The 55660-nt window shown below is 59.7% G+C and carries 56 protein-coding genes and 2 pseudogenes (2 of these 58 running past the window's edge); 34 read left to right on the forward strand and 24 right to left on the reverse strand.

Annotated features, from left to right (window positions below):
- Together CES87_RS01370 and CES87_RS01375 are read right to left on the reverse strand one after the other, a co-directional pair.
- Positions 1 to 900: the 5' portion of a phospholipase D family protein gene (locus tag CES87_RS01370; RefSeq protein WP_128604635.1), read on the reverse strand. Its footprint begins 669 nt before the window's first position; 900 of the gene's 1569 nt are visible here — the first part of the coding sequence; the start codon lies at positions 898 to 900; the stop codon falls past the left edge of the window.
- A gap of 60 nt (positions 901 to 960) precedes the next feature.
- Complete coding sequence (locus CES87_RS01375; protein WP_128604636.1) at positions 961 to 2394, reverse strand: PLP-dependent aminotransferase family protein; 1434 nt, start codon at positions 2392 to 2394, stop codon at positions 961 to 963.
- A gap of 179 nt (positions 2395 to 2573) precedes the next feature.
- Here CES87_RS01375 and CES87_RS01380 point away from each other — a divergent pair, with 179 nt between their 5' ends.
- The gene (locus tag CES87_RS01380; RefSeq protein WP_128604637.1) at positions 2574 to 2819 is read left to right on the forward strand and encodes a DUF1127 domain-containing protein; all 246 of its coding nucleotides are present in this window, start codon (positions 2574 to 2576) and stop codon (positions 2817 to 2819) included.
- A gap of 115 nt (positions 2820 to 2934) precedes the next feature.
- On the opposite strand, the gene CES87_RS01385 is transcribed toward CES87_RS01380, so the two are convergent.
- The gene (locus tag CES87_RS01385; protein ID WP_128604638.1) at positions 2935 to 4248 is read right to left on the reverse strand and encodes an FAD-binding oxidoreductase; all 1314 of its coding nucleotides are present in this window, start codon (positions 4246 to 4248) and stop codon (positions 2935 to 2937) included.
- Positions 4249 to 4395: 147 nt separating this feature from the next.
- On the opposite strand from CES87_RS01385, the gene CES87_RS01390 reads away from it, so the two are divergent.
- Positions 4396 to 4749, forward strand: coding sequence for a YkgJ family cysteine cluster protein (locus tag CES87_RS01390; RefSeq protein ID WP_128604639.1), 354 nt, complete (start codon positions 4396 to 4398; stop codon positions 4747 to 4749).
- A 127-nt stretch (positions 4750 to 4876) separates the two neighbouring features.
- Here the strand turns inward: CES87_RS01390 and CES87_RS01395 are convergent, their stop codons facing one another.
- Positions 4877 to 5365, reverse strand: a complete 489-nt coding sequence (locus CES87_RS01395; RefSeq protein WP_095194410.1) for an Lrp/AsnC ligand binding domain-containing protein — start codon at positions 5363 to 5365, stop codon at positions 4877 to 4879.
- A 157-nt stretch (positions 5366 to 5522) separates the two neighbouring features.
- Between CES87_RS01395 and dadA the strand changes: the two genes are divergently transcribed.
- From dadA to CES87_RS01425, 6 genes are all read left to right on the forward strand, one after another.
- The gene (dadA, locus tag CES87_RS01400; protein WP_128604640.1) at positions 5523 to 6827 is read left to right on the forward strand and encodes a D-amino acid dehydrogenase; all 1305 of its coding nucleotides are present in this window, start codon (positions 5523 to 5525) and stop codon (positions 6825 to 6827) included.
- Positions 6799 to 7152 (forward strand): RidA family protein, encoded by a 354-nt coding sequence (locus CES87_RS01405; protein ID WP_128604641.1) that lies wholly within the window; start codon positions 6799 to 6801, stop codon positions 7150 to 7152. Before dadA ends, CES87_RS01405 begins: the two co-directional genes overlap by 29 nt.
- Before the next feature lie 110 nt (positions 7153 to 7262).
- Positions 7263 to 8336 carry an alanine racemase gene (gene alr / locus CES87_RS01410; protein ID WP_128604642.1) on the forward strand — a complete coding sequence of 358 codons (1074 nt, stop codon included), beginning with the start codon at positions 7263 to 7265 and terminating at the stop codon, positions 8334 to 8336.
- A 128-nt stretch (positions 8337 to 8464) separates the two neighbouring features.
- Positions 8465 to 9013: a cupin domain-containing protein gene (locus tag CES87_RS01415; RefSeq protein WP_007947433.1), complete on the forward strand. Its 549-nt coding sequence runs from the start codon at positions 8465 to 8467 to the stop codon at positions 9011 to 9013.
- A gap of 182 nt (positions 9014 to 9195) precedes the next feature.
- Complete coding sequence (locus CES87_RS01420; RefSeq protein ID WP_128604994.1) at positions 9196 to 9612, forward strand: cytochrome c5 family protein; 417 nt, start codon at positions 9196 to 9198, stop codon at positions 9610 to 9612.
- A 280-nt stretch (positions 9613 to 9892) separates the two neighbouring features.
- Complete coding sequence (locus tag CES87_RS01425) at positions 9893 to 11818, forward strand: acetyl-CoA hydrolase/transferase C-terminal domain-containing protein (protein WP_128604643.1); 1926 nt, start codon at positions 9893 to 9895, stop codon at positions 11816 to 11818.
- Between the two features lie 159 nt (positions 11819 to 11977).
- On the opposite strand, the gene CES87_RS01435 is transcribed toward CES87_RS01425, so the two are convergent.
- Positions 11978 to 12547, reverse strand: a complete 570-nt coding sequence (locus CES87_RS01435) for a xanthine phosphoribosyltransferase (protein ID WP_128604644.1) — start codon at positions 12545 to 12547, stop codon at positions 11978 to 11980.
- 57 nt (positions 12548 to 12604) lie between these two features.
- On the reverse strand, positions 12605 to 14614 hold the full coding sequence (gene rep, locus CES87_RS01440; RefSeq protein WP_128604645.1) for a DNA helicase Rep: 2010 nt from the start codon (positions 14612 to 14614) through the stop codon (positions 12605 to 12607).
- Positions 14615 to 14878: 264 nt separating this feature from the next.
- On the opposite strand from rep, the gene CES87_RS01445 reads away from it, so the two are divergent.
- A complete protein-coding gene (locus CES87_RS01445) occupies positions 14879 to 16552 on the forward strand; it encodes a bifunctional diguanylate cyclase/phosphodiesterase (RefSeq protein ID WP_128604646.1) in 1674 nt (557 codons plus the stop codon).
- Positions 16553 to 16673: 121 nt separating this feature from the next.
- Here the strand turns inward: CES87_RS01445 and CES87_RS01450 are convergent, their stop codons facing one another.
- On the reverse strand, positions 16674 to 18071 hold the full coding sequence (locus tag CES87_RS01450) for a NorM family multidrug efflux MATE transporter (RefSeq protein ID WP_128604647.1): 1398 nt from the start codon (positions 18069 to 18071) through the stop codon (positions 16674 to 16676).
- A gap of 168 nt (positions 18072 to 18239) precedes the next feature.
- On the opposite strand from CES87_RS01450, the gene CES87_RS01455 reads away from it, so the two are divergent.
- The 3 genes from CES87_RS01455 (at position 18240) to CES87_RS01460 (ending at position 20675) form a co-directional block, all read left to right on the forward strand.
- On the forward strand, positions 18240 to 19160 hold the full coding sequence (locus CES87_RS01455) for a LysR substrate-binding domain-containing protein (RefSeq protein ID WP_128604648.1): 921 nt from the start codon (positions 18240 to 18242) through the stop codon (positions 19158 to 19160).
- Between the two features lie 27 nt (positions 19161 to 19187).
- Entirely contained in the window at positions 19188 to 19352 is a 165-nt protein-coding gene (locus tag CES87_RS32280; RefSeq protein WP_178081354.1) for a hypothetical protein, read from the forward strand.
- Between the two features lie 108 nt (positions 19353 to 19460).
- The gene (locus CES87_RS01460; protein WP_128604649.1) at positions 19461 to 20675 is read left to right on the forward strand and encodes an aldose 1-epimerase family protein; all 1215 of its coding nucleotides are present in this window, start codon (positions 19461 to 19463) and stop codon (positions 20673 to 20675) included.
- 5 nt (positions 20676 to 20680) lie between these two features.
- Here the strand turns inward: CES87_RS01460 and CES87_RS01465 are convergent, their stop codons facing one another.
- From CES87_RS01465 to CES87_RS01475, 4 genes are all read right to left on the reverse strand, one after another.
- Positions 20681 to 22174: a YifB family Mg chelatase-like AAA ATPase gene (locus CES87_RS01465; RefSeq protein ID WP_128604650.1), complete on the reverse strand. Its 1494-nt coding sequence runs from the start codon at positions 22172 to 22174 to the stop codon at positions 20681 to 20683.
- Positions 22175 to 22353: 179 nt separating this feature from the next.
- A complete protein-coding gene (locus CES87_RS32285; RefSeq protein WP_178081358.1) occupies positions 22354 to 22524 on the reverse strand; it encodes a hypothetical protein in 171 nt (56 codons plus the stop codon).
- Positions 22525 to 22796: 272 nt separating this feature from the next.
- On the reverse strand, positions 22797 to 23315 hold the full coding sequence (locus tag CES87_RS01470) for a Bro-N domain-containing protein (RefSeq protein WP_128604651.1): 519 nt from the start codon (positions 23313 to 23315) through the stop codon (positions 22797 to 22799).
- A 415-nt stretch (positions 23316 to 23730) separates the two neighbouring features.
- Positions 23731 to 23991, reverse strand: a complete 261-nt coding sequence (locus CES87_RS01475; protein ID WP_128604652.1) for an accessory factor UbiK family protein — start codon at positions 23989 to 23991, stop codon at positions 23731 to 23733.
- A gap of 419 nt (positions 23992 to 24410) precedes the next feature.
- Here CES87_RS01475 and glnK point away from each other — a divergent pair, with 419 nt between their 5' ends.
- From glnK to sutA, 4 genes are all read left to right on the forward strand, one after another.
- Positions 24411 to 24749 (forward strand): P-II family nitrogen regulator, encoded by a 339-nt coding sequence (gene glnK / locus CES87_RS01480; RefSeq protein ID WP_002555808.1) that lies wholly within the window; start codon positions 24411 to 24413, stop codon positions 24747 to 24749.
- Positions 24750 to 24784: 35 nt separating this feature from the next.
- On the forward strand, positions 24785 to 26122 hold the full coding sequence (locus tag CES87_RS01485; RefSeq protein ID WP_128604653.1) for an ammonium transporter: 1338 nt from the start codon (positions 24785 to 24787) through the stop codon (positions 26120 to 26122).
- A gap of 216 nt (positions 26123 to 26338) precedes the next feature.
- Positions 26339 to 26764 (forward strand): secondary thiamine-phosphate synthase enzyme YjbQ, encoded by a 426-nt coding sequence (locus CES87_RS01490; RefSeq protein WP_128604654.1) that lies wholly within the window; start codon positions 26339 to 26341, stop codon positions 26762 to 26764.
- 100 nt (positions 26765 to 26864) lie between these two features.
- Entirely contained in the window at positions 26865 to 27188 is a 324-nt protein-coding gene (sutA, locus tag CES87_RS01495; RefSeq protein WP_128604655.1) for a transcriptional regulator SutA, read from the forward strand.
- Between the two features lie 196 nt (positions 27189 to 27384).
- Here sutA and CES87_RS01500 read toward each other — a convergent pair whose 3' ends face one another.
- From CES87_RS01500 to CES87_RS01525, 6 genes are read right to left on the reverse strand one after another with little or no spacing between them, the layout of a single operon-like run.
- The gene (locus CES87_RS01500; protein ID WP_128604656.1) at positions 27385 to 28089 is read right to left on the reverse strand and encodes an HAD family hydrolase; all 705 of its coding nucleotides are present in this window, start codon (positions 28087 to 28089) and stop codon (positions 27385 to 27387) included.
- On the reverse strand, positions 28086 to 28985 hold the full coding sequence (gene xerC, locus CES87_RS01505) for a tyrosine recombinase XerC (protein WP_128604657.1): 900 nt from the start codon (positions 28983 to 28985) through the stop codon (positions 28086 to 28088). The genes CES87_RS01500 and xerC overlap by 4 nt, the downstream gene beginning before the upstream one ends.
- Positions 28986 to 28987: 2 nt before the next feature.
- Positions 28988 to 29713, reverse strand: coding sequence for a DUF484 family protein (locus CES87_RS01510; protein WP_128604658.1), 726 nt, complete (start codon positions 29711 to 29713; stop codon positions 28988 to 28990).
- Positions 29714 to 29726: 13 nt separating this feature from the next.
- The gene (gene dapF, locus CES87_RS01515; protein ID WP_128604659.1) at positions 29727 to 30557 is read right to left on the reverse strand and encodes a diaminopimelate epimerase; all 831 of its coding nucleotides are present in this window, start codon (positions 30555 to 30557) and stop codon (positions 29727 to 29729) included.
- A 4-nt stretch (positions 30558 to 30561) separates the two neighbouring features.
- Positions 30562 to 31809, reverse strand: a complete 1248-nt coding sequence (gene lysA, locus CES87_RS01520; RefSeq protein WP_128604660.1) for a diaminopimelate decarboxylase — start codon at positions 31807 to 31809, stop codon at positions 30562 to 30564.
- A gap of 12 nt (positions 31810 to 31821) precedes the next feature.
- A complete protein-coding gene (locus CES87_RS01525) occupies positions 31822 to 32007 on the reverse strand; it encodes a lipoprotein (RefSeq protein WP_128604661.1) in 186 nt (61 codons plus the stop codon).
- A 306-nt stretch (positions 32008 to 32313) separates the two neighbouring features.
- On the opposite strand from CES87_RS01525, the gene cyaY reads away from it, so the two are divergent.
- From cyaY to rnk, 3 genes are all read left to right on the forward strand, one after another.
- A complete protein-coding gene (gene cyaY, locus CES87_RS01535; RefSeq protein ID WP_128604662.1) occupies positions 32314 to 32646 on the forward strand; it encodes an iron donor protein CyaY in 333 nt (110 codons plus the stop codon).
- Positions 32647 to 32650: 4 nt separating this feature from the next.
- Positions 32651 to 32875, forward strand: a complete 225-nt coding sequence (locus CES87_RS01540; RefSeq protein WP_128604663.1) for a DUF1289 domain-containing protein — start codon at positions 32651 to 32653, stop codon at positions 32873 to 32875.
- 229 nt (positions 32876 to 33104) lie between these two features.
- On the forward strand, positions 33105 to 33515 hold the full coding sequence (gene rnk / locus CES87_RS01545) for a nucleoside diphosphate kinase regulator (RefSeq protein ID WP_128604664.1): 411 nt from the start codon (positions 33105 to 33107) through the stop codon (positions 33513 to 33515).
- A 7-nt stretch (positions 33516 to 33522) separates the two neighbouring features.
- Here the strand turns inward: rnk and CES87_RS01550 are convergent, their stop codons facing one another.
- The 3 genes from CES87_RS01550 to CES87_RS01565 all read right to left on the reverse strand — a co-directional run bounded on the left by CES87_RS01550 (position 33523) and on the right by CES87_RS01565 (position 37335).
- A complete protein-coding gene (locus tag CES87_RS01550) occupies positions 33523 to 36366 on the reverse strand; it encodes a class I adenylate cyclase (RefSeq protein ID WP_128604665.1) in 2844 nt (947 codons plus the stop codon).
- Between the two features lie 198 nt (positions 36367 to 36564).
- Entirely contained in the window at positions 36565 to 36810 is a 246-nt protein-coding gene (locus CES87_RS01555) for a TIGR02647 family protein (protein WP_094470036.1), read from the reverse strand.
- A 228-nt stretch (positions 36811 to 37038) separates the two neighbouring features.
- Positions 37039 to 37335: a hypothetical protein gene (locus CES87_RS01565; protein ID WP_128604666.1), complete on the reverse strand. Its 297-nt coding sequence runs from the start codon at positions 37333 to 37335 to the stop codon at positions 37039 to 37041.
- Positions 37336 to 37460: 125 nt separating this feature from the next.
- On the opposite strand from CES87_RS01565, the gene CES87_RS01570 reads away from it, so the two are divergent.
- A complete protein-coding gene (locus tag CES87_RS01570; protein ID WP_128604667.1) occupies positions 37461 to 38120 on the forward strand; it encodes a glutathione S-transferase in 660 nt (219 codons plus the stop codon).
- Positions 38121 to 38214: 94 nt separating this feature from the next.
- Here the strand turns inward: CES87_RS01570 and argH are convergent, their stop codons facing one another.
- Positions 38215 to 39609, reverse strand: coding sequence for an argininosuccinate lyase (argH, locus tag CES87_RS01575; protein ID WP_128604668.1), 1395 nt, complete (start codon positions 39607 to 39609; stop codon positions 38215 to 38217).
- 420 nt (positions 39610 to 40029) lie between these two features.
- On the opposite strand from argH, the pseudogene CES87_RS34115 reads away from it, so the two are divergent.
- From CES87_RS34115 to rsd, 8 genes and pseudogenes are all read left to right on the forward strand, one after another.
- Positions 40030 to 40152 (forward strand): annotated as a pseudogene (locus tag CES87_RS34115) (sensor histidine kinase); the annotation flags it as partial.
- A pseudogene (locus CES87_RS01580) lies at positions 40149 to 40894 on the forward strand (LytR/AlgR family response regulator transcription factor). The pseudogenes CES87_RS34115 and CES87_RS01580, both read left to right, overlap by 4 nt.
- A 138-nt stretch (positions 40895 to 41032) precedes the next feature.
- Positions 41033 to 41974 (forward strand): hydroxymethylbilane synthase, encoded by a 942-nt coding sequence (gene hemC / locus CES87_RS01585; protein ID WP_128604669.1) that lies wholly within the window; start codon positions 41033 to 41035, stop codon positions 41972 to 41974.
- Positions 41971 to 42738, forward strand: a complete 768-nt coding sequence (locus CES87_RS01590) for a uroporphyrinogen-III synthase (RefSeq protein ID WP_128604670.1) — start codon at positions 41971 to 41973, stop codon at positions 42736 to 42738. The genes hemC and CES87_RS01590 overlap by 4 nt, the downstream gene beginning before the upstream one ends.
- Positions 42739 to 42754: 16 nt before the next feature.
- A complete protein-coding gene (locus CES87_RS01595) occupies positions 42755 to 43915 on the forward strand; it encodes a uroporphyrinogen-III C-methyltransferase (RefSeq protein ID WP_128604671.1) in 1161 nt (386 codons plus the stop codon).
- Entirely contained in the window at positions 43912 to 45150 is a 1239-nt protein-coding gene (locus CES87_RS01600) for a heme biosynthesis protein HemY (protein ID WP_128604672.1), read from the forward strand. Before CES87_RS01595 ends, CES87_RS01600 begins: the two co-directional genes overlap by 4 nt.
- A gap of 229 nt (positions 45151 to 45379) precedes the next feature.
- Positions 45380 to 45928, forward strand: coding sequence for a disulfide bond formation protein B (locus CES87_RS01605; protein ID WP_128604673.1), 549 nt, complete (start codon positions 45380 to 45382; stop codon positions 45926 to 45928).
- Between the two features lie 177 nt (positions 45929 to 46105).
- The gene (rsd, locus tag CES87_RS01610) at positions 46106 to 46564 is read left to right on the forward strand and encodes a sigma D regulator (RefSeq protein WP_128604674.1); all 459 of its coding nucleotides are present in this window, start codon (positions 46106 to 46108) and stop codon (positions 46562 to 46564) included.
- A 62-nt stretch (positions 46565 to 46626) separates the two neighbouring features.
- Here the strand turns inward: rsd and CES87_RS01615 are convergent, their stop codons facing one another.
- Complete coding sequence (locus tag CES87_RS01615; RefSeq protein ID WP_128604675.1) at positions 46627 to 47292, reverse strand: FKBP-type peptidyl-prolyl cis-trans isomerase; 666 nt, start codon at positions 47290 to 47292, stop codon at positions 46627 to 46629.
- Positions 47293 to 47484: 192 nt separating this feature from the next.
- On the opposite strand from CES87_RS01615, the gene CES87_RS01620 reads away from it, so the two are divergent.
- A complete protein-coding gene (locus CES87_RS01620; protein ID WP_128604676.1) occupies positions 47485 to 48615 on the forward strand; it encodes an AlgP family protein in 1131 nt (376 codons plus the stop codon).
- Here CES87_RS01620 and CES87_RS01625 read toward each other — a convergent pair.
- Entirely contained in the window at positions 48612 to 49076 is a 465-nt protein-coding gene (locus tag CES87_RS01625; protein ID WP_128604677.1) for a TIGR02444 family protein, read from the reverse strand. The two genes, CES87_RS01620 and CES87_RS01625, sit on opposite strands and share 4 nt — an antisense overlap.
- Before the next feature lie 50 nt (positions 49077 to 49126).
- On the opposite strand from CES87_RS01625, the gene CES87_RS01630 reads away from it, so the two are divergent.
- The 5 genes from CES87_RS01630 to CES87_RS01650 all read left to right on the forward strand — a co-directional run bounded on the left by CES87_RS01630 (position 49127) and on the right by CES87_RS01650 (position 55152).
- A complete protein-coding gene (locus tag CES87_RS01630) occupies positions 49127 to 51037 on the forward strand; it encodes an ATP-binding cassette domain-containing protein (protein WP_128604678.1) in 1911 nt (636 codons plus the stop codon).
- Positions 51037 to 51618 carry a mechanosensitive ion channel family protein gene (locus CES87_RS01635; protein WP_128604679.1) on the forward strand — a complete coding sequence of 194 codons (582 nt, stop codon included), beginning with the start codon at positions 51037 to 51039 and terminating at the stop codon, positions 51616 to 51618. Before CES87_RS01630 ends, CES87_RS01635 begins: the two co-directional genes overlap by 1 nt.
- 235 nt (positions 51619 to 51853) lie before the next feature.
- Positions 51854 to 52486, forward strand: coding sequence for a LysE family transporter (locus CES87_RS01640; protein WP_128604680.1), 633 nt, complete (start codon positions 51854 to 51856; stop codon positions 52484 to 52486).
- A 184-nt stretch (positions 52487 to 52670) separates the two neighbouring features.
- Positions 52671 to 54569 (forward strand): cytochrome c/FTR1 family iron permease, encoded by a 1899-nt coding sequence (locus CES87_RS01645; RefSeq protein WP_128604681.1) that lies wholly within the window; start codon positions 52671 to 52673, stop codon positions 54567 to 54569.
- Between the two features lie 127 nt (positions 54570 to 54696).
- Positions 54697 to 55152 (forward strand): YaiI/YqxD family protein, encoded by a 456-nt coding sequence (locus tag CES87_RS01650; RefSeq protein WP_128604682.1) that lies wholly within the window; start codon positions 54697 to 54699, stop codon positions 55150 to 55152.
- A gap of 105 nt (positions 55153 to 55257) precedes the next feature.
- Here CES87_RS01650 and elbB read toward each other — a convergent pair whose 3' ends face one another.
- Positions 55258 to 55660: the 3' portion of an isoprenoid biosynthesis glyoxalase ElbB gene (elbB, locus tag CES87_RS01655; protein ID WP_128604683.1), read on the reverse strand. 266 nt of this gene lie beyond the right edge of the window; the window shows 403 of its 669 coding nt (coding positions 267-669); the start codon falls outside the window, past its right edge; it ends in the stop codon at positions 55258 to 55260.

Below are 55660 nucleotides of genomic sequence, written 5' to 3' on the forward strand. Positions count from 1 at the left end.
CTTGCTCGGCGCATCCCACAGCGCCTGGTTCCAGGCCCAGATCAGCTCCTTGCGCCAGATATCCAGGCGCGGTTCGGTTTTGAAAGCCATCAGTTGCTGATAGAGCGCGTGATTCTCCTTGCGGGATTCCTCCAGGGATTCTTCCAGCCGGCTCCGGGTGTTTTCCAGGTCTTTGGCTGTCGGTGTGCTGGAGACAAACGCATCGATCGGTTTGCTCAGGGCGCTGTTCCAGTACTGGTCGAAACTGTGTCCCAACTGCTCGGCGACCGGGCCGACACCGAGTATGTCGATGTCGGTGAAGTTCAGCTTGGGTTCGGCATTGAAATACTCGTCCCCCAGGTTGCGCCCGCCGACGATGGCCATGCTGTTGTCGGCCAGCCACAACTTGTTGTGCATGCGCCGGTGCTGTTGTGAGAGGTTGAACAAGCGGCCCATGGTGCGCGTGATGCCGGTGCTGCGACCGAGATGCAATGGGTTGAACACTCGAATCTGGATCTGCCGATGCGCTGCAAGGGTGGCGATGGTGCGGTCCAGACCGTCGCTGGTGGTGTCGTCGAGCAATATGCGCACCCGCACACCACGGTCGGCGGCTTTGAGCAGTTCCTCCACCAGCATTCGCGTGCTGATACCGTCATGGACGATGTAGTACTGCAGATCGAGGCTGCTTTGGGCGTTGCGAATCAACTCGGCGCGAGCGGTGAAGGCCTCGGTGCTGTCGGACAGCAGGCGAAAGCCCGATTTCCCCTCATGGGGAGCTGCCTGGGCCTGGACCGAGCGGCCGAATGGCGAGTCGCTCGCTGGCAGTGCCTGACTCGGTTCGCGCTGTACATCGTAGCTGGCGCAGCCGCCGAGGAACGAAGCAAGTAACACCAGAGCAAGCAGGGGCTGTCTGACTCTCACGTGGGAGCGTTCCGATTGGCGGCGGATGTTGGCATATGGACGCTGGACTCCGCAGAAAGGTCAGTCGGTCAGCCCGTCGGTTTCCGCCAGCAGTTTCATGGCTGCAGCGCCGACCTTGCGCACGGCCTCTTCAATCTGTGCCGTTGGTTTGGCAGCGTAGTTCATGCGCAGGCAATTGCGGTACTTGCCCGAGGCAGAAAAGATGCTGCCGACTGCAATCTGTACGCCTTGGTCGTGCAAGGCACGATTCAGTTTCAAGGTGTCAAAGCCTTCCGGCAATTCAACCCACAGCATGAAGCTGCCTTGCGGACGGCTGGCGCGGGTGCCGGCGGGGAAGTAGCGGGTAACCCAATCGATCATCATGTCGCGATTGCGCTGGTATTGCGTGCGCATCCGCCGCAAATGCGGTTCGAAGTGACCGCCCTTGATAAACTCGGCGATGGCGATCTGTGGTTGCGGTGCGGTGGAGCCGGTGCTGATGTATTTCATGTGCAGCACCCGTTCCAGATATCGACCGGGTGCGACCCAGCCAATGCGCAGTCCGGGGGCGAGAGTCTTGGAAAATGAACTGCATAACAGGACGCGGCCGTCCTCGTCGAAAGATTTGATCGTGCGCGGGCGCGGGTAAGTGTAGGAAAGCTCGCCATACACATCGTCCTCGATGATCGCTACGTCGAAACGTTGTGCGAGCGTCAACAACGCGCGTTTGCGCGACTCCGGCATGATATAGCCCAGCGGGTTGTTGCAGTTGGGGGTCAACTGTATGGCCTTGATTGGCCATTGCTCCAGTGCCAGTTCCAGTGCGTCCAGGCTGATCCCGGTGAGCGGGTCGGTGGGAATTTCCAGGGCTTTCATGCCCAGACCCTTGAGGGTCTGCATGGCGCCGTGAAAACTTGGCGAATCCACGGCCACGATGTCTCCCGGTTCGCAGATCGAGCGGATGCTGGTGGACAGCGCTTCGTGGCAGCCGGTCGTCACTACCAGATCGCCGGGGCTCAGTTGGCAGCCGGAATCGAGCATCAGCCGGGCGATCTGTTCGCGCAGTTCGAGGTGTCCGTGAATGTTGTCGTAATACAGGCCAGGCATGTCTTGCCGACGACTGAGTTGCGCCAGGCCGCGTAGCAAAGGTTTGAGGGTTGGGGTGGTGATGTCCGGCATGCCGCGACCCAGTTGCACCACATCCTTGCGGGGTACCGCACGGATCAGTTCCAGCACTTGATCCCATTGCGAGATATCTACAGGCCTTTGCGCCGGGCGGCCAACCGCGGGCAGCTCCGGCAATTCCCGGCCGACCGGTACGAAATACCCGGACTTGGGTTTTGGCGTGGCCAAGCCACTGTCTTCCAGCACGCGGTAGGCCTGCTGCACCGTGCTCAGACTGACCCCGTGTTCGATGCTCAGCGCCCGCACCGACGGCAGTCGGTCTCCGGGGCGATAGAAGCCCTGTTCGATACGCGTGCCAAGCAATTCGGCGAGGTTGACGTAGAGGGTCATGGCGCAGTCTCGATAAAGGTTGGTCAGTTAACCAGTACAGATTGGGCAAAAATTCAGGATTCAGAGCTTTGATCGTTGAGTCTGTATGGAAATAATACAGTTGAGTTGAATCTGTAATGCTTTTCGCCGTCCACGCATCATGAAAGCTCTGGCTACCCAAGTAAACAGGAGCATTCAAAATGAACGGCTTGAGCGATGTGCGGCTGACGTTACACAGTCAGGAACTGGAGACAGGGCAAAAGGACAATGTAAGCCATGCGCTCATGCGCAACGCGCCGTCCGGCCTGAGTCGCTGGGATCTGTTCTGGCATCGTTTGCACACGCGCAAGGCGTTGCTGGTGCTGACGCCGGCGCAGCTCAAGGATATTGGGCTGACGCATGAGCAGGCGCGGGAGGAGGGGCTTAAGCCCTTTTGGCGGATCTGATTTTGCGTTGTTTATTAGATCCCTTCGCGGGCAAGCCTCGCTCCTACAGGTTGTGCGCTGACCTGTAGGAGCGAGGCTTGCCCGCGAAGGCGTCCGTCAATACGCAATAAATCCTTCAGACTAATTCCTTCAGTCGATGCCACAACATCCCCAACGCCAATAGCGGCGAACGCAAATACCTGCCGCCCGGAAAGGTAATGTGCGGCACCTTCGCAAACAGATCGAACCCGCCACTCTGCTGCCCACTAATAGCCTCGGCCAACAACTTGCCCGCCAGGTGCGTAGCATTCACGCCATGACCGGAATAGGCCTGGGCGTAATACACATTCGGCTGATCCTTGAGGCGACCTATCTGCGGCAAGCGGTTGGCACCGATGCCGATCATGCCGCCCCATTGATAATCGATCTTCACCGTGTCTAATTGCGCAAAGACCTCCAGCATCTTCGGCCGCATATAAGCCGCGATGTCTTTCGGATCCCGCCCTGAGTAGTGGCAGGCTCCGCCGAACAACAAGCGGCGGTCGGCCGAAAGTCGGTAATAATCCAGTGCCACCCGTTGATCGCAGACCGCCATGTTCTGCGGCAGTAACGAGTGCGCCAGCTCTTCGCTCAAGGGCTCGGTGGCGATGATGTAGCTGCCGGCGGGCAGCACTTTGCCGCTGAGTTCAGGATTGAGTTCATTGAGGTAGGCGTTGCAGCCCAGTACCAGCGTTTTGGCGCGGACCGTGCCTTGGGCGGCATGCACCCTGACCTCGGGGCCGTAATCGACGCGGGTGACGGCCGACTGTTCGAATAGTTTGACGCCCAGTTGCTGGGCTGCGACGGCTTCGCCGAGCGCAAGGTTCAGTGGATGCAGATGTCCTGAACCCATGTCGATCAGACCGCCAACGTAGCGGTCGGAACCCACCACGGTGTGCATTTCGTGGGATTGCAGCAGACGGGTTTCGTAGCGGTAACCCAGGCTGCGCAGTTCTTCGGCGTCTTCGGTGAAACCTTCGAGGTCACGGGGTTTGTTGGCCAGGTCACAGTAACCCCAGGTCAGGTCGCAGGGGATCTGAAAACGCTCGACCCGCTGTCGGACGATTTCCACCGCTTCCAGCCCCATGAGTTTCATCTGACGCACGCCGTCGGCACCGATGACGTTGGCGAACTGATCGAGACCGTGGCCAACCCCGCGAATCAGCTGCCCGCCGTTTCGTCCACTGGCGCCCCAGCCGATTTTATGGGCTTCGAGCAGCACCACGCTGAAACCGCGCTCGGCCAGTTCCAGCGCCGTATTCAGCCCGGAAAAACCGCCGCCGACCACGCACACATCGGCCACAACCTCACCTTTGAGCACCGGATAATCCGGCTGCGGCAAGCTGCTGGCCGCGTAATAAGAGGCCGTGTGTTGGTGGTTCGGGACAGGTTGCTGAGCACGGGCAGTCATGTGCGTGATCCTGGTTCTTGTGTTTAGAAAACTTGACGGAGCATAAGCCGGACCTTCCCGGGCGGGCAACATTGGTCGGTTGCCGCTGTCTGGATCGGGGCTTTTGCGTCAGAATTGCGCACTATTCCGATCTCGGTAACCGCTTAGATGAGCTGCAACAGTCAGAAAATTCGTGCGCTGCGCCAGCAGATACCCTCGTTCGAGTGCGTGCCCGGCTGTCATGACTGCTGCGGCCCGGTGACCACCTCGCCGGAAGAAATGTCGCGGTTGCCGCGCAAGACCCGGGCGGAGCAGGAGGCGGCGATGGATGAACTCAATTGCGTTCACCTCGGGCCGAACGGCTGCACGGTGTATGACGAGCGACCGCTGATTTGCCGGCTGTTCGGCACCACCAATACCTTGCCGTGCCCCAATGGGCGGCGCCCGGTGGAGTTGATTCATCCGCGGGTAGAGAAGCAGGTGTTTGAGTACATGGCCGGCAACCGGCAGGTGTTGGTTTAACCAGCGGCGTTACTTCAGCAGATCCGAGTCGACTCAATCGCGGGCAAGCCCGCTCCCACAGGGATGGCGCAGAACCTGTGGGAGCGGGCTTGCCCGCGATGGGGCCTGAACAGCCACCGCAAAATCTTCAATCCGGAATCGGCAAGCTCAAGCTTTCCTTCACCTCTTCCATCACGATATAGCTCTTGGATTCGCGCACGTGTGGCAGCTTGAGCAGAATGTCGCCCAGCAGTTTGCGGTACGAGGCCATCTCGGATATCCGCGCTTTCACCAGATAGTCGAAATCCCCTGAGACCAAATGGCATTCCAGCACATGGGGCAACTTCAGCACTGCGCGTCGGAACTCTTCGAAAGTATCACCGGATTTGTAGTCGAGGCTGATCTCGACGAACACCAGCAGACTACCCTTCAGGTGCTGCGGATTGAGCCGCGCGTTGTAGCCCATGATGATCCCTTCGCGCTCCAGTCGCCGAACCCGCTCGGTGCACGGCGTGGTCGAGAGCCCGACCTTTTCCCCAAGCTCTGTGAATGATATACGCCCGTCCGCTTGCAGGATCCGCAGGATGCTGCGGTCGATCTTGTCCAGCTCACGTTTGGTTTGAGTGTTGGTACGCATAGGGGATGCGCCTCCGTGAAAAGGGTTTTTGCCGAGAATTGTCGCCAAATATAGGCGCTTATATAGTGAAAATCACTGCCTAATCTTTTTTACACTGCGCACATCTAAAGCTCTGAACTACACACGTCGGCGGTTAGCCGCGATGAGGGATATGAAAATGCGCGTTATGGTCTTGGGTAGCGGCGTCATCGGTACCACCAGTGCTTATTATCTGGCGCGTGCCGGGTTTGACGTGGTGGTTGTCGACCGGCAGCCGGCTGCTGCCATGGAGACCAGTTTCGCCAACGCCGGCCAGGTGTCGCCGGGTTATGCCTCGCCGTGGGCCGCGCCAGGTGTGCCGCTCAAAGCCATCAAATGGCTGTTGCAGCGTCACGCACCGCTGGCGATCAAGGCTACTACCGATATCGATCAATACCTGTGGATGGCGCAGATGCTGCGCAACTGCACCGCCAGCCGATATGCGGTAAACAAGGAACGCATGGTCCGTCTGTCCGAGTACAGCCGAGACTGCCTCGACGAACTGCGCGCCGAAACCGGCATTGCCTACGAAGGCCGCAGCCTCGGTACGACTCAACTGTTCCGCACTCAGGCCCAGCTCGACGGCGCCGCTAAAGACATCGCCGTGCTGAAAGAGTCCGGCGTACCGTTCGAATTGCTCGACCGCGAAGGCATTGCCCGCGTTGAGCCGGCCCTGGCCAGCGTTACAGATATCCTCTCCGGTGCCCTGCGCCTGCCTAACGACCAGACCGGCGACTGCCAGATGTTCACGACCAAGCTCGCAGAAATGGCCGCGAAGCTGGGTGTGCAATTCCGTTTTGGCCAGGACATTCAGCGCCTCGACTTCGCCGGTGACCGCATCAATGGCGTGTGGATCGATGGCAAGCTGGAAACTGCTGACCGCTACGTGCTGGCACTCGGCAGCTACTCGCCGCAATTGCTCAAGCCGCTGGGCATCAAGGCGCCGGTGTACCCGCTCAAGGGTTACTCTATGACTGTGCCTATCACCAACCCGGCAATGGCCCCGACCTCGACCATTCTCGACGAGACCTACAAGGTCGCGATCACCCGTTTCGACAACCGCATCCGCGTCGGCGGCATGGCGGAGATCGCTGGTTTTGACCTGTCGCTGAACCCGCGTCGGCGCGAAACCCTGGAGATGATCGTCAACGACCTTTATCCTCAGGGCGGCGATTTGGCCCAGGCAAGTTTCTGGACCGGCCTGCGTCCGACCACTCCCGACGGTACGCCAATCGTCGGCGCCACCCCGTTCAAGAACCTGTTCCTGAACACCGGCCACGGCACGCTCGGCTGGACTATGGCCTGTGGCTCCGGTCGCTTGCTGGCCGACCTGATGGCGAAGAAATCGCCGCAAATCAGCGCCGAAGGCCTCGATATTTCTCGTTACGGCAACAAACGACAGGAGTCTGCAAAACATGTCAATCCAGCGCCAGCTCACCAATGAGCGCATGAGTCAAATCGTCACCCATAACGGCACGGTGTTTCTGGCCGGACAGGTTGGCGATGATATGAACGCCGGCATTGAACAGCAGACCCGTGAAACCCTCGCCAATATCGAGCGTTTGCTCGATCTGGCCGGGACCGACAAAAACCGTCTGCTGTCGGTGACGATTTACCTGAAAGACATTGATGCGCACTTCGAAGGCATGAACGCGGTATGGGATAAGTGGCTGCCAAAAGGCGTCGCACCGGCCCGCGCCACGGTTGAAGCGAAGTTGTGCGAACCGCAAATCCTGGTCGAGCTGTCTGTTGTAGCCGCTCTGCCATAACTGCTCTGATGTAAGTAATCAGAAAGATCCCTCTCCCGGTGCTACTGGCGGTTCACGCCGTCAGCCAGTGCCGGTTTTTCTTCCAAACGACCGACCAGAAGTCTGCCGCCATGCGTCCTGCCCGTGCCCTGATCGACCTTCAAGCCCTGCGTCACAACTACCAGATTGCCCGTGAAGTCACGGGTGCCCGTGCTCTCGCGGTGATCAAGGCCGATGCCTATGGTCATGGCGCGGTGCGTTGCGCCCAGGCGCTCGAAGCCGAGGCGGATGGTTTTGCCGTAGCCTGCATCGAAGAGGCCCTGGAGCTGCGCGCCGCCGGCATTAAAGCGCCGGTGTTGCTGCTGGAAGGCTTTTTCGAAGCCGATGAGCTATCGCTGATCGTCGAGCATAACTTCTGGTGCGTCGTGCATTCGCTGTGGCAACTCGAAGCGATCGAGAAAGCGGCGCTGCGCAAACCGATCACGGTCTGGCTCAAGCTCGACTCGGGCATGCACCGGGTTGGTCTGCATCCGAAGGATTATCAGACTGCCTATCAACGGCTGCTGGCCAGCGGCAAGGTGGCGAAGATCGTGCTGATGAGCCACTTCGCCCGTGCCGATGAATTGAACTGCCAGGCCAGTGCCGAGCAGGTTGCGGTTTTCGAAGCAGCGCGTCAGGGCTTGGCGGCAGAGGTCAGCCTGCGCAATTCGCCGGCGGTGCTGGGTTGGCCGCAGATTCCGAGCGATTGGGTGCGTCCGGGCATCATGCTCTACGGCGCTACACCGTTCGAAGAAGCCAACGTCGTGGCATCGCGTCTGCAACCGGTAATGACCCTCGAATCGAAAGTGATCAGCGTGCGTGAACTGCCGGCCGGGGAGCCGATTGGTTACGGCGCCAAATTCATCACCGAGAAGCCGATGCGCGTTGGCGTGGTGGCTATGGGTTACGCCGATGGCTATCCACGGCTGGCACCGACCGGTACGCCAGTGCTGGTGGCCGGGCAGCGCAGCCAGTTGATCGGTCGGGTGTCGATGGACATGCTGTGCGTTGATCTGACCGATATTCCACAAGCTGGCCTGGGATCGACTGTCGAATTGTGGGGCAAAAACATCCTGGCCAGCGACGTGGCCATGGCAGCCGGCACGATTCCTTACCAGATCTTCTGCAACCTGCGTCGAGTGCCAATGCTCTATTCCGCGAGCTGACGCTGGGCGCTACGCACCGGAAGTCGCCTCACTGACCAGGATTCAGGTCAAAGTGTTGTAAATACTGAACGCTGTCGCCATGATAACGCTCAGTATTCCAACAACCTGAATCCCTGGAGGCGCAAGCTTTGGACGTCGGTGAACGACTGCAATCGATCCGTAAGCTCAAAGGTCTTTCCCAGCGTGAGCTCGCCAAGCGCGCGGGCGTCACCAACAGCACTATTTCGATGATCGAGAAGAACAGCGTCAGCCCCTCGATCAGTTCGCTGAGGAAAGTGTTGGGCGGCATTCCCATGTCCATGGTCGAGTTCTTTTCCGAAGAGATCCTGCAGGAAAAACCGACTCAGATCGTCTACAAGGCCAACGAGCTGATCGACATTTCCGATGGTGCAGTGACCATGAAACTGGTCGGCCGGGCCCACCCGAGCCGCGCTATCGCATTCCTCAATGAAATCTACCCGCCAGGCGCCGACACCGGCGACGAGATGCTCACCCACGAAGGCGAAGAAACCGGAATTCTGGTGGAAGGTCGGCTTGAGTTGGTGGTCGGACTTGAAACATTTGTGCTCGAAGCCGGCGATAGCTACTACTTTGAAAGTACCAAGCCGCATCGTTTCCGTAATCCATTCGATGCGCCGGCGCGACTAATCAGCGCAGCTACACCCGCGAATTTTTAAGAGAAGAGGCGCCCTGCCAGCATGGCCAAGGCACCCAGACTGTTTTTCCGTGGGGCAACAAGACCCCTTCGACTTTGGGGTTGTTTCAGTGTCGCGGCCTTACCGCTATACTTGCGCCCGCCTGCGAACCGTGGCCGTAGGCGTGACTAGCCACCATTGAGGGTGAACGCGTGAATCTAATTATGAAAATGCTGGCCGTACCAGCAACCGTATTGGCCCTCTGGGCTGCCAGCGCTCAAGCTGCGACCAACGACGATATCGCTAAACGCCTTGAGCCAGTCGGCCAGGTTTGTGTTCAGGGTAAAGAGTGCAAGGGGATGGAAGTCGCTTCAGCTGCCGGCGGCGGTGGCGGTGCCAAGACGCCTGACGAAGTGATTGCAAAACATTGCAACGCTTGCCACGGCACCGGCCTGTTGGGCTCACCGAAAATCGGTGATGCCGCTGCTTGGGGCGAGCGTGCGAAGAAAGAAGGCGGTATTGACGGCCTACTCGCGAAGGCGATCACCGGCCTCAACTCGATGCCGCCAAAAGGCACCTGCGCCGATTGCGCAGACGCCGAGCTCAAGGGCGCGATCGAGAAGATGTCGGGCCTGAAATAAGCTTTCATCTTCAGCAAAAAAGCCGCTTTCCAGCGGCTTTTTTGTGCCTGCGATTTCGATTAACACTGCTGCCCCTCTGTAGGAGCGAGCCTGCTCGCGAAGAACTTGAAGGCGCCGCAGCGTGTCAGGTTGGCCGCGTTATCGTTGACGACCATCGCGAGCAGGCTCGCTCCTACAAGGGTTTTTTGTAGCGGCCGATGGTTTTAACGGGCTGTTCATTGCAGCAAAGACCCGGCAAGCTCGGTCCAACCCCACGTCATGGAATGTAAGGGAGGATCGAATGGTGCAGCTGTGTTCTATCGAGCAAGCGGTCGATGATGTATTGGCACGTTTGCCGGCGCATATCCACATGGGCCTGCCTTTGGGGTTAGGCAAACCCAACCATTTCGTCAACGCGCTATACCGGCGCATCGCGCAGTTGCCTCAGCGCCAGCTGACGATCTATACCGCGTTGTGTCTGGGTCGCCCTGCGTTGGGTGATGGGTTGCAGAAGCGCTTTCTCGAACCCTTCATTGACCGGGTCTTCGGCGATTATCCAGAGCTGGATTTCCTCGCTGATCTGCACCGCGACAACCTGCCAGGCAACATTCATATTCAGCAATTTTTCATGCAGCCCGGCAGCCTGCTCAACAGCGCATCGGCCCAGCAGGATTACGTCAGCAGCAACTACAGCCATGCCGCCCGGGACATCAACGCTGCGGGTTTGAACCTGGTGGCGCAGTTAATTGCCAGTCATGGTGATCACCCTGATCGCCTGAGCCTGAGTTGCAACCCGGACATCACCCTCGACTTGTTGCCAATGATCGCCAAACGCCGGGCCGCCGGAGAGACGATCCTGATGGTCGGCCAGGTGCACGACGACTTGCCCTACATGCCCGGTGACGCCGAGGTCAGCATTGACACCTTCGACCTGCTTGTCGACGAGAAGGACAACACCACGTTGTTTTCCACGCCGAACATGCCGGTGGGTTTCCAGGACCATTTCATCGGTTTGCACGCCAGTACGCTGGTGCGTGATGGCGGCACCCTGCAGATCGGCATTGGTGCCATGGGCGATGCACTGACGGCGGCGTTGCTGGCGCGTCAAAGTGATAACGACGGGTACAAGGCGTTGCTTGCGGATGTGAACCTCAGCCAATGGACGCAATTGATCGAGCACGAAGGCGGCGTCGAACCGTTTGCCAAGGGCCTGTACGGTTGCAGCGAAATGTTCGTCAACGGCCTGTTGGTGCTGGCCGATGCCGGGATCGTGCGGCGCAAGGTCTACCCGGATGTACGCACTCAACAACAGGCGAATGCCGGCACCCTCGATGAAGCGGCGCAGACCGACGGCATCTGCCTGCATGGCGGGTTTTTCCTCGGGCCGCGCAGTTTCTATGAGCGGTTACGCGACTTGCCGCAAAGCAAGCGACTCGAATTCAACATGACCCGCATCAGTTACATCAACGAGCTCTACGGCCAGGAAGAACTCAAACGCTTACAACGTCTCGATGCGCGGTTCATCAACACTGCGTTCACCGTGACCCTGCTTGGCGCTGGCGTGGCGGACCAGCTCGAAGACGGGCGTGTGCTCAGCGGCGTCGGTGGGCAATACAACTTTGTGGCGCAGGGACATGCGCTGCAAGGCGCGCGCTCGGTGTTGCTGCTGCGTAGCTGGCGTGAGTCGGGTGGTGACGTCAGTTCAAATATTGTCTGGCAGTACGGCCACTGTACGATCCCACGGCACTTGCGGGACATTGTGGTCACTGAATACGGTATTGCCGATCTTCGTAGCAAGACCGATGCGGCGGTGATCGAAGCCCTGCTGAACATCAGTGACTCACGTTTTCAGTCGGGTTTGATCGAGCAGGCGCAGAAGGTCGGTAAATTACCCAAGAACTTCACACTCGATCCGCGTTTCACCGATAACCACCCGCAGCGTTTGCAGGCGATTCAGGCACGGCATGCGCATCTGTTTCCGGAGTATCCGTTGGGTTGTGATTTCACCGAGGTGGAGCGCGATCTGTTGCGGGTGCTGAACTGGCTGAAGAGCAAGTTCAAGCTGAGCGAGATATTGGAGTTGGGCAAGGCGGCGCTGGATGCGCCTGAGCCTTCGTTGTTTCCCGAACATTTGGAGCGGATGCAGCTGACCAACCCCGATGGCCTGAAAGAAGACCTGTTTCAGCGGTTGCTGCTCACTGGCCTCAAGGCCACCGCGCAACAGTGAGGACGCCTTCGCGGGCAAGCCTCGCTCCTACAGGGTATGTGTTTGGCCACCCATTTTGGGCATGGCGCATAACGTGTAGGAGCGAGGCTTGCCCGCGAAGAACGATGACGCGGTCTATCAGCAACCCCGCGTCGTATGAATCGCGAGCGAGCTTTGCTCCTACAGGAAGGTCACGACGCCATCGGCCAGGGACTGAACGCGTGCCAACGACTCAACCCGATAACCCTGTGCATCCAGTTCTGCACGACCGCCCTGGAACGATTTTTCGATCACGATACCCAGGCCCGCCACGGTGGCGCCGGCCTGTTTGATGATCGAGATCAGTGCCTGGGACGCCTTACCGTTGGCCAGGAAGTCGTCGATGATCAGCACGCGGTCGCTGCTGGTGAGGTGGCGCGGGGAGATTGCCACGGTGCTTTCGGTCTGCTTGGTGAACGAGTACACAGTTGCCGATAGCAGGTTTTCGGTCAGGGTCAGGGACTGGTGCTTGCGGGCGAAAATCACCGGCACGCCGAGGTTCAGACCGGTCATGATCGCCGGGGCGATGCCCGACGCTTCGATGGTGACGATCTTGGTGATGCCAGAGTCCTTGAACAGCGAGGCGAATTCGTCGCCGATCAGCTTCATCAGGGCCGGGTCGATCTGGTGGTTCAGAAAGGCGTCGACTTTCAGCACCTGGTCGGAAAGCACGATGCCTTCTTCGCGGATTTTCTTGTGCAGTGCTTCCACAGCAGCTTCCTCTGTTGGCGCTACGGGCGCCGAAAGTAGATTAAAAAGTAGTCAATTCTAGCGCTTTAACATCGCGCGTATATCCGCCAATGCGCTGTTGCCGCGAACGGCTTTGACTTCAGTTGGCGTGTCGTCGTTGCCTTCCCAGGCCAGGTCGTCCGGTGGCAGTTCATCGAGGAAGCGGCTCGGCGCGCAGTCGATGATCTCGCCGTATTGCTTGCGCTTGGCGGCGAAGGTGAAGGCCAGGGTCTGACGCGCGCGGGTAATCCCGACGTAGGCCAGGCGCCGCTCCTCTTCAATAGTGTCGGCTTCGATGCTGGAGCGGTGCGGGAGGATTTCCTCTTCCATGCCCATGATGAACACGTAGGGGAATTCCAGGCCCTTGGAGGCGTGCAAGGTCATCATCTGCACGCCTTCGGCGCCGTCTTCCTCTTCCTGCTGACGCTCCAGCATGTCGCGCAGCACCAGTTTGCCGATGGCGTCTTCGACGGTCATCTCGCCTTCTTCGTCCTTCTCGAGCGTGTTTTTCAACGCCTCGATCAGGAACCAGACGTTACTCATGCGGTAGTCGGCAGCCTTGTCGCTGGAGCTGTTGGTGCGCAACCAGTTCTCGTAATCAATATCCATGACCATGCTGCGCAGGGCCGAGATCGGATCTTCGCCGGCGCATTGCTCGCGGACCCTGTCCATGAAGCGCTTGAAGCGCGACAGGCGATCGGTGAAGCGGCTGTCCAGATGCTCGCCCAGGCCGATTTCGTCGGTGGCGGCGTACATCGAGATTTTTCGCTCGGTGGCGTAGTTGCCCAGCTTCTCCAGCGTGGTCGAACCGATTTCCCGGCGTGGGACGTTGATTACGCGCAGGAAGGCGTTGTCGTCGTCCGGGTTCACGATCAGGCGGAAGTAGGCCATCAGGTCTTTCACTTCCTGACGTCCGAAAAAGCTGTTGCCGCCAGACAAACGATACGGCACCTGGTGATGCTGCAATTTCAGCTCGATCAGCTTGGCCTGGTAGTTGCCGCGATACAGGATCGCGAAATCGCTGTAAGGCCGGTCGGTGCGCAGGTGCAGGCTGAGAATTTCCATGGCCACGCGCTCGGCTTCAGCGTCTTCGTTACGGCAACGGATCACGCGGATCTCGTCGCCGTGGCCCATTTCACTCCACAACTGCTTTTCGAATTCGTGTGGGTTGTTCGAGATCAACACGTTGGCGCAACGCAGGATGCGGCTGGTGGAGCGATAGTTCTGCTCCAGCATCACCACTTTCAAGGACGGGTAGTCGTCCTTGAGCAGCATCAGGTTTTCCGGACGGGCGCCGCGCCAGGCATAGATCGACTGGTCGTCGTCGCCCACCACGGTGAACTGGTTGCGTGAACCGATGAGCATCTTCACCAGCAGGTACTGGCTGGCGTTGGTGTCCTGGTATTCATCCACCAGCAGGTAACGCACCTTGTTCTGCCACTTTTCCAGAATGTCGGCGTGCTCTTCGAACAGCTTCACTGGCAGCAGGATCAGGTCGTCGAAGTCCACCGCGTTGAACGCCTTGAGTGTGCGTTGATAGTGGGTGTAGACGATGGCGGCGGTCTGTTCCTTGGGGTTGCGCGCGTTTTCGAGGGCCTGGGCCGGCAAGATCAGTTCGTTTTTCCAGGCGCCGATCATGTTCTTGATCTCGTCGACGCCATCGTCGCCCGAGTATTCCTTCTGCATGATGTCGGTCATCAAGGCCTTGACGTCGGTCTCGTCAAAGATCGAAAAACCCGGCTTGTAGCCCAGCCGCACATGTTCCTTGCGGATGATGTTCAGGCCCAGGTTGTGGAAAGTGCAGACCGTCAGGCCGCGACCTTCACCGGCGCGCAGCAGAGTCCCGACCCGTTCCTTCATCTCGCGTGCGGCCTTATTGGTAAAGGTCATGGCGACGATGTACTGGGCGCGGATGCCACAGTTCTGGATCAGGTGGGCAATCTTACGTGTGATCACGCTGGTCTTGCCGGAGCCTGCACCGGCGAGCACCAAAAGAGGGCCGCCGACGTAGCTCACGGCTTCTTGCTGCCGGGGATTGAGTCGGGACATAGGTAAATTCAGGAGTCAGTCACGAAATGGGCCGGCATTTTAACAGGCTCGCAGAATTGTGCTGCTCTCTCCGACTTGTGACGTACAACGCGATCTCTAATTGCCGGTTTTGTTACTTTCACGCAGGATGCGCAACGGATTAGCGGCTAATGTTCGTAATTCCGGATACAAAGGCCTCGTTTAATAACTGATGTCATTGGTCATTATTTATCAGCACGGCATAATGCCCGTCGCCTACATCTTTGCAGAGTCTAGGGAGCTAGCTTGTCTACGCCTGTCGAACCCTTGCGTTTGCTGCTACTGGCTGAAGAGCCGGCGTGGGCAGCGTTGTTGCGCGAGTGTCTGGCTCCGATGGGGAGCTCGGCCGTGCTCATCAGCGCGCCGAGTTGGGAGTCGGTCAGCAGTCTGTTCGATGACAACCGCAGCGCGGTGTTATTGACGATCCCGGCACTTCAGCCGGTGCCGGGCCGTTGCTGTCTGCCGACGGTGTTGCTGCTCGAACATGAGCCGCTGACCCCGCCCGATGGCGTGAGCGACTGGTTGGTACGCGACCATCTCGATCCCGGCATGCTGCGCCGTTGCCTGCGCCATGTGCGTGAGCGCGGCGTGCTGGAAACCACCCTGCAGCGCCTGGCCGAGCAAGACCCGCTGACCGGCATTGCCAATCGCCAGGGTTTCCAGACCTTGCTGACAGCGCGATTGGCAGAAAACGATGGGCGTGGTCTGGCGCTGGGCCACCTCGATCTCGACAACTTCCGTCACGCTAACGATGCCCTCGGCCATCAGGCCGGTGACCGTTTGATCCTGCAAGTGGTCGCGCGGCTCAAAAGCCAGCTTGAGGCCGGCGATCAACTGGCGCGACTGGGCAGCGACGAGTTCGCCTTGCTGATCGATACCCGCCGCGCGCCCCAGCGCGCCGAATGGATGGCCGAACGCATCACTGAGGCGTTGGCCGAGCCCTATTGGGTCGATGGCGAAAGCCTGTTGATCGGCTCAAGCCTGGGTATCGCCCACGCTCGCGCCCAGGCCGGTGCCGACCCGTTGATGTGGCATGCGCACATCGCCATGCAACAGGCCAAGAGCACCCAGGGCTGCACCTTTCACATCTTCAATGAACGTATCAACCGCAATGCCCGCAGTGTCGCCGACCTCGAAACCGAGCTGCGCCGGGCGTTGCGCCGCGATGAGCTGGAACTGCATTACCAGCCAAGGCTGAATCTTGAGGACGGGCAAATAGTCGGCCTCGAAGCGCTGGTGCGCTGGCGCCATGCCGAGCGTGGCTTGCTGCCTCCGAGCGAGTTCGTGCCTCTGGCCGAGCAAAGCGGTTTGATCGTGCCGCTCGGTTACTGGGTTATTTCCCGGGCCTTGCGCGACATGCAGGCGTTGCGCGAGCGTGGTTTGCCACCGTTGCACATGGCGATCAACCTGTCGTTCCGCCAGTTTCAGGACAGTCAATTGCTGTCGACGCTGAGCCGGCTGATTGCCGAGCGCGGCGTCGAGGCGCAATGGCTGGAGTTCGAACTGACTGAAACCGCGGTCATGCGCCGCAGCGATCTGGTCAAGCAGACCATGGATGCCCTCGGGCGCCTGGGCGTGCGCTTCTCCCTCGATGACTTCGGCACCGGGTTCTCATCGTTCGTGCACCTCAACAGTCTGCCGATCACGTTGCTGAAAATCGACAAGAGCTTTGTCGGCGGCATGGAGCAACGGGAAGAGAACCGCAAACTGGTCCACGCGATGATCAACCTGGCGCACAACCTCAACCTGGAAGTGGTTGCCGAAGGGGTGGAAACGCCGGAGCAGCTGGATCTGTTGCGTGGGTTTGATTGCGATCAGGTGCAGGGATATCTGATCAGCAAGCCGTTGGCGTTGACGGACTTGGTTGAGTACCTGACGTTTGGCTCAAACCAGCAGTCAGCCCTGGAAGTGGTGGTTTAACGAGCCCCCTGTAGAAGCGAGCGGTGCGACGATTCGACTTGCCCGCGAAGGCCGTTACACGATTGATCAGGTACACCGCGTAACGGCCTTCGCGGGCAAGCCTCGCTCCTACAACGGGATCTCAGTCAGGCTGAGCCATCTGGAAACCACCCTGCGCAGCAGGCTCCCGTCGAATCATCCGCTTCATTTTCCACTCAAACGCCAGCGTCAAACCCACCGCCGCGAACGCCAGACCCAGTGCCAGACCCCACCAGACGCCCGTCGGCCCCCAGTGCAAATGGAAAGCCATCCACCACGCCGCTGGCGCGCCAATCAGCCAATAGCAGCCCAAGCCGACCAGGAAAGTGGTCTTGGCGTCCTTGAGTCCGCGAATACAGCCCATGGCGATGGTTTGCGTGCCGTCGAACAGCTCGAACCATGCGGCCACTGCCAGCAGGCTCACCGCCAGATTGATAACCTCGCGGAACGCCGGATCGTTGTGGTCCAGGAACAGGCCGATCAATTGGTTCGGCAGCAGCCAGAACACCATCGCAAAGCACAACATCGACGCTGCACCGAAGGCGATGCCGACCCGCCCGGCCAGTCGCGCATCGAGCAGTTGCCCGGCGCCGTAATGCTGGCCGATGCGCATGGTAATCGCATAGGAAATCCCCGCCGGAACCATGAACGCCACCGAAACGATCTGCAGAGCGATCTGGTGCGCCCCCAGTTGCGTACTGCCCATGGTGCCCATGCACAGCGCCGCGAACGCAAACAGCCCGACCTCCACCGCGTAGGTACCACCAATCGGCAGGCCCAGGCGCCACAACTCCTTCAGGTATTGCCGGTTGAGCCGCAGCAGCCCCTGACGCAACGGGTAAGCGTCGTAAGCCGGGTGCCGGCGAATGTGCCATGCCAGCGCCAGCGCCATGAGATTGGCCACGATCGCCGTGACCAGGCCTATACCCACCAGGCCCATTTTTGGCAGACCGAACATCCCGGTAATCAACGCGTAGTTGAGCAGGAAGTTGGCTACCGTACCGCCCAGGCTGATGACCATCACTGGCGTCGCACGGCCGATGGCGCTGGTGAAGCCACGCAAGGCCATGAAACTCAGGTAGCCGGGCAGGGCGAACGGCAGGAGCAAGAGGAATTGTCCGGCGGCCTGGACGTTGGTTTCAGTCTGGCCGAGCAGTAGCAATACCGGTTTGAGGTTCCACAACAGTAGCCCGCCGCCCAGCGCCATCAACCACGCCAGCCACAACCCGGCCTGGGTCAGCCGCGCAGCGCCGACGATATCGCCCGCGCCCTGACGGATCGCCACCAGAGTACCGACCGCAGCAATCACGCCGATGCAGAAAATCGACACGAACGAATAGGTCGCCACACCGAGCCCACCACCGGCCAGCGCCTCGGGACTGAGGCGCGCCATCATCAAGGTGTCGGTGAGGACCATCAGCATGTGCGCCAACTGCGAGGCAATCAACGGCCCCGCCAGCCGCAGGATGGCCCAGAGTTCAATACGTGCTGGATGCTGCATGGTCATCACGCTCGGCTATTCAGGTAAAAAACCAAAGAGAACAGGAAAGCGCCGATTCTCGGCGCTCTGCGGGCGTTGCACAAAGGGATAATAAGGATGGATAGCATGATTCAAACTCATGCAGAGATTTCTGGTAGGGTTGCCGGATCCTGCTGTAGGAGTATTCCGATGTCACGTCGTCTTCCTCCCTTGTATGCCCTGCGCGCATTCGAAGCGGCGGCGCGGCACAGTTCGTTCACCCGTGCCGCCGAAGAACTGTCGATTACCCAGAGTGCGGTCAGTCGGCATATTCGTACCCTCGAAGAGCATTTTGCCTGCCGCTTGTTTCACCGCAGCGGCCGCAACTTGCAACTGACCGAGTCGGCCCGATTGCTGTTGCCGGGCATTCGTGAAGGTTTCACTGCCCTTGAACGGGCCTGCAATACCTTGCGCGCCGAAGACGACATCTTGCGCATGAAAGCCCCGTCGACCTTGACCATGCGCTGGTTGCTGGCGCGCCTCAGTCGCTTCCGCCATCTGCAGCCGGGTAACGAAGTGCAATTGACCAGCGCCTGGATGGACGTTGATTCCGTGGACTTCAACGAGGAGCCGTTTGACTGTGCGGTGTTGTTGAGCAACGGACATTTCCCACCGGACTGGGAGGCGAGTTACCTGTTCCCTGAGGAATTGATACCGGTGGGTGCGCCCAACCTGCCGAGCGATCAGCCTTGGGACGTTACGCGCCTGGCCAACACCGAACTGCTGCACCCTACGCCGGACCGGCGCGACTGGCGCAATTGGCTGGAGCGTATGGGCCTGGCCGAACAGGTGTCGCTCAAGGGCGGGCAGGTGTTCGACACGTTGGAGTTGGGCATGATCGCTGCCGCCCGAGGCTATGGCGTATCCATGGGCGATTTGCTGATGGTGGCCGAAGATGTAGCGCAAGGCCGGTTGAGCTTGCCCTGGCCGACGGCCGTTGCCAGTGGTGAGAAATATTTCCTGGTCTGGCCGAAAACCCGTCCCGGCGGTGAGCGCATGCGCCGGCTCAGCGACTTTCTGCAAGGCGAAGTCCAGGCCATGGAATTGCCGGATGTCGTGCACCTGAGCTGAATCGATGAAGCTTCAGCAATTGCGGCCTTGAGCTATATCCCGGCGCGCTTCAGTGCGGGTCTGAGCGTGCACCCGGATGAGCCGGTAGCCGTGGCGGGGACGCAGGAACCTGGCCTGCACCTGAGCAACAGCTTCAAGGAAGTGGACGAGTTCAAGCAGATGACCGCAGGCGTGGTTGAGCGCTTCCGTTGACGCGCGATCGGTTTTTTTCCGGCATGAGTTGGTTATGTCACTTTTGTGCTTGATGAATCGTTTCAGCAAGTTTATAAAAATGGCACAACTCCAAGAAAGGCGCTTGCCATGACTTCCCTGAAATTCATCACCGCGCTCGGCGCGCTTGCTGCTTCTTCCCACGCCATGGCATGGGATTACGTCTTGCTCGACACGAACAGAGCGGCTCAAAACTGGACAATCACCAGCCAGGAACTCGGGGTAAAAACCGACAAACCGTTCGCCGTGACCCTGCGAACCTTGCATGGCGGCCGGCAAGAGGGCGTCAGCATCGTCGACATCGATAACGGCACGATGAAACTCTCGGTCGTGCCGACTCGCGGAATGAACGTCCTGCAGGCATCTGTAGGCGATGTGCGCATGGGCTGGGATTCGCCGGTCAAAGAAGTGGTCAACCCATCCTTCATTGAGCTCAACGGACGCGGCGGATTGGGCTGGCTGGAAGGCTTCAACGAACTGGTCACCCGCTGCGGCTATGAGTGGGTCGGCCATCCGGGTATGGACAACGGCGAGTTGCTGACCCTGCATGGTCGCGCCGCCAATATCCCGGCCAGCACAGTCACTCTGCACATTGACGAAAAACCTCCATATGCCATTACCCTGCGTGGCGAGTTAAAAGAGCAGGCGTTCAAGAAAGTCGATTTCTCTGTTGCGACCGAACTGGTCACCGAACCGGGCAGTGTGAGCTTCACCCTCCACGACACGCTGACCAACAACGGCGACTACCCGAAGGAATACCAGGCGCTGTACCACAGTAACTTCAGCACTCCATTCCTAGAGCAGGGCGCCCGCTTCGCGGCACCCGTCAAGCAGGTATCGCCGTTCAACGACAAGGCCAAAGGTGACCTGCCGGACTGGCAGACTTACCGCGCGCCGACCAAGGATTACGACGAGACGGTTTACAACGTCGTGCCATATGCCGATGCCAAGGGCGATACCCTGACGGTCCTGCACAACAAGGCGGGCAGCCTCGGTATATCGCTCGGCTTCAGCACGCAAACGTTGCCCGTGTTTTCTCTATGGAAAAACACCGATACCCAAGGCCAGGGCTATGTCACAGGTCTTGAACCGGGAACCAGTTTTTCCTACAACCGGCGTTATCAGCGGCCACTGGGTCTGGTGCCGACGATTGCACCGCAGGAGCAGAAAAAGTTCCAGATCAGCTACAGCTTGCTGGCGGACAAGAGCGCTGTGGACAAGGCGCTGAAACGGGTGAGCGAGATTCAGGACGGACGGGAAACCGAGGTACGGCAGACGCCTTTGGTGGATCTCACCAAGGAGTAATCCAATCAGCCGGAGGTAGGTCGGTATTGCAGCGCTTCAGCCAGATGATCACGAGTGATGTCATCGACTTGCTCAAGGTCCGCCAGAGTCCGCGCGACTTTGAGCAGTCGATGCGCTGACCTCAGGGATAAGGTCAGTCGTTCACACGCGGTTTCCAGCCACGTCTCGTCGACTGCGGACAACTGGCAGTGGCGGCGCAGACCCGGCAGATCGAGAAAGGCGTTGGCGCAGCCCTGGCGTTTGTGTTGCCGTTCTCTGGCATCTGCGACCCGCTGCGCAGCAGTGGCGGAGTCATCACCGGGTTTGAGCGCAGGATTCAAAGCTGTGGCTTCCCGAGCGACGGTCAGGTGCAAATCGATGCGATCCAGCAAAGGTCCTGACAGTTTGTTGCGATAGCGTTGGACCATGTCGGGCGTACAGGAGCAGCGACCAGTCGGTTCGCCAAGATATCCACAAGGGCAGGGATTCATGGCGGCGACCAGTTGAAAGCGCGCTGGAAATCGCACGCGATCCTTGGCCCTCGATATCACGATATTCCCGGATTCCAGCGGTTCGCGCAGCACCTCCAGTACCTTGCGATCAAACTCCGGCAGTTCGTCCAGAAACAGGACGCCATGATGAGCGAGGGTGATTTCGCCGGGCTGTGGTTTCGAGCCGCCCCCTACCAGCGCAGGCCCGGATGCCGAATGATGAGGCTGACGAAACGGTCGCTGCGGCCAATGGCTCAGCGACGAGCAACTGACGACCGACTGAATCGCCGCCACCTCCAGCGCTTCGCTTTCGGCCAGCGGCGGCAGCAGCCCTGGCAGGCGACTCGCCAACAGCGTTTTTCCTGTTCCCGGCGGCCCGCTGAACAACAGGTTGTGAGCGCCCGCGGCGGCAATCAGCAACGCCCGCTTGGCCGCGAGTTGTCCCTGCACTTCATTCAAGTCGGGATAAGGTTTGCTGACGTAGAGCAGGCCATTGGAAACATAAGGCGCAATCGGTGTATGCCCGTTGAAATGCGCGACGGCCTCAAGTAAATGATCCACCGCAATCACTTTCAATCCCGAAGCCAGGCACGCTTCTTCGGCGTTCGCGCGAGGCACCATCAACCAGCGCCCGGCCTTGCGCGCCGCCAGCGCCGCCGGCAACACGCCCCGAACCGCCCGCACGGCGCCCGATAATGCCAGCTCCCCAAGGCATTCCACATCATCGAGCGTCAACGTCGGCACTTGAACGCTGGCGGAAAGAATCCCCAAGGCAATCGCCAGATCGAACCGCCCGCCATCCTTGGGTAAATCCGCCGGGGCCAGATTCAGCGTTATGCGCCGCGCCGGGAATTGCAGGCCGGAATTGATAATTGCGCTACGCACCCGATCCTTGCTCTCCTTCACCGCCGCCTCGGGAAGGCCGACCATGGTTAGCGACGGCAAGCCATTGGCCAGATGGACTTCAACGGTGACAGCGGGCGCATCCACACCAATCTGGGCGCGGCTGTGGACGATGGAGAGGGACATGGTCGTTCCTTGAGATGACGGAGGCCGCTTCCTGCGGTTCTTGAAGGGTAGTCGGGGGAGGAGATTTCGGCGGTGTGGGTGAAGGGGCAAATTTTCACTGGATGTTGCATGTATGAAGCAGGCTGATGGCGAGACACAAAAAAACCGCCATTCAGACGGTTTCTTTCACGACAAAATAGTCAATTTCTTCCACCAGCTAACCAACCACCTGGCTCAAGCTCTTTACCGCGCGCGAGGCCGACTTCAATAATCCGTCGTTGATTGGCCGATAAGTCTCCAGCCAGGCGACGTGCTTCAGCGTGGAACTCAACAATTTGTAGCAGCTTCGCCTTTCGCTTTTTTGGGCTCATACACACACCTTGTCTGTCGAATATCAAGACCAATAGCGTAAAGGAACGAGTGTGAGCTGATAAATCAGGCCGAAGAGCTACTTTTGTAGGACCGTGCCGAGATAGCTGAAGGACGTCGGTGAAAGCGTGCGGACGGAGCGAGCCCGGCCAATGCCGCCTGTAGGAGCGAGCCTGCTCGCGAAAAATTCGAATGCACCGCTGAGCATCTGGGTTTACGCGTTATCGTTCACGACCATCGCTGGCAAGCCAGCTCCTACAGTGGATTATCTCGCTCAACCGATTCGCGAAGCTCGTTTCCACCAAGGCGCATTGATCGCACGTCTTGGTTCCTCCCGATCAGGCAATACGTGCGGTACGTCTTGCAGTCGAATCCACGGCTGGTTATTCCAGTGCAGCAAACTCAACGACATTTCCGGCCAATTGAGCAGGCTTAGTTGTGGGCGTTCGGTTGTGGTGGGGTGTTGGGCGTCTCGCAGGGCGGGGACGACTTCGTGGGTGAGCCATTCTCGTAGGGCTCGGTATTCGGGGCAGTAGTGGTAGACGAGGAGGGCGTAGACGCCGGATTCGCTGATTAGCAGTGTGTTTTCGATGCGGCCGTAGATGAGGATTTTGATGGTTTGGTATTGGTCGGGATCGAGTTTTCGGAGTTGGCGGTCGTTGAGGTAGAGGCGTATGAGTCGGCCGAGGTCACGGGCGCTGAACCAGGGTTGGTTTTGGAGGAGTAGGGCGTGGAGTTGGAGTTTGTGTCGGGTGAAGACATGCGGAATCAGGTAAGCGTCATCTCGATTCATTGATACAGCTCCTTTTGCTTAAGGGCTGCCGGCAATTGTCGCCAAACAATTGGGGTGGCAGTTGTACGCGGGTTGGCGAACCGGAGCAAAAGGAACCCGGCAGACCCGAGAAGTCTCCCACGCACAACCGCCATAACTCGATGTGGCGGTTAAACCCGCCATCGGATGGTCGTCGTGCACCTTAAACTTTTTCCAGGTCGCCAAACCCAAAGCTGAATATTCAGCTGGTGGTGAGCTTAGAGACCGGATACTTGGCGGCGCAATCGGACGGCGGTGTGATTTTTGTAGGACTTTGCCGAGATTTTTGCGGGGCTTAGGATCAAAAGATCGCAGCCTGCGGCAGCTCCTACAGGTGAAGCGGAGGTCGTGCCGACCTCCAATCGCGGGCAAGCCCGCTCCCACAGGGACCGAGGTGTTATTCGGTTGGCGGGTTCAGCTTCGCTTCCATTTCCGCAACCTTCGTCTCAAGAGCTTCCAGTCGTGCCCGCGCGCGCGCGAGCACAACCATCTGACTATCAAACTCTTCACGACTCACCAGATCCAGCTTGCTGAAGGCGCTTTGCAGCAGGGCCTTGAACTGGCTTTCGATTTCGCTTTTCGGCAGTGGGGTGTCACCGCTGAAGAGACGGGAGGCTGTGCCGGTCAGGGCGTCGAGGAAGTCTTTGGGCGCGAGCATGGGCAATGTCCTGATAACAATGGCGGGCAGTGTATCACGCAGTGTCCATAGTCAATTTCGCGGGCAAGGGATGCACGCTTTTCGCGCATGCGGATGGGCGGCATCGCACCGTTGTTGTGCGTAACGTGTCGCCTGTTGTAGCGAAGTAGCTGGCATCAACTGGTAAGGGCTTGAAAACAGTGAGTTTTGTGGAGATGGCAAGCTTTCTGCTTAGACTCTCATGACCCATGCACTGATGCAGTCGCCGTGACGAATGCAGTGCGCCAGGCGAAACGCGGGGAGCGTTTCGCAAGGAGCGGTTAGCTGGCGTCGGACGGGCAGGTAAGGCCGACGATGCGTTACAAAGCCAGGCACTGCGCATAGACTTGTGACGGGTTTGTTTTCCTGGGGCAAGTCCACCAATTCGGGAGAGAGTTTTCATGAAGCTAGTCACTGCCATCATCAAGCCGTTCAAGTTGGACGACGTGCGCGAATCGTTGTCCGAGATCGGCGTGCAGGGCATTACCGTCACTGAAGTCAAAGGCTTCGGTCGGCAGAAGGGTCACACCGAGCTGTATCGCGGCGCGGAGTACGTGGTCGATTTCCTGCCAAAGGTGAAGATTGATGTCGCCATTGACGACAAGGATCTTGACCGGGTTATCGAGGCGATAACCAAGGCTGCCAACACTGGCAAGATCGGTGACGGCAAGATCTTCGTGGTCAATCTGGAACAGGCGATTCGCATCCGTACCGGCGAAACCGATACCGACGCAATCTAAGCCGCCACAAACCCAACGCCCCAGGAGAAAACAATATGACTCTGCGTAAATTCGCAGGGCTAGGAGCCCTGTTGTCCCTCGTAATGCCCGGCCTGGCCATGGCGGCAGATCCGGTGGCGCCTCCAGTCCTCAACTCCGGCGATACCGCCTGGATGTTGACCTCGACAGCCCTCGTGCTGTTCATGACCATTCCCGGCCTTGCGCTGTTCTACGGCGGCATGGTTCGGTCGAAAAACATTCTTTCCGTGATGATGCAGTGCTTTGCCATTACCGGCCTGGTCACCATCCTGTGGTTCATTTATGGCTACAGCATGGCGTTCGACACCACGGGGATGGAAGCCAACGTCGTCAACTTCAACTCCTTTGTCGGCAGCTTTGCCAAGGCCTTCCTCGCGGGCGTCACGCCTGCCAGCATTACTGGCCCGGCGGCGTTGTTCCCTGAGGCAGTGTTTGTCACCTATCAGATGACCTTCGCGATCATCACCCCGGCGCTCATCGTCGGTGCGTTCGCTGAGCGGATGAAGTTCTCCGCGATGCTGATCTTCATGGGCGTTTGGTTCACCGTGGTTTACGCGCCAATTGCGCACATGGTCTGGAGCGGTCCGGGTTCGCTGTTGGGTGACTGGGGCGTGCTCGATTTCGCGGGCGGCACGGTGGTTCACATCAACGCCGGTGTGGCGGGTCTGATTGCCTGCCTGGTGCTGGGCAAGCGTAAAGGCTTCCCAACCACCCCGATGGCGCCGCACAACCTCGGCTACACCCTGATGGGCGCCGCAATGCTGTGGGTCGGCTGGTTCGGCTTCAACGCCGGTTCCGCCGCTGCGGCCAACGGCACTGCCGGTATGGCGATGCTGGTGACCCAGATCGCTACCGCTGCTGCGGCACTGGGCTGGATGTTCGCCGAGTGGATCACCCACGGAAAACCAAGTGCTCTGGGCATCGCCTCGGGTGTGGTCGCCGGTCTGGTCGCAATTACTCCGGCGGCCGGTACTGTTGGCCCGATGGGTTCGCTGATCATCGGTCTGGCAGCTGGCGTGGTGTGCTTCTTCTGCGCCACCACTCTGAAGCGCAAACTGGGCTATGACGACTCCCTGGACGCCTTCGGCGTACACGGTATCGGCGGTATCCTCGGCGCGATCCTGACCGGTGTATTCGCTGCACCGTCCCTGGGTGGCTTCGGCACCGTGACCGACATCGCCGCACAAGTGTGGATTCAGTGCAAAGGTGTTGGCTTCACGGTGATCTACACCGCGATCGTCACCTTCATCATCCTTAAGGTCCTGGATGCGGTCATGGGCCTGCGTATCACCGACGAAGAAGAATCGGTCGGTATCGATCTGGCACTTCACAACGAACGCGGCTACAACATGTAAGCACGCGCATGAAAAAAACTTGCCCGGCTTGCCGGGCATTTTTTTGTCCGCGATTTATCATTGGAAGTGCAGCTGAAAGGTTTTTTCTTACAGCTTTATGAACGTTTACGACGCGTGTTTTTATGCCGCCGAAGGCTTACATGATGGAAGGATTATTAGGGCCTTTGTTTTTTCCCAGAGCGCGCTAGAATGCGCCCCGAACGTGCGGAGAACTGTATGTGGCAACAGACTCTGATAACCCTGCGGGCGAGGCCTCGGGGCTTTCATCTGGTAACGGACGAGTTACTCGCTGGCTTGCCTGAACTCAAGGCATGTCGGGTTGGTCTGTTGCATTTATTGCTGCAGCATACCTCGGCGTCGTTGACCATCAACGAGAACGCCGATCCGGCGGTACGTCGCGACTTCGAACGGTTTTTCAATCGTCTGATCCCACAAGGAACAGACGGCTATGAGCATAACGACGAAGGCCTGGACGACCTCCCGGCGCACTTCAAGGCCAGCGTGCTTGGCTGTCAGCTCAGTCTGCCAATCTCGGCGGGTCGACTGGCGTTAGGAACCTGGCAAGGTGTTTATCTGGGCGAGCACCGTGATTTTGGCGGTGCCCGTAAAGTCCTCGCCACCGTTCACGGTGAGGAGGCATGAACCGCTGGTCACCAGCGGTTATTGAATTTTCCGGCAGCCTTCGACAGAGGGCAAAGCTGGGCTATAACTAATCTGCTTTTCGCAAGTCATGAGGTAGAACATGAGCGACGATGATCTGGAAAACGACGACCTCGAAGTAGGCGACGACGACGAAACCGAAGAAGGTCTGGAAGCAGCGGCCGAAGACGTCGCTGAAGACGATGGCGGAGATACGCCCGCTCCAACCGCCAAAGGCAAGGCCAAGGCTGCGGTGTCGGTCGATGAGCTGCCGAGTGTCGAAGCCAAGAACAAGGAACGTGACGCCCTGGCCAAGGCCATGGAAGAGTTCCTCGCTCGTGGTGGCAGGGTGCAGGAAGTGGAGGCCAATGTGGTCGCCGATCCGCCCAAGAAGCCTGACAACAAGTACGGCAGCCGGCCTATCTGAGCCAGCTTCGCGCTTGCTGAAAAAGCCCGCCGTCGCTGCGGGCTTTTTCATGCCTGAAACAAAATCACGCGTCTGGCGCAAGCCCGTGTAGGAGCCGGCTTGCTGGCGAAGACGTTTTATCATTCAGCATTGATATCGACTGACCTGCCGCCTTCGCCAGCAAGCCGGCTCCTACAAGGTCGTGTGTTATTAAATGTCAGTGTTGGGCATTCCACAGCGCCAACAATGCCGGTAACTCGGTCAGGCTGCGAATCTCGGCATCCGGCAAGCGTTCGGCCTCCCAGACTTTGCCCGTCGGGTTGAACCAGATCGCGCGCAGCCCCGCTTGCTGGGCACCGGCAATATCGTCACCCGGATGATCGCCGATATGCACCGCTGTCTCGGCGGTTGCACCTCCGCGTTGCAATGCTTCATGAAACAGTCGTGCATCGGGTTTGGCGATGCCGATGTCTTCGGCGCACAACGCGAACTTGAAGTAGTCCGCCAGCCCCAGCCGCCGCACATCGGCGTTGCCATTGGTGACCACGCCGAGGGCGTAGTGGTTGGCCAGCACTTCCAGGGTCGGTTGCACCTCCGGGAAGATCTCCAGCTGATGCCGGGCGTGCAAAAACACTTCGAAACTCTGGTCGGCAAGGTCCGACGCTTCTGCGTGGGTATAACCGGACTCTTCCAGTGCCTGGAACAATACGCGTCGACGCAGGGCGCTGATGCGGTGCTTGAGGCTCGGTTCGCTGCTCAGAATATGTTCGCGAATGGCCCACAGATGTTCCACCGGAACTGCACCAAGATTGGGCGCATGTTCGGTCAGCCATTCGCGCAATACGGCTTCGGCACTGACGATCACCGGGGCGGTGTCCCACAGGGTGTCATCGAGGTCGAAGGTGATCAGTTGGAGAGTCATGAATCATCGCCTTTAATGCGTTTGGCCCGTGGATGGGCGCTGTCATAGACCGTGGCCAGGTGCTGGAAGTCCAGGTGTGTATAGATCTGCGTGGTCTTGATGTCCGAGTGGCCGAGCAATTCCTGCACCGCCCGCAGGTCCTGGGAGGACTCCAGCAAATGGCTGGCGAAGGAATGCCGCAACATGTGCGGGTGCAGGTTTTGCCCCAGCTCACGTTCGCCAGCCGCTTTGACGCGTAGCTGAATCGACCGTGGACCCAGGCGCCGACCTTGTTGGCTGACAAACACCGCATCGTCCGTTGGGTTGGCCATGGCCCGCAAAGGCAGCCATAGCTCCAGCGCCTCGCGAGCCTTCTTGCCCACCGGTAGCAGACGCGTCTTGCTGCCCTTGCCGAGCACCTGGACCATGCCATCCGCCAGATCAAGCTGATCGAGATTCAGACCGGTCAGCTCCGACAGACGCAACCCGGAGGAGTAGAACAGCTCGAGAATGGCTTGATCCCGGCGAGCGAGAAAGTCGTCTTCGACTCCCCCTTCAAGCAGTTGCAGTGCGCGGTCGGTGTCGAGGGTTTTCGGCAGGCGGCGTTCGCCCTTGGGCGGCGCCAGGCCGTTGGCCGGGTCGTGGTCGCACAGACCTTCGCGGTTCAGATAATGGTAGAGCCCGCGCACCGCCGACAGCAGCCGCGCCAGGCTGCGAGAGGATTGGCCTTGGGCATGCAGGCGGGCGATCAGGCTGCGCAGGCGCTGGATGTCCAGCGCGGCCCAGCTGTCGATGTTCTGTTTAGCGCACCAGCCCAGCACTTTGTCGAGATCGCGGCGGTAGGCCGACAGCGTGTGCGGCGACACCTGCCGCTCACTGCGCAGGTGTTCGCAGTAAGCGTCCAGTTGCCGTTCCATGATCAGCGTACCGAGCGCAGGGAGCTGTTGATCCGTGGCAGCACGCGGCCCATGACTTCGGCGATGTAGCTCAGGAACAGCGTGCCCACCGAGCTTTTGTAGTGCTGCGGATCACGGCTGGCGATGGCCAGAATGCCGTGGATGCCCTGATGACTGATGGCAACGACGGCGGTGGAGCCGATCTGCTTACGCTGTTCTTCGCCGAACAGGAAGTCCAGCTCATGCTCGCGCAGGCTGCCGCTGACGCTTTTGTCTTCCAGCAGCAAGCCGCCAATGGCCACTTGCGCCTGCGCGTGGGTGACCCAGCGGCCGACCGGCATGGGGTTGTCGCCGAGCAGGATTAGGCTGACGAAGGGCACCTGGAAGTCCTGACGCAGGCTGTCTTCGACGCACATCACCACGTCTTCCAGGGTACTGGCGTCCATCAGCGCGAGAATCAGGCGGCGGGTCTTGTCGAAGAGGCGGTCGTTGTCGCGGGCAACGTCCATCAAATGCGAGAGGCGGTGCCGCAACTCGATGTTGCGGTCGCGCAGGATGGTCATCTGCCGTTCGACCAAGGACACGGTATCGCCGCGTCGGTGGGGGATGCGCAAGGCCGGCAGCAGTTCTTCGTGCTCGACGAAGAAATCCGGATGAGCCTCCAGGTACGCGGCAATCGCCGCCGCCTCCAGGCTTTCGGACGCTGATTCGTCGGGCTTGCGGGCGGGTACCTGTGGCTTATCGGTCATGGCTTTGGCTCACTCAAAGACGCACTTGTCCTTCGTATACGCGCACTGCCGGGCCGGTCATCATGACCGGTTTGCCAGGGCCTGCCCATTCAATGGACAGACGCCCGCCAGGCAGGTCGATCAATAGCGGCGAATCCATCCACCCCTGGCTGATCGCGGCCACCGCGGCGGCACAGGCGCCGGTACCGCAGGCCTGGGTTTCCCCGGCCCCGCGCTCCCAGACGCGCAACTGCGCGCGGTTGCGGTCGATGATCTGGATAAAGCCGACATTGACCCGCGCCGGGAAGCGCGGGTGGTGTTCAATTTTCGGCCCCAGCTCATGCACCGGTGCGTTGTTGATGTCGCTGACCCGCAGCACGGCATGGGGATTACCCATGGAAACCGCAGCCAGCTCGACCTGCGTACCGTCGACGTCGACCTGATAGCTCAGGGCCTGCTCCGGTGCCTGGAACGGAATATCGGCCGGCACCAGGCGTGGGGCACCCATATTGACACCGATCTGCCCATCGCTACGAACGTCCAGCTCGATGACGCCGCTTTTGGTTTCGACACGGATCTGCCGCTTTGTGGTCAGACGCTTGTCGAGCACGAAACGGGCGAAACAGCGTGCACCATTACCGCATTGTTCCACTTCGGAGCCGTCGGAGTTGAAGATCCGATAGCGGAAATCCACGTCCGGGTTACTCGGTGCTTCGACGATCAGCAACTGGTCGAAACCGATACCGGTATGCCGATCGCCCCACAGCTTGGCGTGCTTGGGCAGAATGTGCGCGTGCTGGCTGACCAGGTCGAGGACCATGAAGTCATTGCCCAGGCCGTGCATCTTGGTAAAACGCAGCAGCATGGTTTTACTCCGGCAGCAGGCTTTCGCCAGCGAACAACTCGGCTACCGTCTCACGGCGACGCACTTCAAATGCCTGATCACCGTCCACCAACACTTCAGCGGCACGGCCGCGGGTGTTGTAGTTGGAACTCATGACAAACCCGTAGGCACCGGCCGAATGCACAGCCAGCAAGTCGCCTTCTTCCAGGGCAAGCTCACGTTCCTTGGCCAGGAAGTCGCCGGTCTCACAGATCGGGCCGACGATGTCGTAGGCGCGTGCAGCGGTGCTGCGCGGACGCACGGCGGTAACGTCCATCCAGGCTTGATACAGCGCCGGGCGGATCAGGTCGTTCATGGCCGCGTCGACGATGGCGAAATCTTTATGTTCGGTGTGCTTGAGGTACTCGACCTGAGTCAGCAGCACGCCGGCGTTGGCCACGATAAAGCGGCCCGGCTCGAATACCAGCGCCAGGTCGCGCCCGTCGAGACGCTCGCGCACGGCCTTGATGTAGTCGGCAGCCAAAGGCGGCTCTTCATCGCGATAACGCACGCCCAAACCGCCACCGAGGTCAATGTGGCGCAGATAGATGCCGCAGTCGCCGAGGCGGTCGACCAGGCCCAGCAGGCGGTCGAGAGCATCGATGAATGGCGGCAGGGTGGTCAGTTGCGAACCGATGTGGCAATCGACGCCAACCACTTCCAGGTTCGGCAGTTGCGCGGCGCGCACGTACACGTCTTCAGCGTCAGCGATGGCGATGCCGAACTTGTTCTCTTTGAGACCGGTAGAAATGTACGGGTGAGTGCCGGCATCGACGTCCGGGTTCACGCGCAGCGAGATCGGTGCACGAACACCCAGCTCGGCGGCCACTACTTGCAGGCGTTCCAGCTCGTCAGTGGACTCGACGTTGAAGCAATGCACGCCGACTTCCAGGGCGCGTCGCATGTCGTCACGGGTCTTGCCGACGCCAGAGAACACGATCTTGTCGGCGCTGCCGCCAGCGGCAAGCACGCGTTCCAGCTCGCCACGGGAAACGATGTCGAAACCGGCGCCAAGGCGCGCCAGGACATTCAGTACACCCAGGTTGGAGTTGGCCTTGACCGCGAAGCAGACCAGGTGCGGCATACCGGCCAGCGCATCGGCGTAGGCCAGGTATTGGGCTTCGATGTGGGCACGGGAATAAACGTAGGTCGGTGTACCAAAGCGCTCGGCGATGGCAGACAGGGCAACACCTTCCGCGAACAGCTCACCGTCACGGTAGTTAAAAGCGTCCATGAGGTTCCCTTATTATTGGTAGACGTCGTGCTTGTGCGCCTTGGAGGCAGGCTGTTTTTGCGAGGACTGAGCCTGCGCTGCAGGGTCCTGGTCTTCGTCTGGCAGGTATAGCGGGCCTTTTTGACCGCAGGCCGACACAAGGCAGGCAAAAGCGACGATCGAAGAGAGCGCAGCAAGGGAAGAGATCAGGCGCTTCATGGCGAAATCCTTGAAAATGCATTAATTGCGCCGGAGTATACCGGCCACCCGGCAGCTTGCCTATGTGATGGGGCTCCCGTCCGGCGGGCCTTCGCCCGTTGCAGCAGCCCTGTGCAATCCTTGTGGGAGCGGGCTTGCTCGCGAATGCGGTGGATCAGTCAATGCAAATATCGACTGACCCACCGCATTCGCGAGCAAGCCCGCTCCCACAAACAGCCCTCTTGGCCGTTATTCTTTGCAATCACCGGGGCTCGCCCGTATCTTGCGGCGCTTGAGCCTGATCAGACACTTTTTGAGGTTGCCGTAATGAGTTTGTCCGAAGCGCGTTTCCACGATCTGGTCGATGCCACCCAGCAAACCCTGGAGGACATCTTTGACGACAGCGACCTGGATATCGATCTGGAGAGCTCGGCCGGTGTACTGACCGTCAAGTTCGAAAACGGCACTCAGTTGATCTTCAGTCGTCAGGAGCCGCTGCGGCAGTTGTGGCTGGCAGCGGTGTCCGGTGGCTTCCACTTCGATTTCGACGAAGAGAGTGAACGCTGGATGTGCGACAAGAGCGAAGAGCAGCTGGGCGAAATGCTTGAGCGCATCGTCAAGCAGCAGGCCGGCGTCGAACTCGATTTCGAAGGCCTGTAACACCGTGACCCAGCCAGCGCCTGTCCGCCCGCCCAAGCCGCTCTATAGCAATGTCAGCCCGGCCGTGCCATCGCCGTGCAGCGGTATCTGTCGGTTGGATGAGCAGAAAGTCTGCCTCGGATGTTTTCGCCATGTCGAAGACATCCGCGAATGGCGCTCGGCTGATGACGAGCGACGGCGGGTGATTTGCGCGCAGGCCTCCAATCGCAAAGCCTCCAGTTTCCTGTAGGAGCGAGCATGCTCGCGATGGTCGTTAACGAAAACGCGGGGAGTCTGTATGCCCGCGTTGTCCGGGCGTCCATCGCGAGCCTGCTCGCTCCTACAGGTGTTCCCTTGTATATTTTTTGAGCTGTGATAGTGTCCGGATACGCCTCAACCCATCGAGGCTCGTGAAAACCCTGCCTTTTTCTGGCGGGGTTTTGCTTTTTTCGTGCAGAAGAAAGGAGTCTGCCCTGATCATGACCGCACCTTCCATCACCCTTACCCGTCTGGACGTTCAACGTCTGGAGCGTCTGATCGACAGCCTGGATGAAACGCTGCCGGGCGTTATTGCGCTGCAAACCGAGCTGGACCGTGCCGATACGCTGGTCAGTCACGATGAAGTGCCCGCCGATGTCGTGACCATGAATTCGCGCGTTCACTGCCGCGAAGAGATCAGCGGCAAGGACTATCACCTGACTCTGGTTTACCCCAAGGATGCCAATGCCGACGAAGGCAAGATTTCCATTCTGGCGCCGGTGGGCAGCGCACTGCTCGGCCTGAAGGTTGGTCAGCATATCGACTGGCCGGCACCGGGCGGCAAGACCCTGAAATTGACCCTGCTGGAAGTCGAGTCTCAGCCAGCCAATGGCGGCGATTACAACGTTTGATCCCGCCTCAGACCTGCCCGAGCGCTTCGTTCAGTGCGCGCTCCAGCTCAGCCTTGTAGCGCAGAAACAAATTGCTTGAGCCCTGACCGTCACCGAGCAGGCCCGACAGGTCCAGATCGGTGATGTAGCAGCGGTAGCGTTCGGTCTCGCGGCGCTGCTCGACGATTTCCCGGGCGACCACACTGAACAGTCGGTCGCCATGCTCCAGCTCTGAAAACTCCCGCTGATTGCAGTACAACGTGACCTGCACCTTGCCCGGTGCGGCTTTGCCGACGATCGCCTGCACGTCATAGAACGGTTTGTTGACCGGGGTTTGCGGTGCCGGACGGGCTTCGACCCGGCGCGCCCGGCCTGTACCTGAAGGCAATAGTTGGTGGTACAGGGTGTCCAGGCTCCGAGGCTGAGCTGTATCCATCGGCAGCAAAGCTTCGCGTCGGTACTGGATCGATTGCAGAAATCGTTGCAGCGGCACCAGCAGGCTTTGCTCGTCATGCCACGGCAGTCGGTCATGCCACAAGGCATTGAATTCATCGAGTACGTACAGGTCCGCCTGGTCTTCGTTGATTCGGTAGAACACTTGGATGCAGCCCGGCTGGCCCATGGGCAGGAGCAGCGCGAGGTCGTGGTCTTCCAGCGCCATCGAGTCCAGGTGCAGAGGACTGTAACTGGCCAGTTCTGCACTCAGGTAGTCGACCAGCGCCGGCAATGTGGCCAGGGCGACATGATTGACCTGGCCGGGCACCAGCTCCAGCACGTGGTAATGCTGCTGGACCTGAATCAGGTAGCGGTGATTGAGTTTGCTCAGCAGCAGGTTCTGAGCCGTGTCGAGGATGCCTTCGATGCGCTGGGCGATGAACTGCGCGCGGTTATGGCAGAAGCAACGCACGCGCAACCGGGGCTGCCGCAGACCGTCCGGCAGGTTGTTGAGGTAATCACGCAGGCAGTCGAGCAGGGCGTGAGGGCCGTCGAATCGATTGACCAGCACTTCGTTCCAGCTGTTGAGCGTGACCTGATCCAGGGTCAGCACCAGGTTTTCCCTGACGCCTGCATAGCTCAGTGAGTCGGTGCGCTCGGTGGTCATCAGGATGTTCAGGTCGCGGTGATGCTTGAGCGGATCGACGCCGACGTTCACCAGAATCAGCACTTCGCTGGGCACGCTGGCTCGCAGCAGGGGTTCTTCGGCGACGGTCGGCAAAGGCAGGGGGATGCTCTGTTGCAAGCTGCCGAGCAGATTGAACAGCTCGAACTCGCTCAGGTCGCTGCCGCCCGGGTGCAAAGCCAGGCGGGTGCTGCTGTCGATCACGCCGTTGCGGTGGCACCAGGTGAGCAATTCGAGCAATTGGCGACTGCGTTTGATCGGGGCAAAATGTTCCCACTCAAGGGCGGTCAGACTACCGTTGTACAAGCCCCACTGAGATTGCCCCGATTCGCTCTTGTTCACTGCGTGCACCAGCGTCAGGGTGTCTTCGGCCAGATCCGGGGCGATGCCCGGATTGATGAACTCGACCTTGTCTGCCTTGCGCTCGAAGGCTGCGTACAGGCGTCGGCCCAGTACGCTGAGGTCGCGTTTGTTGATCAGGCTGACGGTCTGTTCATTGCGGGCGAACTGGGTCAGGAAGCGGTAGCTGTAATTCAGTTCGTTGACCAGCGCTCGGCGTTCGGAGGTGACCTGGCGGACTTTCCATTGACTGCGGCTGTCGAGCAGGGCCAGTTGACGATGATCCCAGTGCCATTCGTGGGCCAGACGCTCAAGCAGCGTGCGCTGCCAGCTCTGGTTGCGACTGTTGCCTGTGAGTTTGCGGTTGACCTTCAGGTACAGCGCGCGCCGCACCAGCTCCAGCCGTTCCGGCTCGTTGCGGGCAATGAGGTATTCCTCGATGCGCCGGTAAACCACGACGTAAGGGTCCAGCTCATCAAGGTCGAGCCGGTTGGCGAACACCGCCTGTTTGAAACGCAGGCTCAGGCACTGCACCCTTGGGTGTTCGCTGGCGTAAACCTCGGTCAGCAGCAGCTTGAGCACCGATTTGTAAGGTGATTCGATTCCCTTGAACAGTTGCCAGAGCCCGGCGCCGATAAATTCCCCCGGCGGAATGAACGCCAGATGCCCCAGGTCGAGGGCTTCGTCGGCGCGGATGAAGCGTTTGGACAGCAGCGTGTGCGTGTAACGGTCGTAATTCGCTTCTTCATAGACCGGCACCAGCCACCAGATTGGCGTGCGCCCGGCCAGCCAGATCGCGGTGCGATAAAACTCGTCGAGCAACAGATAGTGCTGGGTGGTGCCACAGTTTTCGGAACTGAGTTGATTGTCGCGCTCGCCCAGAACGAAGCGCGCCGGGTCGATCAGGAAGAAGTGGGCCTCGGCCCCCTGGCTGGCGGCCCAGATTTCCAGCTGCTGGCACTTTTTGCGTAGTTCGGCCAGTTCGTGCTCACTCAAATCCGGAGCGTGACACACCCAGACGTCCATATCGCTCTGGTCGGCCTGGGCCAGGGTGCCGAGGCTGCCCATCAGGAAAAGGCCGTGGATCGGGCGTGGCGGATTGCTGCCGTGGCGTGGCTTATAGGAAAACGAGCGGGTCAGGCGTTGGGCTTCGACGAGGGCGTTGGCGTCCGGTTCGAAATTGGACAGCCCGGCCGGCGTGCTACCCGAGACGTAACCCGGCAGTAGCGGATGATTGACGTGGAAAAATAGCGGCAGGAGGTTAAGTACCCCTTGCTGGCGGGTCGACAAGCCCTCCATGGCGCGCGCCCTTCGGCCCTCGTTGAGCTTCAGAAAGCGTGCACGTAGTTGGCTGAGAACCTTGCGGTCGATTCCCTCGTCCAGATCGGGGCGAATTTCGTGGGTTCGGATCATGTCAGCTCAAACCGGCTCGCAGGCTCGGACGCAGGGGCTCTCAGGTGAGGGAAGTTTAGCGCCTCGATCCCGGGATATTTAAGCTGATTTTGGTTTTTTGCCGTCAGATTTCTACCGCAGTGCGACGTCGAATAGCAGGTAAACGAGTATGCCCGCGGAAATCCCGTGTCGGGGTTTCCGTGGGCAATACGATGGGATTCAGGCTGTTTCCTGCACGCTAAGAATGGTCAGCACGGTTTGCACATTTTGTGCGGCGTCACGTCCCAGGCTGGTCAGATAACCACCATCGGGCTGGTCGATCAGTTCTTTTTCGTACAGGCGTTGGGCGGCGGCAATGGCTTTCGGGGCAGCGGTCTGATGAATTTTCAAACCCTCCTGGGAACTGTCCAGGTTGAAGAGTGCGAGGATTTCCAGTTCGGCAACCAGCTCAGGGGTAAGCGACATAGGGACTCCAGACTTTCTAGGAATTGGTCGATAGCGCCACTAAGGTGAACCCGCTTGTGCGGCATGTCCAGTGCTCGTAGCAGCCTTTTTTTCGCCATGGGCTGCATTCCCCCGATATCGCGGGAGGACTGTAGGAGCGAGGCTTGCCCGCGAAGAACGATGACGCAGTTTGTCTGGCTAACCGCGTTGGCCCCTTCGCGAGCAAGCTTCGCTCCTACGGGGGAGGGGTTATTTCTTTTCCGGCGGCAATTCTGGCAATGCTCGCAGCGCAGCTTCGTACCATTCGGTGTTGAACGCGCGGTCTTCTTCGAGGATCGCGTCGATTTCTACCGCCAAAACGTGGGCCATCAGGTTGAGGATTTCGTCTCGCTCGTAACCCACCAGTGTCAATTTATTGAAAGTCGCCTTGGCCGCTGGCGGATTTTCGCTTTCGATCTGGTTCTCGATGGCTTCGATCAGCGTATTCTCGGCGAACTCTTCTTCGTCGATGTCGTCTTGGTTGGTGCCGGGGGTTGGCTCGCTCATGGCAGGCTCCTCAAGGAAAGGCGGTCAGTTTACCCGCATTCAGCGCTGTGTTGCTGCTGGCGAGAACGCCCAAGGCGTTCTATAACAGGCACTGCCAACCCCCTGCATGGCCTGGAGGCTTTGTGATGCTCAAGCTTTATGGATTTTGTGTCAGCAACTACTACAACATGGTCAAGCTGGCGTTACTGGAAAAGGAACTGCCATTCGAAGAAGTACCGTTTCACGCAGGCAACAGCCCCGAGGCGCTGGCCATAAGCCCGCGCAGCAAGGTGCCGGTGCTGGGTGTCGAGCAAGGTTTCATCAATGAGACAGCGGTGATTCTCGAATACATCGAGCAAAGCCAGAAAGGCACGCCACTGCTGCCAAGCGATCCTTTTGAACGGGCTCAGGTTCTGGCGCTGGCCAAGGAAATCGAGCTGTACATCGAGTTACCTGGTCGCGCCTGTTTCGCCGAGGCGTTTTTCGGCATGTCGGTGCCGGATGCGATTAAGGAAAAGACCAAGGCTGAGCTGGTGCTGGGGTTTGCGTGCTTGGGCAGGCATGGCAAGTTTGCCCCTTATGTGGCGGGCGAGAGTCTGAGCGTGGCGGATTTGTACTTCCTGTACAGCGTGCCACTGGCTTGTGCGGTAGGGAAGAAGTTGTTCGATATCGATCTGTTGGCTGATATGCCGGCGGCAAAAGCGCTGCTGGAGCGTTTGGAGCAGAACCCGAACGTGCAGCGGATTGCGGCGGACAAGGAAGCGGCGATGCCTGCATTTATGGCGATGGTCGCGTCCAAAAAGTAGATTTTGTAGTGCATTCAAGTATGCATTCGCGGGCAAGCCTCGCTCCTACAGGATTGGTGTGATCTGTAGGAGCGAGGCTTGCCCGCGAAGCTTTTTAGCGGCTGGCGATCAGCGCCTGACCGCGAGCTACGGCAGCCTTCACCTGCGCCGGTGCAGTGCCGCCGATGTGGTTACGGGCATTGACCGAACCTTCCAGAGTCAGCACGGCAAATACGTCCTGATCGATCTGGTCGCTGAACTTGCGCAGCTCTTCCAGGCTCATTTCCGCGAGGTCCTTGCCGCTTTCCACACCATACTTCACGGCGTGACCAACGATTTCGTGACAGTCACGGAACGGCAGGCCGCGGCGCACCAGGTAGTCAGCCAGGTCGGTGGCGGTGGAGAAACCGCGAAGCGCCGCTTCGCGCATCATGGCGTGCTTGGGCTTGATCGCTGGGATCATGTCGGCAAACGCCCGCAGCGAGTCTCGCAAGGTATCGGCAGCGTCGAACAGCGGTTCCTTGTCTTCCTGGTTGTCCTTGTTGTAGGCCAGAGGCTGGCCTTTCATCAGGGTCAGCAGGCCCATCAATGCGCCGAATACACGACCGGTCTTGCCTCGCACCAACTCTGGCACGTCCGGGTTTTTCTTTTGCGGCATGATCGAGCTGCCAGTGCAGAAACGGTCCGGCAGATCGATGAACTGGAACTGCGCGCTGGTCCACAGCACGAGTTCTTCGGAGAACCGCGACAGGTGCATCATCGCGATGCTCGCGGCCGAGCAGAATTCGATGGCGAAGTCGCGATCGGACACGTTGTCCAGGGAGTTGCCGCCTACTGCGTCAAAGCCCAGCAGTTGGGCGGTGAACTCGCGGTCGATCGGGTAGGTGGTACCAGCCAATGCGGCGCTGCCCAGTGGCATGCGGTTGGTGCGCTTGCGGCAGTCGACCAGGCGTTCATAGTCGCGGCTTAGCATTTCAAACCAGGCCAGCATGTGGTGTCCGAAGGTCACCGGTTGCGCGGTCTGCAAGTGTGTGAAGCCCGGCATGATGCTGCCCGCTTCGCGCTCGGCTTGTTCCAGCAAGCCTTTTTGCAAGCGGGTGATTTCGCCCAGGATCAGGTCGATTTCGTCACGTAGCCACAGGCGTATGTCGGTGGCGACCTGGTCGTTACGGCTACGGCCGGTGTGCAGCTTTTTACCGGTCACGCCGATGCGGTCGGTCAGGCGCGCCTCGATGTTCATGTGCACGTCTTCGAGATCGACGCGCCAGTCGAACTGACCGGCCTCGATTTCACCCTGGATGGTCTTCAGGCCATCGGTGATGCTGTCGCGCTCGGCATCGGTCAGCACGCCGACCTTGGCCAGCATGGTGGCGTGGGCGATCGAGCCCATGATGTCGTGGCGATACAGGCGCTGGTCGAAGGTGACGGAGGCGGTGAAGCGGGCGACGAAGGCGTCGACGGGTTCACTGAAGCGGCCGCCCCAGGACTGATTGGTCTTGTCAGTGCTCATGAATTCGCTCGTATCGGCTGAAGAAAGTTGGCATTGGAAGTTGCCACGGATAATAACAGGGTTGCCAATCCTGTCGCAGACACTGGTCGACTGGTTTTGTAGGAGCGAGCTCGCTCGCGATGGACGTTAACGATTACGCGTGCTTTCTGGATAAGCGCGTCGCCCGTGGGTTCATCGTCGGAACGCCGCCCGGAGCAAGCTCGCTCCTACAGATATCCTTATTAGTACAACGATATTTTTCAATTGAGCAATATCGTCCCGGCAACCGTCTACAGTTGGACAGTAGGATCAGCGCACTTCTCGATGCCAGCGCTGACTATAAGAAGAGGGGTGTTCGGATTGCGTATCAGCAAACCCTGGGGCGATGCGTCGCCAATGCGGGCCTGGGCCGCGAATCGCCCGGCAGTAGTAAATTTAGCTGCCGGACCAGCGGCACTTTTTGACGCTCGCGCTAGTCTTAGCGTGGATCGCGGTGACAGACGTCACTTCACCTGTCTACGCTATCCTTGTGCGAGACTCACGCAGGAATCCAGCGCAATATGAATGTCCTGATCGTTGATGACGACCCCCTTGCCCGCGAGCGCCTGAGCCGAATGGTTGGTGAACTCGAGGGATACAGTGTCCTGGAGCCCAGCGCCACGAACGGCGAAGAAGCGTTGGCACTGATCGACAGCCACAAGCCGGATATCGTGCTGCTCGATATCCGCATGCCAGGCCTCGATGGTCTGCAGGTGGCCGCGCGATTGTGCGAGCGCGAAACCCCGCCCGCCGTGGTGTTTTGCACGGGGCCCGATGAATTTGCCGTGGAAGCCTTACAGGCCAGCGCCGTAGGCTATCTGGTGAAACCTGTGAGAACTGAACATTTACATGACGCATTAAAAAAGCCGAACGCCCCAATCGTATCCAGCTCTCGGCGCTGACCCGCCCGGCCGCCGAAAGTGGCAGCGGCCCTCGCAGCCATATCAGCGCACGCACCCGCAAAGGAATCGAACTGATTCCGCTGGATCAAGTGGTTTATTTTATCGCCGATCACAAATACGTGACCTTGCGCCACGAAGCCGGCGAAGTGCTACTGGATGAACCGCTCAAGGCCCTTGAAGACGAATTCGGTGACCGTTTCGTGCGCATCCACCGCAACGCCCTGGTGGCTCGCGAGCGTATCGAACGCTTGCAACGAACGCCGCTGGGACATTTTCAGTTGTTCCTGAAGGGCCTGAACGGCGACGCATTGATCGTCAGTCGGCGCCATGTGGCCGGCGTGCGGAAAATGATGCAACAGCTTTAATTCGCTGTTCGCAGGCGAATTTCACACCCGATTGCCGGATATCCGGGGCCAGGGAGGGCGAGTAGTTTCTGATACAAGTCAAAGTGGATTTGGCTGAGCTGTTATTATCCGTCGTATCTATTCAGTACGGATTGATCCATGTCCTCTCGCCAAATCCGCATCGCCACCCGCAAAAGTGCTCTCGCCCTGTGGCAGGCCGAATACGTCAAAGCCCGTCTGGAAGAGGCCCATCCTGGCCTGCTCGTGACGTTGGTTCCGATGGTCAGTCGTGGCGACAAGCTACTCGATTCGCCGTTGTCGAAAATCGGCGGCAAAGGCCTGTTCGTCAAGGAACTGGAAACCGCGCTGCTGGAAAACGAAGCTGACATTGCCGTGCACTCCATGAAAGACGTGCCGATGGACTTCCCCGAAGGCCTCGGTCTGTTTTGTATCTGCGAGCGCGAAGACCCGCGCGATGCATTCGTCTCCAATACCTATGCCAGCCTTGAAGAGTTGCCATCCGGCAGCATCGTCGGCACGTCGAGCCTGCGCCGTCAGGCTCAGTTACTGGCCCGTCGACCGGACCTGGAAATCCGCTTCCTGCGCGGCAACGTCAACACTCGCCTGGCCAAGCTTGATGCCGGCGAATACGACGCCATCATCCTCGCGTCCGCCGGTTTGATCCGGCTGGGTTTTGAAGATCGCATCACCTCGGCCATCAGTGTCGACGACAGCCTGCCGGCCGGTGGCCAAGGCGCAGTGGGGATCGAGTGCCGCAGCGTTGACAGCGAAATTCATACGCTGCTGGCGCCGCTGCATCACCAGGACACTGCTACTCGTGTGACGGCCGAACGTGCCCTCAACAAACATCTGAATGGCGGCTGCCAAGTGCCGATCGCCTGCTATGCCGTGCTTGAGGGCGAGCAGATCTGGTTGCGTGGCCTGGTGGGTGATCCGAGTGGCGGTCTGCTGCTCAGTGCCCAGGCGCGTGCGCCGCGTGGCGATGCCGAAGCCTTGGGTGTGCGAGTCGCCGAAGATCTTTTGAGCCAGGGCGCCGCCGACATTCTGAAAGCGGTCTATGGCGAGGCAGGCCACGAGTGACGGGCTGGCGCCTGCTGCTGACGCGTCCGGCGGATGAGTCGGCGGCGCTGGGCAGTCTGTTGGCCGCGCAGGGGATTTTCAGCACCAGCTTGCCGCTTTTGGACATAGTGCCGGTCCCTGTCTCTGACACAATGCGCGACGTGATCCGGGAATTGGATCGCTACTGCGCGGTGATCGTGGTCAGCAAGCCCGCCGCGCGGATCGGCGTCGAACTGCTCGACCGGTTTTGCTCGAAAACTTTGCGAGTGAAGTGGTTCAGCGTCGGTGCGGCGACGGCGCAGATCCTTGAAGATCATGGCTTGGATGTGAGCTTCCCGCAGGAAGGCGATGACAGTGAAGCCTTGCTTGAGCTTGCGAATTTGCGCGAGGCTATCGCCCGCCCTGATCAGCGTGTGCTGATCCTGCGCGGGGAGGGCGGGCGCGAACTGCTGGCTGAGCGCTTGCGTGAGCGAGGTGCTAGCGTCGAGTATCTGGAGTTGTACCGCCGCGAGCTGCCGCACTATCCGCCCGCCGCGCTTACGGGACGGATCGAAGCGGAACGCCTGAATGCACTGGTGGTCAGCAGTGGACAGGGTTTTGAGCACCTGCATCAATTGGCTGGCGAAGCCTGGCCGCAGTTGGCGCAGTTGCCGTTGTTTGTACCAAGCCCCAGGGTCGCCGAGCTGGCACGTGCTGCCGGTGCCCTGACAGTTGTGGATTGTCGTGGCGCCAGTGCCGCGGCTTTGCTGACGGCGTTACGGGAGCATCCCGTGCCCGTTCTCTAATGCAAAGGATGGATACGTGAGCGAAACAGCCTTGCCTAAAGATGACGTCCGGCCAGTGCTTGATGCACCGGTTGATGCACTTGTTGATGAAGCGCCGCTGTCACCTGCTGCAGTGCAGCGCCGAGGCAATGGGCTGGCAATTGTCGCACTGTTGCTGGGCGCTGCCGGTATTGCGGTGGGCGGTTGGGGAGTCTGGCAGGTGCGCCACCTGCAAGCGACCAATCAACAGCAGTTGAGCCAGGTGCAGAGTTTGAGCGACGAGGCGCAAAGCCTGAAGCTCAATGAGCAGCGCCTGAGTGCGCGTCTGGAGCAACTGCCCGGCGCCGATGTGCTGGAAGAGCGCAGTCGTCTGGTGATTCAGCTTCAGGGTGATCAGCAGCGACTCAATCAACGTCTGGAAACCGTTCTTGGCGCCAGCCGCAAGGACTGGCGACTGGCCGAGGCCGAGCACTTGTTGCGTCTGGCCAGCCTGCGCCTGTCCGCGTTGCAGGACATCAGCAGCGCCCAGGCACTGGTTCAGGGCGCCGACGAAATTCTCCGTGAACAAAATGACCCCGGTGCCTTCGCTGCTCGCGAACAGGTGGCCAAAACCCTGGTGGCTTTGCGCAGCACCGAGCAGCCGGATCGCACCGGGCTGTTCCTGCGTTTGGGTGCACTGCGCGAACAGGTGGTCGGCCTCACCGAGCTCGCACCCGAGTACAAAGATCGTGGCGAATCCCTGCTGGGCCTGACTGCCGATGGCGACGGCGCCAGCCGCTGGGCACAATGGTGGGATCAAATCTCGCGCTACATCCGCATCGATTTCGACGCCAATAAAAATGTCCGTCCGTTGCTCGCCGGACAGAGCCTGAGCCAGGTACGCCTGGCTTTGAGTCTGACACTGGAACAGGCGCAATGGGCCGCGCTCAATGGCCAGGCAGCGGTGTACAGCCAGGCGCTGGACGAGGCGCGCGACGTGCTCAAGGGTAACTTCAACCCGGACAACCCGCAGAGTAAGGTGATGCTTGAGCAGGTAGCCGAATTGAGCAAGCAGCCCGTTACCGTGGTTACCCCGGACCTGACCGGTACGCTCAGCGCGGTTCAGGGGTATCTGGAACGGCGCAATGTTAACGCCGAGGACTCGATCAAGCCGCTGGCCAAGCCTGCCGCGAGCACCACGCAGGAGGCCACTCCATGAAGCGCCTGTATGTGATCGTGTTTCTGGCCATCGCCGCTGCGGCTGCGTTGGGGTTGGCAATAGCCGAACATTCCGGTTACGTGCTGATCGCCTATAGGAGCTTTCGCTTCGAATCGAGTCTGTGGGCGACGCTGGCGCTGGTCGCCGTGCTTTGGCTGGTGTTCTGGGGCATCAAAGCGCTGATCGAGTTGGTGACGACTTCCGGCGGCGTGGTCAATCCCTGGTCACGGCGCAATCGCAGTCGCCGGGTACAGGTAGCGATCGAACACGGGCAGCTGGACCTGGCCGAAGGTCGCTGGGCCAGTGCGCAGCGTCATCTGCATCGGGCCGCGGAGGCCGAGCGCCAACCGCTGCTTTATTACCTCGGTGCTGCGCGCGCTGCGAACGAACAGGGGCATTACGAGGAGAGCGACAACCTGCTGGAGCGTGCGCTGGAGCGCCAGCCTCAGGCCGAGTTGGCAATTGCTTTGAATCACGCACAATTGCAGACCGATCGGGGTGATACCGACGGCGCCCTGGCGACGTTGCAAGCGATGCACGAGCGCCATCCTCATAACGTACAGACCCTGCGCCAGTTGCAGCGCCTGCTTCAGCAGCGAGGCGAGTGGTCGGCGGTCATTCGCCTGCTGCCGGAACTGCGCAAGGACAAAGTCCTGCCAGCGGCTGAACTGGCTGAGCTGGAGCGCCAAGCCTGGGGTAAAAATCTGACCCTGGCGGCGCATCAGGAAGAGGACGGGGCCGTCGGTTTGCAATCGCTCAATCGCGCCTGGCAGCAGCTGACTTCGGCTCAGCGTCAGGAACCGCAACTGGTGCTCGCCTATGCCGATCAGTTGCGGCAACTGGGCGCGCAGGTCGAGGCCGAAGAGGTTTTACGTACGGCGCTCAAGCGCAACTATGACAGTCACCTGGCACGGCTTTACGGGTTGGTTCGCGGCAGTGATCCGGCTCGTCAGCTGAACCTCGCCGAGGGCTGGCTCAAGGATCACCCTTCCGACTCAAGCTTGTTACTGACCCTGGGACGGCTGTGTTTGCAAAGCAGCCTTTGGGGCAAGGCGCGGGACTATCTGGAAAGCAGCCTGCGTGTGCAACGCAACCCGGAAGCGTGCGCCGAACTGGCGCGGCTGCTGGCGCAGATGGGTGACACCGAGCGTAGCAATCAGCTATTCCAGGAAGGTCTGGGCTTGCTGGATGAGCGCTTGCTGGCAGCGCCGTTGCCGGTCTCGGCGCACGCTTGATACGCGAATGAAGGGGCGCTCGAATGGGCGACCCCATTGCCTGTGTTTTGTCGGAATTTTACTTTCGCGGTGCGTCTTCAGCAAAGTCCTACAATGGACTACGCCTAATCCTCTAGCAGTTGTCGGGAATTCCCTACACCTCTGCTGAAGTGTCCCTGCCAGCCTGCCTTGAAACGCCCGAGCGCTTTCCTCTACCGTAGCCGTCGACTCTTACTGTTACGGAAAAGCCATGTCTTTGGCCTGCACACGCTCTTTGTTTTTCACGGTTTTCGTTACGGGTACCCTGGTCTTGGGCGTGTCCTACTATCTGGAGTATTCCGTCGGCCTCATACCGTGTGGATTGTGCCTTTTGCAAAGGTTTTGCCTGGCATTGCTGGTCGGTGTCTGCCTGATGGCGGCAGTGCACGGGCCTGGTCGCCTTGGTTCATTCCTGTATTGGCTGCTAGGCCTGCTCTGTAGCCTGGCTGGTACGGTCACGGCGTGGCGGCAGGTGCTGTTGCAAAGTGATCCAGTGCATTTATCGATCTGCACGCCCAATCTGGCTGACCTGTTCGCCAACGCTCCGTGGAGCTATGTTGTGCAGCAGATGTTCAAAGGCACCATCGACTGTGCGCAGATCTCCTGGACGCTGTTCGATTTGAGCATCCCGGAGTGGAGTTTGCTGTTCTTTGTCGCGATGATGACTCTCGGTATTTATCAGCTGTTGCGCCTTGTCTGGAACGCGGTTCGACGACCGCTCAGCGGCGAGTCGTCGCACCAGGTCCTGGCCGGTGATTAAACACTTGTATGAACTTTATCGCCTGCGTACCTTGAAGCCACCGTCGCGCGGGCATAATCTGGCCCGCACGTGTCATTGGATTTATGTTGCTCGATGACGCTCTGCCGGGCTGACTCTTGATCTTCAGGAGTACAACGGGTGTAGAGCAGCATGACCCACAAGGGAAGAGAGACCGCCATGCTCGAAAGTTGTCAGAATGCTCAGGAACGTTGGGGTGGAGTACATCTGCTGATCGATCGCTGGTTGCAGGAACGTCACGAACTCGTTCGGTCCTATGATGCGCTCGGCGCCAAGCCTGAGGCTCTGGGCGAGAACCGCAAACCTTTGCAGGAGTTCTGCGGCGTACTGGTCGATTATGTGTCCGCCGGGCACTTCGAGATCTATGAACAGCTGACGGGGGAGGCCAAAGCCTTCAACGACAAGCGTGGTCTGGAGCTCGCCGAGACCATCTATCCGCGCATCGATGTCATTACCGAGAAACTGCTCGCGTTCAATGACCTGTGCGATGCCGGCAAGTGTGTTGCTGAAGAGTTCAAGACGCTGGGTGGTCTGTTGCACGAACGCTTCGAACTGGAAGACTGCCTGATCGAAGTGCTGCACACCGCTCACAAGGAAACCGATTCGGTCCAGGCCTGAACCGCGCTTTCCGCAAGACCCCGAAAACGGTGCGCCAAGGCGCACCGTTTTCATTTGCGCTATCAGCCGGTGGCGCCGCGCAATTCGACTTCAAACACCAGCGGGGTGAACGGCGCGATCAGGTCACCGGCACCGTCGGCGCCATAGGCTTGTGCCGATGGAATCACCAGACGCCATTTCGCGCCGACCGGCATTTGCTGCAATGCGCTACGCCAGCCGTTGATAACGCTATCGAGACTGAACCATTGCGGCTGGCTGTTCTGGTCGAACACTGTGCCGTCAGGAAGGCGTCCGATGTAAAGCACCTGCACCTTGCCGTTCGGTCCGGCCTTGGCACCGGTACCCGGTGCCAATTCCGTCAGCAGTATTCCATCCGCCAGTTCTCGCACACCGGGTTTGGATTTTTCTTCGGCGAGAAAACGTTGCTCCTTTTCCAGTGCCAGTTCGCTTTGCGGCGCAGATGTTTGCATGGCAACCCGGGCTTCGTGTTCGGTCAGAATCTGTTCGATCTGCTCGTCTTTCAACGCCAGCGGCTTGCCTTGATAGGCTTGCTGCAAACCTTCGACCAGTGCTTTGAGTTGCAGGTCGGGAACCTCCTGACGCAAGCGTTCGCCGAGGCTCGCACCCAGGCTGTAAGCGAGATCGTGAGCGTCATTTTCCTGGTTTTTTTCGGCGGCCTGAGCCACGGAAAAAATCACGCACAGCGATAAAAAAAGGTAGCGCGACATGGGCACTCTCCAGCCTGAGATGCGGGCGATTATGCCAGTGTGAATGTGCTTAACGGTGAACTGCTTTTGCTCAAGTGCAGAACATTTTCCATCTGTTGCAACGCAACGCTTTGGATACTGTCAAGATGCCCTAGCGGCGGTAGCAGCAGAGGTCTAGTATGAGCCGCACCCACGTCAGCCAGGAGGTAAACCATGTCGGCCACCAAGAAGCCTGTAAATACCCCGTTGCACTTACTCCAACAACTCTCGGGCAGCCTGCTCGAGCATCTGGAAACCGCTTGTTCCGAAGCCTTGGCTGATGCTGAAAAATTGCTCGCCAAACTGGAAAAGCAGCGCGGAAAAGCGCAGGAAAAATTGCACAAATCCCGCACCAAATTGCAGGACGCTGCAGCGGCCGGAAAGGCCAAGGCACAAGCCAAAGCCAAGGACGGAGTAAAGGCGCTCGAAGACCTGCTTGATGCACTCAAGGAGCGTCAGTCGGACACTCGCGGCTACATTCTGCAACTCAAGCGCGACGCTCAGGAAAGCCTGAAATTGGCCCAGGGTGTTGGTCGTGTACAAGAGGCTGTCGGCAAGGCGTTGTCCCTGCGTGCGGCCAAGCCTGCTGCGGCTCCTGCGAAGAAAGCCGCTGCCAGCCCGGTTGCCGCAAAAGCACCGGCCAAGACTGCCGCCAAACCGGTTGCCAAAGCACCGGTGAAAGCCGCAGTAAAACCTGCCGCTAAACCTGCGGCGAAAAAACCAGTCGCTGCCAGCGCTGCTAAACCGGCTGTTAAAACTGCGGCTACCAAACCGGCTGCCAAGCCAGCCGTTGCTAAAACTGCTGGCGCAAAACCAGCTGCAAGAACCGCTGCCGCGAAACCGGGCGTGGCGAAAACCGCAGTGGCCAAAACGGCTGCAAAACCAGCCGCAAAACCAGCTGCTAAAACAGCCGCTGCAAAACCTGCTGCCAAGTCGGCCGCAAAACCTGTCGCGGGTAAAACCGCTGCCAAGCCAGCTGCAAAACCAGCAGCTAAACCGGCTGCGAGAACTGCTGCAGCAAAACCTGCGGCCGCCAAGCCAGCCACTGCTGCAAAACCTGCCGCTGCCAAACCGGCTGCAAAACCAGCAGCTAAACCTGTCGCTGCAAAACCTGCTGCCAAGCCTGCGGTTAAAAAACCTGCCGCTGTTGCCAAGCCGACCCCGGCACCTGCTGCCAAGCCAGCAACGCCAGCGCCATCCGCTTCGGCTGCCCCTGCGCCAGCAGCAACTATCTCGACAGCCACCACTGCGCCAACGCCAGTTGCACCGTCGAGCACTGCCACCACCCCAACCAGCGCTTCCTAAGTGCCGGATACCGCGACGCGCAGCTGATGCAGCGCGTCGTGGTCCAGTTGGGTGGCGCGCGCTGCCACGCCTTCGAGCCAGGCCGATAAATCGGTCGCCTCATCCTGCGGCCAGTCTTGCGCCACTCGTTCCAGTCGCAATAACAGAAGTCGTTCAGCTTCCAGTTCCAGTGTCTTCACTTCTTCACGCAAATTATTCAGGCCGGCATCTTCGCCAGCGGCGACTTTCCATCGCTCTCGCAGGGCGCGCACCGGTTGAACGACCTCAGCGTCCCAAGGCCCGGCTATATCACGAAGCAGCTTCAATCGCTGTTCGTCGAAGGTCACTCCACGTTCTCCCAGCCACAGCCCGCACAGCAGCAGGCACACGTTCGCGCCCTTCGACTGCAATTGCAGGCACGCGCGTTCAACGCCGCGACGGGAATAGGTAATCTCGGAAAAGCTCCACAGGTCAGAGGACATAGTGCTACTCGCGCCAGTTGCGAGCGAAGCTGGTAGACTCCGCCGCCATTATGATTCGACTTCAGAACCTGACTTTACAGCGTGGCCCGCAACGTCTGCTAGAAGACGCCGAGCTGACCCTGCACGCCGGCCACAAAGCCGGCCTCATCGGTGCCAATGGCGCCGGCAAATCGAGCCTGTTCGCCTTGCTTCGGGGTGAACTGCACCCGGATTCGGGTGACTGCTTCCTGCCGGCCGACTGGCGTATCGCCCACATGCGCCAGGAGGTCGACACGCTCGAGCGCCTGGCGGTCGACTACGTGCTCGATGGCGACCTGCGCCTGCGCCAGGTGCAACGCGACCTGGCGGCAGCCGAAGCAGCCCATGACGGTGCTGCACAGGCCCGCCTGCACTCGGAACTCGACAGCGCCGACGGGTACACCGCCGACGCCCGGGCGCGCAAGTTGCTGGCAGGCCTGGGCTTCACCAATGAGCAGATGGATCGCCAGGTCGGAGATTTCTCCGGTGGCTGGCGGATGCGTCTGAATCTGGCGCAAGCCTTGATGTGCCCTTCGGATTTGTTGCTGCTCGACGAACCGACTAACCACTTGGACCTTGACGCCATCATCTGGCTCGAAGAGTGGCTCAAAAGTTATCCCGGCACCCTGATGCTGATCTCCCACGACCGGGACTTCCTCGATGCCGTTGTCGATCACGTGGCCCACGTCGATCAACGCAAGATCACCTTGTATCGTGGCGGCTACAGCGCCTTCGAGCGTGCCCGTGCCGAGCGTCTGGCCCAGCAGCAGCAGGCCTATGAGAAGCAGCAGGTGCAACGTGCGCACATGGAAAGCTACATCGCCCGCTTCAAGGCCCAGGCCACCAAGGCCCGTCAGGCCCAGAGCCGGATCAAGGCGCTGGAGCGGATGGAAGAGCTGACCGCTGCCCACGTCGATTCGCCATTCGACTTTGTTTTCCGCGAATCACAAAAAATTTCCAGCCCGCTGATCGACCTGTCCGATGCCCGCTTGGGCTACGGCGAGAAAACCGTGTTGGAGAAGGTCAAGCTGCAACTGACGCCAGGCGCGCGGATTGGATTGCTTGGCCCTAACGGCGCGGGCAAGTCGACCCTGATCAAAAACCTCGCGGGTGAACTCGAGCCTCTGGCCGGCCGGTTGACCCGTGGCGAGAACACCGTTGTCGGCTACTTCGCCCAGCATCAGCTTGACTCTCTGGATGCCAAGGCTAGCCCTTTGCTGCACTTGCAGCGTCTGGCCCCGACCGAGCGCGAACAGAGCCTGCGCGACTTCCTTGGCGGTTTCGATTTCCGCGGTGCGCGGATCGACGAGCCGGTGCTGAATTTCTCCGGTGGAGAGAAGGCGCGTCTGGCGTTGGCGTTGATTGCCTGGGACCGGCCGAACCTGTTGCTGCTTGACGAACCGACCAACCACCTGGACCTGGAAATGCGCCTGGCGCTGACCATGGCCCTGCAGGAATTCAGTGGCGCGGTACTGGTGGTCTCCCACGACCGTCACCTGCTCAAAAGCACCACCGATAACTTCTTTCTGGTGGCGGACGGCAAGGTCGAAGAGTTCGACGGCGATCTGGAAGACTACACCCGCTGGCTGGTGGACTACCGTCAGCGCAATGCCCCGGTCAGCAACACCCCGGTCAACCCGGACAAGACCGACAAGAAAGCCCAGCGTCAGGCTGCGGCCGCCTTGCGTCAGCAACTGGCACCGCACAAGCGCGAGGCTGACAAGCTCGAAGCCGAGCTGGGCAAGCTTCACGAGAAACTGGCGAAGATCGACACCAGCCTCGGCGACAGCGATATCTACGAGCCAATGCGCAAGAACGAGTTGCGTGATTTGCTGGCCGAACAGGCCAAGCTGAAGGTGCGTGAGGCGGAGCTGGAAGAAGCCTGGATGGAAGCTCTGGAACTGCTGGAAAGCATGCAGGCGGAGCTGGAGGCGCTGTCCTGATGGACGCGTTCAAGCTGCCGCTGCCGGCAATGTGGGTCGAGCCGATCTGGCTCGGCGTGCAAATCCTGCTGATCCTGCTGGCCGGCTATGTCGCGCAGCGTTTTGTCGCCAAGTGCCTGACCCGTCTCGGTGAGCGCTATCCGTTCCCACCGCAGTTGCTGATGCCGCTGCGCGGCGGTCTGCGCTGGCTGATCATGGGCAGTGCGCTGATTTTCGTGCTGGAGCGCCTTGGGGTTTCGGCCACGGTGCTCTGGACGGCATTGTCCGGTTTTGTCGCGGTCGCTGCGGTGGCGTTTTTCGCCATGTGGAGCGTGCTCTCCAATCTACTGTGCGCGATCCTGATTTTTACCGTCGGCCCGTTTCGCCTGGGTGATGTGGTCGAACTGGTGGATACCACCGACAAGCCTGGCGTCAAAGGCCGGGTCGTGGCAATCAATCTGCTGTACACCACGCTGATCGAGGCCGCAGAACTCGGTACTGGTAGCGCCATGGTGCAAGTGCCCAATAGCCTGTTCTTCCAGCGTTCGGTTCGGCGTTGGCGCGGGACTGATGTGTTCCCTTCCAGCGGTTTTGAAAAATAAGACATCTATTTGCTGACAGACCGCTTCGCGAGCAGGCTCGCTCCTACAGTGGATCTATGGCGTTCACAAATATTGTGGTCACTGAAGATCAAATGTAGGAGTGAGCCTGCTCGCGATGGGGCCCTCAGGTGGCAAACGCCGGTCGGCAACCGCAACATCCTGAAAAAATCGATAGTCATCGGCCCAAAGCCGCATTAGCTTAGACGTCTGTCACGAGTCTGAGCCGAGGTGTGCAATGGAGCTTCAAACATGGATGGCGTTTTTTGCCGCCTGCTGGGTGATCAGTCTGTCTCCCGGTGCCGGCGCCATTGCGTCGATGTCCAGCGGTCTGCAATACGGTTTCTGGCGTGGTTACTGGAACGCCTTGGGCCTGCAATTGGGCCTTGCGGTGCAAATCGCCATTGTCGGCGCCGGTGTGGGAGCGATTCTTACAGCGTCGGCTACAGCCTTCTATGCGATCAAATGGTTCGGTGTGGCGTATCTGGTTTATCTGGCGATCAAGCAATGGCGTGCGCTGCCCAGCAATATGAGTGATGACTCGGCCGTACGCCCGATCGGCAAACCGATGGTCCTGGTATTCCGTGGATTTCTGGTGAACATCAGCAATCCCAAGGCGCTGGTTTTCATGCTCGCGGTGCTGCCTCAGTTCATCGACCCGCACGCGCCACTGCTGATCCAGTACCTGATCATCGGTGCGACCATGATTTGCGTCGATCTGATCGTCATGGCCGGGTATACCGGGCTGGCGTCCAAAGTGCTGCGACTGTTGCGCACACCCAAGCAGCAAAAACGCATGAACCGCACTTTTGCCGGGCTGTTCATCGGCGCGGCGGCGTTCATGGCGACGCTGCGAAAAGCCGCCATATAAAACCGCAAGCCACAAAAAAGGCGACCTTTTCAGGTCGCCTTTTTTATTCCCTCAACGAGAGTAATGCTTCTCGCGAAAGTGAATAACAGGCCGGACCTCGTTAAGCCCTGCGCACACAAAGCTTGAGTGAAAGTGATTGAGAGGGAACAATATATTACTTCGTATTTCCAATTGAGATTCATTCATGATTGCCCCGTCCCGTTTCCTGGCCTGGCTGATAGCGCCAGTGTTTGCCCTATGCAGTTTCAACCTGCTGGCCGACACGGTGGAAGGCGCGCCGCAAGCCCTGCATTTACTCGACTACATCGGTGCTGATTACCCGCAAGCAGTGCAGGCAGGCAAGGTTGTCAACGAGTCCGAATACCGCGAGCAACTGGAGTTCGTCCAGGCGTTGCAAGGCCTGGTGTCTGCCATGCCGGCCAAGCCGGAAAAGGCCGGGTTGGAGCAGGGCATCAGCACACTGCGTAATGCGATCACTTCGCGTCAGGAAGGCGGGGATGTCGCCCGTCAGGCGCGGCAACTCGGAGCGAAACTGGCCGTGGCCTATGAAGTCAGCCAGGCGCCGATCATTACCCCGGACCCGACTCGTGGTGCGCCGCTGTATGCACAGCACTGCTCCGTGTGCCACGGCGATACCGGGGCGGGTGATGGTCCGGCGGGTGTCGGCCTGACGCCGCCCCCGGCCAATCTGCGCGATAACGCGCGTCTGGATCACCTGAGTCTCTACGCGATCTACAACACCTTGGGTCTGGGGGTTGAAGGCACCGACATGCCAGCCTTCGCCGATCAACTGGATGATCGTCAACGTTGGGACCTGGCAACCTACATCGCCGGCTTCAGCGCCGATCCGGCGACTGCGAGCAGTGACAAGGTCTACAACATTGCCGATCTGGCCCGTCAAACCCCGTCCGAAGTTCAGGCCGCCGATGGCCCGCAAGCCACGGCGACCTTCCGTGCGCAACGGGCGCAGCCGCCGCAGGTCAAGCGTGGCCCGGCCCAGTTGCTCGACTACACCGCCGCGACTCTGGACAAGAGCGTCGCGGCCTATCGTGCGGGCGACCACGATCAGGCCTATGACTTGTCGGTGGCGGCGTACCTGGAAGGTTTCGAGCTGGTCGAAAGCTCCCTGGACAACGTCAACGCTGACGTGCGCAAAGACACTGAAAAATCGCTGATGGCCTATCGTCAGTCGTTGCAGGATGGCTTGCCGGTGGAGCAGGTCGAGCAGCGTCTGGAGGCGGCCAAGGCCAAATTGAAGACATCTTCCGGCTTGTTGGGCAGCGATGGCTTGAGCTGGTCTCTGAGCTACATTTCCGGCCTGTTGATTCTGCTGCGCGAGGGGCTGGAAGCGATTCTGGTACTCGCGGCAATCCTCGCTTTCTTGCGTAACACCGGCCAGCAATCGGCGGTGCGCAGCGTCAACGTCGGTTGGGGCCTGGCGCTGTTGGCTGGTCTGGGAACCTGGGCGTTGGCGGCGTATGTGATCGATGTCAGCGGTTCGCAGCGTGAATTGCTGGAAGGCGCGACGGCGTTGTTCGCCAGCGTCATGGTGCTGTGGCTCGGCGTGTGGATGCACGACCGTCGCCATGCCGCGGCCTGGCAGGATTACATCAAGAGCAGCCTGGTCGGCGGCGGCGGACGTTTCGGTTTTGCGATACTGGCGTTCTTCTCGGTGTATCGCGAACTGTTCGAAGTGATCCTGTTCTACGAAACCCTGTGGTTGCAGGCCGGGCCTGCGGGACATGACGCGGTGCTGGCCGGCGGTGTGACGGCGCTGGTGCTGCTGGTGGGTCTGGCGTGGGTGATTCTGCGTGGTTCGGCGAAATTACCGTTGGCGTTGTTCTTCAGCATCAACGCCGGTCTGCTGTGTGCGTTGTCGGTGGTGTTCGCCGGGCATGGCGTGAAGGCGCTGCAGGAAGCCGGGATCTTCGGTACACGGCCGGTGCCGTTCTTTGAGTTCGACTGGCTGGGGATTCATGCCGATGCGTATTCGTTGAGTGCGCAGGCGGTGGCGTTGATCGCGATCATCGTGCTGTACAGTCGTAGTCGCATGGCTGAGAAGCGGCGGGTGCAGGTTTCCTAAAAAGCATTCGCTGCGCTCATATTCGCGGGCAAGCCTCGCTCCTACAGGATTCGTGCGGTGTTTGTGGTCGCGTATATCCTGTAGGAGCGTGGCTTGCCCGCGAAGCTTTTCAATAGAGGAAAAACCGATGCGTGTCTGGATCGATGCCGACGCCTGCCCTCGGGCGGCCAAGGATCTGGTGGTGAAGTTCGCCCTCAAGCGCCAGTTTGAAGTGGTGCTGGTGGCCGGTCAGCCGCAGAGCAAACCGGGCTTGGCCTTGGTGAAGTTGATCGTGGTGCCGAGTGGTCCGGACGCGGCCGACGACTACCTGGTAGAGCACGCAGTGCCTGGTGAGCTCGTGATCTGCAGCGATGTGCCATTGGCCGACCGTCTGGTGAAAAAGGGTGTGGCGGCGCTGGACCCGCGGGGCAAGGAATTCGACGCGCAGAACATGGGCGATCGGTTGGCGGTGCGTAACCTGTTCACGGACTTGCGAGAACAAGGACAGATGAGTGGCGGACCGGCGCCGTTTGGCGAGCGCGAGAAGCAGGCGTTTGCCAATGCGCTGGATCGGATTTTGACGCGGCTGACCCGCAAACTGTAGGAGCGAGCCTGCTCGCGATGGACGTCAACGATAACGAGCGCTACCTGGATGAACGCGGCGCCCTCACGTTTTTCGCGAGCAGGCTCGCTCCTACAGTAAATCGTGTCAGGCGTCGTTTTCGTGGGTCAGTTCGAGCACTCGGTCGACCAGCTTGTTGATGCCCGATGCCGCTTCGCTGACGCTCTGAGCCAGCATGTACGCCGGGGTGCTCACCAGTTTGCGCGCCTTGTCTTCTACGATATCGCTCACTGCACAATCCTTGTGGGTGGCGCCCATCTTGTTCAACGCGGCTGCGGTTTCGGCGTCGTTGCCGATGGTGCAGGTCACGCCCGGACCATAGATTTTCGCCGCCAGAGCCGGCGAGATGCAGATCAGGCCGACCGGTTTACCGGCCTCGGCGAACGCTTCGGTCAAGGCCAGAACATCCGGTTGCACGGTGCAGCCGGTGCCTTCGACGGCAAAATTGGATAGGTTCTTGGCCGATCCGAAACCGCCGGGAATGATCAGC

It is taken from the genome of Pseudomonas sp. ERMR1:02 (assembly GCF_002277815.1).
In the GTDB taxonomy this organism is placed as follows: Bacteria; Pseudomonadota; Gammaproteobacteria; order Pseudomonadales; family Pseudomonadaceae; genus Aquipseudomonas.

Excerpts from the sequence above, each read along its gene's own strand:
- sutA (WP_128604655.1), top strand. The coding sequence starts at position 26,865 with ATGAGCGACGATGATCTGGAAAACGACGACCTCGAAGTAGGCGACGAC.
- lysA (WP_128604660.1), bottom strand. The coding sequence starts at position 31,809 with ATGGACGCTTTTAACTACCGTGACGGTGAGCTGTTCGCGGAAGGTGTT.
- dapF (WP_128604659.1), bottom strand. The coding sequence starts at position 30,557 with ATGCTGCTGCGTTTTACCAAGATGCACGGCCTGGGCAATGACTTCATG.
- rnk (WP_128604664.1), top strand. The coding sequence starts at position 33,105 with ATGACCGCACCTTCCATCACCCTTACCCGTCTGGACGTTCAACGTCTG.
- CES87_RS01600 (WP_128604672.1), top strand. The coding sequence starts at position 43,912 with ATGAAGCGCCTGTATGTGATCGTGTTTCTGGCCATCGCCGCTGCGGCT.
- CES87_RS01500 (WP_128604656.1), bottom strand. The coding sequence starts at position 28,089 with ATGACTCTCCAACTGATCACCTTCGACCTCGATGACACCCTGTGGGAC.
- CES87_RS01525 (WP_128604661.1), bottom strand. The coding sequence starts at position 32,007 with ATGAAGCGCCTGATCTCTTCCCTTGCTGCGCTCTCTTCGATCGTCGCT.
- CES87_RS01450 (WP_128604647.1), bottom strand. The coding sequence starts at position 18,071 with ATGCAGCATCCAGCACGTATTGAACTCTGGGCCATCCTGCGGCTGGCG.
- CES87_RS01510 (WP_128604658.1), bottom strand. The coding sequence starts at position 29,713 with ATGACCGATAAGCCACAGGTACCCGCCCGCAAGCCCGACGAATCAGCG.
- CES87_RS01620 (WP_128604676.1), top strand. The coding sequence starts at position 47,485 with ATGTCGGCCACCAAGAAGCCTGTAAATACCCCGTTGCACTTACTCCAA.
- CES87_RS01375 (WP_128604636.1), bottom strand. The coding sequence starts at position 2,394 with ATGACCCTCTACGTCAACCTCGCCGAATTGCTTGGCACGCGTATCGAA.
- CES87_RS01635 (WP_128604679.1), top strand. The coding sequence starts at position 51,037 with ATGGACGCGTTCAAGCTGCCGCTGCCGGCAATGTGGGTCGAGCCGATC.
- glnK (WP_002555808.1), top strand. The coding sequence starts at position 24,411 with ATGAAGCTAGTCACTGCCATCATCAAGCCGTTCAAGTTGGACGACGTG.
- CES87_RS32285 (WP_178081358.1), bottom strand. The coding sequence starts at position 22,524 with ATGAGCCCAAAAAAGCGAAAGGCGAAGCTGCTACAAATTGTTGAGTTC.
- CES87_RS01425 (WP_128604643.1), top strand. The coding sequence starts at position 9,893 with ATGGTGCAGCTGTGTTCTATCGAGCAAGCGGTCGATGATGTATTGGCA.
- CES87_RS01395 (WP_095194410.1), bottom strand. The coding sequence starts at position 5,365 with ATGCGTACCAACACTCAAACCAAACGTGAGCTGGACAAGATCGACCGC.
- hemC (WP_128604669.1), top strand. The coding sequence starts at position 41,033 with ATGTCCTCTCGCCAAATCCGCATCGCCACCCGCAAAAGTGCTCTCGCC.
- CES87_RS01385 (WP_128604638.1), bottom strand. The coding sequence starts at position 4,248 with ATGACTGCCCGTGCTCAGCAACCTGTCCCGAACCACCAACACACGGCC.
- CES87_RS01475 (WP_128604652.1), bottom strand. The coding sequence starts at position 23,991 with ATGCTCGCGCCCAAAGACTTCCTCGACGCCCTGACCGGCACAGCCTCC.
- CES87_RS01565 (WP_128604666.1), bottom strand. The coding sequence starts at position 37,335 with ATGAGCGAGCCAACCCCCGGCACCAACCAAGACGACATCGACGAAGAA.
- CES87_RS01570 (WP_128604667.1), top strand. The coding sequence starts at position 37,461 with ATGCTCAAGCTTTATGGATTTTGTGTCAGCAACTACTACAACATGGTC.
- CES87_RS01640 (WP_128604680.1), top strand. The coding sequence starts at position 51,854 with ATGGAGCTTCAAACATGGATGGCGTTTTTTGCCGCCTGCTGGGTGATC.
- CES87_RS01650 (WP_128604682.1), top strand. The coding sequence starts at position 54,697 with ATGCGTGTCTGGATCGATGCCGACGCCTGCCCTCGGGCGGCCAAGGAT.
- CES87_RS01390 (WP_128604639.1), top strand. The coding sequence starts at position 4,396 with ATGAGCTGCAACAGTCAGAAAATTCGTGCGCTGCGCCAGCAGATACCC.
- argH (WP_128604668.1), bottom strand. The coding sequence starts at position 39,609 with ATGAGCACTGACAAGACCAATCAGTCCTGGGGCGGCCGCTTCAGTGAA.
- CES87_RS01550 (WP_128604665.1), bottom strand. The coding sequence starts at position 36,366 with ATGATCCGAACCCACGAAATTCGCCCCGATCTGGACGAGGGAATCGAC.
- CES87_RS01460 (WP_128604649.1), top strand. The coding sequence starts at position 19,461 with ATGACTTCCCTGAAATTCATCACCGCGCTCGGCGCGCTTGCTGCTTCT.
- CES87_RS01470 (WP_128604651.1), bottom strand. The coding sequence starts at position 23,315 with ATGAATCGAGATGACGCTTACCTGATTCCGCATGTCTTCACCCGACAC.
- cyaY (WP_128604662.1), top strand. The coding sequence starts at position 32,314 with ATGAGTTTGTCCGAAGCGCGTTTCCACGATCTGGTCGATGCCACCCAG.
- alr (WP_128604642.1), top strand. The coding sequence starts at position 7,263 with ATGCGTCCTGCCCGTGCCCTGATCGACCTTCAAGCCCTGCGTCACAAC.
- CES87_RS01645 (WP_128604681.1), top strand. The coding sequence starts at position 52,671 with ATGATTGCCCCGTCCCGTTTCCTGGCCTGGCTGATAGCGCCAGTGTTT.
- CES87_RS01605 (WP_128604673.1), top strand. The coding sequence starts at position 45,380 with ATGTCTTTGGCCTGCACACGCTCTTTGTTTTTCACGGTTTTCGTTACG.
- CES87_RS01615 (WP_128604675.1), bottom strand. The coding sequence starts at position 47,292 with ATGTCGCGCTACCTTTTTTTATCGCTGTGCGTGATTTTTTCCGTGGCT.
- xerC (WP_128604657.1), bottom strand. The coding sequence starts at position 28,985 with ATGGAACGGCAACTGGACGCTTACTGCGAACACCTGCGCAGTGAGCGG.
- CES87_RS01420 (WP_128604994.1), top strand. The coding sequence starts at position 9,196 with ATGAAAATGCTGGCCGTACCAGCAACCGTATTGGCCCTCTGGGCTGCC.
- CES87_RS01405 (WP_128604641.1), top strand. The coding sequence starts at position 6,799 with ATGTCAATCCAGCGCCAGCTCACCAATGAGCGCATGAGTCAAATCGTC.
- CES87_RS01555 (WP_094470036.1), bottom strand. The coding sequence starts at position 36,810 with ATGTCGCTTACCCCTGAGCTGGTTGCCGAACTGGAAATCCTCGCACTC.
- CES87_RS01490 (WP_128604654.1), top strand. The coding sequence starts at position 26,339 with ATGTGGCAACAGACTCTGATAACCCTGCGGGCGAGGCCTCGGGGCTTT.
- rsd (WP_128604674.1), top strand. The coding sequence starts at position 46,106 with ATGCTCGAAAGTTGTCAGAATGCTCAGGAACGTTGGGGTGGAGTACAT.
- CES87_RS01380 (WP_128604637.1), top strand. The coding sequence starts at position 2,574 with ATGAACGGCTTGAGCGATGTGCGGCTGACGTTACACAGTCAGGAACTG.
- CES87_RS01455 (WP_128604648.1), top strand. The coding sequence starts at position 18,240 with ATGTCACGTCGTCTTCCTCCCTTGTATGCCCTGCGCGCATTCGAAGCG.
- CES87_RS01485 (WP_128604653.1), top strand. The coding sequence starts at position 24,785 with ATGACTCTGCGTAAATTCGCAGGGCTAGGAGCCCTGTTGTCCCTCGTA.
- CES87_RS01630 (WP_128604678.1), top strand. The coding sequence starts at position 49,127 with ATGATTCGACTTCAGAACCTGACTTTACAGCGTGGCCCGCAACGTCTG.
- dadA (WP_128604640.1), top strand. The coding sequence starts at position 5,523 with ATGCGCGTTATGGTCTTGGGTAGCGGCGTCATCGGTACCACCAGTGCT.
- rep (WP_128604645.1), bottom strand. The coding sequence starts at position 14,614 with ATGTCCCGACTCAATCCCCGGCAGCAAGAAGCCGTGAGCTACGTCGGC.
- CES87_RS01625 (WP_128604677.1), bottom strand. The coding sequence starts at position 49,076 with ATGTCCTCTGACCTGTGGAGCTTTTCCGAGATTACCTATTCCCGTCGC.
- CES87_RS01465 (WP_128604650.1), bottom strand. The coding sequence starts at position 22,174 with ATGTCCCTCTCCATCGTCCACAGCCGCGCCCAGATTGGTGTGGATGCG.